This window comes from Nonomuraea sp. LP-02, from assembly GCF_036289125.1.
Classification (GTDB): Bacteria; Actinomycetota; Actinomycetes; order Streptosporangiales; family Streptosporangiaceae; genus Nonomuraea; species Nonomuraea bangladeshensis.
Genome location: NZ_JAXCLK010000001.1, coordinates 2,814,892 through 2,869,379, shown reverse-complemented (window position 1 = coordinate 2,869,379; position 54,488 = coordinate 2,814,892). Strand labels below are relative to the sequence as shown.

At 73.0% G+C, this 54,488-nt stretch carries 59 protein-coding genes and 1 pseudogene (2 of these 60 only partly in view); 35 read left to right on the top strand and 25 right to left on the bottom strand.

Features of this window, described 5'->3' with window-relative positions:
• Positions 1–226, top strand: the end of a protein-coding gene (locus tag SMD20_RS13355) for a PEP/pyruvate-binding domain-containing protein (protein ID WP_329579889.1). Its footprint begins 2,210 nt before the window's first position; only the last 226 of its 2,436 coding nucleotides appear in the window; the start codon falls outside the window, past its left edge; it ends in the stop codon at positions 224–226.
• Here the strand turns inward: SMD20_RS13355 and SMD20_RS13350 are convergent.
• Positions 180–977: a CPBP family glutamic-type intramembrane protease gene (locus SMD20_RS13350; protein WP_329579887.1), complete on the bottom strand. Its 798-nt coding sequence runs from the start codon at positions 975–977 to the stop codon at positions 180–182. The genes SMD20_RS13355 and SMD20_RS13350 overlap by 47 nt on opposite strands.
• Between SMD20_RS13350 and SMD20_RS13345 the strand changes: the two genes are divergently transcribed.
• Positions 976–1,794 (top strand): TetR/AcrR family transcriptional regulator, encoded by an 819-nt coding sequence (locus SMD20_RS13345; RefSeq protein ID WP_329579884.1) that lies wholly within the window; start codon positions 976–978, stop codon positions 1,792–1,794. The two genes, SMD20_RS13350 and SMD20_RS13345, sit on opposite strands and share 2 nt — an antisense overlap.
• Here the strand turns inward: SMD20_RS13345 and SMD20_RS13340 are convergent, their stop codons facing one another.
• Entirely contained in the window at positions 1,795–4,056 is a 2,262-nt protein-coding gene (locus SMD20_RS13340; protein ID WP_329579881.1) for a glycoside hydrolase family 65 protein, read from the bottom strand. It lies immediately after the preceding gene.
• Positions 4,057–4,168: 112 nt separating this feature from the next.
• Between SMD20_RS13340 and SMD20_RS13335 the strand changes: the two genes are divergently transcribed.
• Together SMD20_RS13335 and SMD20_RS13330 are read left to right on the top strand one after the other, a co-directional pair.
• Positions 4,169–4,870 carry a universal stress protein gene (locus SMD20_RS13335; RefSeq protein ID WP_329579879.1) on the top strand — a complete coding sequence of 234 codons (702 nt, stop codon included), beginning with the start codon at positions 4,169–4,171 and terminating at the stop codon, positions 4,868–4,870.
• A 458-nt stretch (positions 4,871–5,328) separates the two neighbouring features.
• Complete coding sequence (locus SMD20_RS13330; RefSeq protein WP_329579877.1) at positions 5,329–6,237, top strand: helix-turn-helix transcriptional regulator; 909 nt, start codon at positions 5,329–5,331, stop codon at positions 6,235–6,237.
• 19 nt (positions 6,238–6,256) lie between these two features.
• Here the strand turns inward: SMD20_RS13330 and SMD20_RS13325 are convergent, their stop codons facing one another.
• The 3 genes from SMD20_RS13325 to SMD20_RS13315 form a co-directional block, all read right to left on the bottom strand.
• Positions 6,257–6,679, bottom strand: a complete 423-nt coding sequence (locus tag SMD20_RS13325; protein WP_329579875.1) for a hypothetical protein — start codon at positions 6,677–6,679, stop codon at positions 6,257–6,259.
• Between the two features lie 108 nt (positions 6,680–6,787).
• A complete protein-coding gene (locus SMD20_RS13320; protein ID WP_329579873.1) occupies positions 6,788–7,081 on the bottom strand; it encodes a DUF4287 domain-containing protein in 294 nt (97 codons plus the stop codon).
• A 35-nt stretch (positions 7,082–7,116) separates the two neighbouring features.
• Positions 7,117–7,746, bottom strand: a complete 630-nt coding sequence (locus tag SMD20_RS13315) for a DUF998 domain-containing protein (RefSeq protein WP_329579871.1) — start codon at positions 7,744–7,746, stop codon at positions 7,117–7,119.
• Positions 7,747–7,868: 122 nt separating this feature from the next.
• Between SMD20_RS13315 and SMD20_RS13310 the strand changes: the two genes are divergently transcribed.
• A complete protein-coding gene (locus tag SMD20_RS13310) occupies positions 7,869–8,735 on the top strand; it encodes a helix-turn-helix domain-containing protein (protein WP_442942595.1) in 867 nt (288 codons plus the stop codon).
• 1 nt (position 8,736) lies between these two features.
• Here SMD20_RS13310 and SMD20_RS13305 read toward each other — a convergent pair whose 3' ends face one another.
• The gene (locus SMD20_RS13305; RefSeq protein ID WP_442942477.1) at positions 8,737–9,291 is read right to left on the bottom strand and encodes a nucleotidyltransferase domain-containing protein; all 555 of its coding nucleotides are present in this window, start codon (positions 9,289–9,291) and stop codon (positions 8,737–8,739) included.
• 280 nt (positions 9,292–9,571) lie between these two features.
• Here SMD20_RS13305 and SMD20_RS13300 point away from each other — a divergent pair, with 280 nt between their 5' ends.
• The 4 genes from SMD20_RS13300 (at position 9,572) to SMD20_RS13285 (ending at position 11,104) form a co-directional block, all read left to right on the top strand.
• Positions 9,572–9,943, top strand: coding sequence for a hypothetical protein (locus tag SMD20_RS13300; protein ID WP_329579865.1), 372 nt, complete (start codon positions 9,572–9,574; stop codon positions 9,941–9,943).
• Complete coding sequence (locus SMD20_RS13295) at positions 9,940–10,155, top strand: hypothetical protein (RefSeq protein ID WP_329579863.1); 216 nt, start codon at positions 9,940–9,942, stop codon at positions 10,153–10,155. The genes SMD20_RS13300 and SMD20_RS13295 overlap by 4 nt, the downstream gene beginning before the upstream one ends.
• Positions 10,148–10,420, top strand: coding sequence for a hypothetical protein (locus SMD20_RS13290; protein WP_329579861.1), 273 nt, complete (start codon positions 10,148–10,150; stop codon positions 10,418–10,420). Before SMD20_RS13295 ends, SMD20_RS13290 begins: the two co-directional genes overlap by 8 nt.
• Before the next feature lie 105 nt (positions 10,421–10,525).
• The gene (locus SMD20_RS13285; RefSeq protein ID WP_329579859.1) at positions 10,526–11,104 is read left to right on the top strand and encodes a dihydrofolate reductase family protein; all 579 of its coding nucleotides are present in this window, start codon (positions 10,526–10,528) and stop codon (positions 11,102–11,104) included.
• A 40-nt stretch (positions 11,105–11,144) separates the two neighbouring features.
• Here SMD20_RS13285 and SMD20_RS13280 read toward each other — a convergent pair whose 3' ends face one another.
• A complete protein-coding gene (locus SMD20_RS13280) occupies positions 11,145–12,341 on the bottom strand; it encodes an RNA-guided endonuclease InsQ/TnpB family protein (protein ID WP_329579857.1) in 1,197 nt (398 codons plus the stop codon).
• Here SMD20_RS13280 and SMD20_RS13275 point away from each other — a divergent pair.
• The 3 genes from SMD20_RS13275 (at position 12,335) to SMD20_RS13265 (ending at position 14,225) form a co-directional block, all read left to right on the top strand.
• The gene (locus SMD20_RS13275; protein WP_329579855.1) at positions 12,335–12,466 is read left to right on the top strand and encodes a toxin-antitoxin system HicB family antitoxin; all 132 of its coding nucleotides are present in this window, start codon (positions 12,335–12,337) and stop codon (positions 12,464–12,466) included. The genes SMD20_RS13280 and SMD20_RS13275 overlap by 7 nt on opposite strands.
• A gap of 140 nt (positions 12,467–12,606) precedes the next feature.
• Positions 12,607–12,984: a YciI family protein gene (locus SMD20_RS13270; protein WP_329579853.1), complete on the top strand. Its 378-nt coding sequence runs from the start codon at positions 12,607–12,609 to the stop codon at positions 12,982–12,984.
• On the top strand, positions 12,966–14,225 hold the full coding sequence (locus SMD20_RS13265) for an RNA polymerase sigma factor (protein ID WP_329579851.1): 1,260 nt from the start codon (positions 12,966–12,968) through the stop codon (positions 14,223–14,225). Before SMD20_RS13270 ends, SMD20_RS13265 begins: the two co-directional genes overlap by 19 nt.
• Positions 14,226–14,231: 6 nt before the next feature.
• On the opposite strand, the gene SMD20_RS13260 is transcribed toward SMD20_RS13265, so the two are convergent.
• From SMD20_RS13260 to SMD20_RS13250, 3 genes are read right to left on the bottom strand one after another with little or no spacing between them, the layout of a single operon-like run.
• Positions 14,232–15,422, bottom strand: coding sequence for a PP2C family protein-serine/threonine phosphatase (locus tag SMD20_RS13260; RefSeq protein WP_329579849.1), 1,191 nt, complete (start codon positions 15,420–15,422; stop codon positions 14,232–14,234).
• A gap of 22 nt (positions 15,423–15,444) precedes the next feature.
• Positions 15,445–16,146: a glycosyltransferase family 2 protein gene (locus SMD20_RS13255; RefSeq protein ID WP_329579847.1), complete on the bottom strand. Its 702-nt coding sequence runs from the start codon at positions 16,144–16,146 to the stop codon at positions 15,445–15,447.
• Positions 16,143–17,114, bottom strand: coding sequence for an NAD-dependent epimerase/dehydratase family protein (locus SMD20_RS13250; protein WP_329592521.1), 972 nt, complete (start codon positions 17,112–17,114; stop codon positions 16,143–16,145). Before SMD20_RS13250 ends, SMD20_RS13255 begins: the two co-directional genes overlap by 4 nt.
• Before the next feature lie 139 nt (positions 17,115–17,253).
• Between SMD20_RS13250 and SMD20_RS13245 the strand changes: the two genes are divergently transcribed.
• Genes SMD20_RS13245 through SMD20_RS13235 form a run of 3 tightly spaced genes read left to right on the top strand, consistent with a single transcriptional unit; the run spans position 17,254 to position 19,934 of the window.
• The gene (locus SMD20_RS13245; RefSeq protein ID WP_329579845.1) at positions 17,254–18,639 is read left to right on the top strand and encodes a glycosyltransferase 87 family protein; all 1,386 of its coding nucleotides are present in this window, start codon (positions 17,254–17,256) and stop codon (positions 18,637–18,639) included.
• A gap of 12 nt (positions 18,640–18,651) precedes the next feature.
• Positions 18,652–19,326 carry a TIGR04282 family arsenosugar biosynthesis glycosyltransferase gene (locus SMD20_RS13240; RefSeq protein ID WP_442942476.1) on the top strand — a complete coding sequence of 225 codons (675 nt, stop codon included), beginning with the start codon at positions 18,652–18,654 and terminating at the stop codon, positions 19,324–19,326.
• Positions 19,323–19,934: a class I SAM-dependent methyltransferase gene (locus SMD20_RS13235; protein ID WP_329579842.1), complete on the top strand. Its 612-nt coding sequence runs from the start codon at positions 19,323–19,325 to the stop codon at positions 19,932–19,934. The genes SMD20_RS13240 and SMD20_RS13235 overlap by 4 nt, the downstream gene beginning before the upstream one ends.
• Positions 19,935–19,956: 22 nt before the next feature.
• Here SMD20_RS13235 and SMD20_RS13230 read toward each other — a convergent pair whose 3' ends face one another.
• The gene (locus SMD20_RS13230; RefSeq protein ID WP_329579840.1) at positions 19,957–20,817 is read right to left on the bottom strand and encodes an LLM class F420-dependent oxidoreductase; all 861 of its coding nucleotides are present in this window, start codon (positions 20,815–20,817) and stop codon (positions 19,957–19,959) included.
• Positions 20,818–20,958: 141 nt separating this feature from the next.
• Here SMD20_RS13230 and SMD20_RS13225 point away from each other — a divergent pair, with 141 nt between their 5' ends.
• The 11 genes from SMD20_RS13225 (at position 20,959) to SMD20_RS13175 (ending at position 30,847) form a co-directional block, all read left to right on the top strand.
• Entirely contained in the window at positions 20,959–22,176 is a 1,218-nt protein-coding gene (locus tag SMD20_RS13225) for an ammonium transporter (RefSeq protein ID WP_329579838.1), read from the top strand.
• A complete protein-coding gene (gene crcB, locus SMD20_RS13220; protein WP_329579835.1) occupies positions 22,173–22,571 on the top strand; it encodes a fluoride efflux transporter CrcB in 399 nt (132 codons plus the stop codon). Before SMD20_RS13225 ends, crcB (SMD20_RS13220) begins: the two co-directional genes overlap by 4 nt.
• Positions 22,568–22,945: a fluoride efflux transporter CrcB gene (crcB, locus tag SMD20_RS13215; protein ID WP_329579834.1), complete on the top strand. Its 378-nt coding sequence runs from the start codon at positions 22,568–22,570 to the stop codon at positions 22,943–22,945. The genes crcB (SMD20_RS13220) and crcB (SMD20_RS13215) overlap by 4 nt, the downstream gene beginning before the upstream one ends.
• A gap of 119 nt (positions 22,946–23,064) precedes the next feature.
• Complete coding sequence (locus SMD20_RS13210; protein ID WP_329579831.1) at positions 23,065–23,997, top strand: urea transporter; 933 nt, start codon at positions 23,065–23,067, stop codon at positions 23,995–23,997.
• 10 nt (positions 23,998–24,007) lie between these two features.
• Positions 24,008–24,313 carry an urease subunit gamma gene (locus SMD20_RS13205; protein ID WP_329579829.1) on the top strand — a complete coding sequence of 102 codons (306 nt, stop codon included), beginning with the start codon at positions 24,008–24,010 and terminating at the stop codon, positions 24,311–24,313.
• A gap of 33 nt (positions 24,314–24,346) precedes the next feature.
• Positions 24,347–24,826, top strand: coding sequence for an urease subunit beta (locus SMD20_RS13200; RefSeq protein WP_329579826.1), 480 nt, complete (start codon positions 24,347–24,349; stop codon positions 24,824–24,826).
• A gap of 5 nt (positions 24,827–24,831) precedes the next feature.
• The gene (gene ureC / locus SMD20_RS13195; protein WP_329579824.1) at positions 24,832–26,556 is read left to right on the top strand and encodes an urease subunit alpha; all 1,725 of its coding nucleotides are present in this window, start codon (positions 24,832–24,834) and stop codon (positions 26,554–26,556) included.
• Positions 26,553–27,224, top strand: coding sequence for an urease accessory protein UreF (locus SMD20_RS13190; protein ID WP_329579822.1), 672 nt, complete (start codon positions 26,553–26,555; stop codon positions 27,222–27,224). The genes ureC and SMD20_RS13190 overlap by 4 nt, the downstream gene beginning before the upstream one ends.
• Positions 27,225–27,260: 36 nt before the next feature.
• A complete protein-coding gene (gene ureG / locus SMD20_RS13185; protein WP_329579817.1) occupies positions 27,261–27,935 on the top strand; it encodes an urease accessory protein UreG in 675 nt (224 codons plus the stop codon).
• Entirely contained in the window at positions 27,917–28,858 is a 942-nt protein-coding gene (locus SMD20_RS13180; protein ID WP_329579814.1) for an urease accessory protein UreD, read from the top strand. The genes ureG and SMD20_RS13180 overlap by 19 nt, the downstream gene beginning before the upstream one ends.
• An 87-nt stretch (positions 28,859–28,945) precedes the next feature.
• Complete coding sequence (locus SMD20_RS13175; protein ID WP_329579811.1) at positions 28,946–30,847, top strand: APC family permease; 1,902 nt, start codon at positions 28,946–28,948, stop codon at positions 30,845–30,847.
• A gap of 3 nt (positions 30,848–30,850) precedes the next feature.
• Here SMD20_RS13175 and SMD20_RS13170 read toward each other — a convergent pair whose 3' ends face one another.
• The 4 genes from SMD20_RS13170 to SMD20_RS13155 form a co-directional block, all read right to left on the bottom strand.
• Positions 30,851–33,205, bottom strand: coding sequence for a glycoside hydrolase family 65 protein (locus tag SMD20_RS13170; RefSeq protein ID WP_329579808.1), 2,355 nt, complete (start codon positions 33,203–33,205; stop codon positions 30,851–30,853).
• Positions 33,202–33,948: a beta-phosphoglucomutase family hydrolase gene (locus tag SMD20_RS13165; protein WP_442942475.1), complete on the bottom strand. Its 747-nt coding sequence runs from the start codon at positions 33,946–33,948 to the stop codon at positions 33,202–33,204. Before SMD20_RS13165 ends, SMD20_RS13170 begins: the two co-directional genes overlap by 4 nt.
• 55 nt (positions 33,949–34,003) lie before the next feature.
• Positions 34,004–35,632: a SulP family inorganic anion transporter gene (locus tag SMD20_RS13160; protein ID WP_329592517.1), complete on the bottom strand. Its 1,629-nt coding sequence runs from the start codon at positions 35,630–35,632 to the stop codon at positions 34,004–34,006.
• A 68-nt stretch (positions 35,633–35,700) separates the two neighbouring features.
• Positions 35,701–36,042 carry an ArsR/SmtB family transcription factor gene (locus tag SMD20_RS13155; RefSeq protein WP_329579802.1) on the bottom strand — a complete coding sequence of 114 codons (342 nt, stop codon included), beginning with the start codon at positions 36,040–36,042 and terminating at the stop codon, positions 35,701–35,703.
• A 184-nt stretch (positions 36,043–36,226) separates the two neighbouring features.
• On the opposite strand from SMD20_RS13155, the gene SMD20_RS13150 reads away from it, so the two are divergent.
• A complete protein-coding gene (locus SMD20_RS13150; protein ID WP_329579798.1) occupies positions 36,227–37,081 on the top strand; it encodes a universal stress protein in 855 nt (284 codons plus the stop codon).
• Here the strand turns inward: SMD20_RS13150 and SMD20_RS13145 are convergent.
• The gene (locus SMD20_RS13145; RefSeq protein WP_329579795.1) at positions 37,063–37,950 is read right to left on the bottom strand and encodes an AraC family transcriptional regulator; all 888 of its coding nucleotides are present in this window, start codon (positions 37,948–37,950) and stop codon (positions 37,063–37,065) included. The genes SMD20_RS13150 and SMD20_RS13145 overlap by 19 nt on opposite strands.
• Before the next feature lie 160 nt (positions 37,951–38,110).
• Between SMD20_RS13145 and SMD20_RS13140 the strand changes: the two genes are divergently transcribed.
• From SMD20_RS13140 to SMD20_RS13130, 3 genes are read left to right on the top strand one after another with little or no spacing between them, the layout of a single operon-like run.
• Entirely contained in the window at positions 38,111–38,428 is a 318-nt protein-coding gene (locus SMD20_RS13140) for a putative quinol monooxygenase (protein ID WP_329579792.1), read from the top strand.
• Positions 38,429–38,464: 36 nt separating this feature from the next.
• Positions 38,465–39,430, top strand: coding sequence for an alpha/beta hydrolase (locus SMD20_RS13135; RefSeq protein ID WP_329579790.1), 966 nt, complete (start codon positions 38,465–38,467; stop codon positions 39,428–39,430).
• Between the two features lie 8 nt (positions 39,431–39,438).
• Positions 39,439–39,924: an NUDIX domain-containing protein gene (locus SMD20_RS13130; protein WP_329579788.1), complete on the top strand. Its 486-nt coding sequence runs from the start codon at positions 39,439–39,441 to the stop codon at positions 39,922–39,924.
• A gap of 2 nt (positions 39,925–39,926) precedes the next feature.
• Here the strand turns inward: SMD20_RS13130 and SMD20_RS13125 are convergent, their stop codons facing one another.
• Positions 39,927–40,835, bottom strand: coding sequence for an SDR family NAD(P)-dependent oxidoreductase (locus tag SMD20_RS13125; RefSeq protein ID WP_329579785.1), 909 nt, complete (start codon positions 40,833–40,835; stop codon positions 39,927–39,929).
• Between SMD20_RS13125 and SMD20_RS13120 the strand changes: the two are divergent.
• Positions 40,829–41,797 (top strand): annotated as a pseudogene (locus SMD20_RS13120) (AraC family transcriptional regulator); the annotation flags it as partial. The gene SMD20_RS13125 and the pseudogene SMD20_RS13120 overlap by 7 nt on opposite strands.
• A 30-nt stretch (positions 41,798–41,827) precedes the next feature.
• Here the strand turns inward: SMD20_RS13120 and SMD20_RS13115 are convergent.
• The gene (locus tag SMD20_RS13115) at positions 41,828–42,469 is read right to left on the bottom strand and encodes a response regulator transcription factor (RefSeq protein ID WP_329579782.1); all 642 of its coding nucleotides are present in this window, start codon (positions 42,467–42,469) and stop codon (positions 41,828–41,830) included.
• Positions 42,466–44,556, bottom strand: a complete 2,091-nt coding sequence (locus SMD20_RS13110; RefSeq protein ID WP_329579780.1) for a GAF domain-containing sensor histidine kinase — start codon at positions 44,554–44,556, stop codon at positions 42,466–42,468. Before SMD20_RS13110 ends, SMD20_RS13115 begins: the two co-directional genes overlap by 4 nt.
• 143 nt (positions 44,557–44,699) lie before the next feature.
• On the opposite strand from SMD20_RS13110, the gene SMD20_RS13105 reads away from it, so the two are divergent.
• Positions 44,700–45,368: a hypothetical protein gene (locus SMD20_RS13105; RefSeq protein ID WP_329579777.1), complete on the top strand. Its 669-nt coding sequence runs from the start codon at positions 44,700–44,702 to the stop codon at positions 45,366–45,368.
• On the opposite strand, the gene SMD20_RS13100 is transcribed toward SMD20_RS13105, so the two are convergent.
• The 3 genes from SMD20_RS13100 to SMD20_RS13090 form a co-directional block, all read right to left on the bottom strand.
• Entirely contained in the window at positions 45,346–47,073 is a 1,728-nt protein-coding gene (locus tag SMD20_RS13100) for a glycoside hydrolase family 2 protein (RefSeq protein ID WP_329579772.1), read from the bottom strand. The genes SMD20_RS13105 and SMD20_RS13100 overlap by 23 nt on opposite strands.
• Positions 47,070–48,359, bottom strand: coding sequence for an MFS transporter (locus tag SMD20_RS13095; RefSeq protein ID WP_329579769.1), 1,290 nt, complete (start codon positions 48,357–48,359; stop codon positions 47,070–47,072). Before SMD20_RS13095 ends, SMD20_RS13100 begins: the two co-directional genes overlap by 4 nt.
• 203 nt (positions 48,360–48,562) lie before the next feature.
• Entirely contained in the window at positions 48,563–48,895 is a 333-nt protein-coding gene (locus tag SMD20_RS13090; protein WP_329579766.1) for a YnfA family protein, read from the bottom strand.
• Between the two features lie 110 nt (positions 48,896–49,005).
• Here SMD20_RS13090 and SMD20_RS13085 point away from each other — a divergent pair, with 110 nt between their 5' ends.
• From SMD20_RS13085 to SMD20_RS13075, 3 genes are all read left to right on the top strand, one after another.
• The gene (locus SMD20_RS13085; protein WP_329579763.1) at positions 49,006–49,806 is read left to right on the top strand and encodes an SDR family NAD(P)-dependent oxidoreductase; all 801 of its coding nucleotides are present in this window, start codon (positions 49,006–49,008) and stop codon (positions 49,804–49,806) included.
• A gap of 96 nt (positions 49,807–49,902) precedes the next feature.
• On the top strand, positions 49,903–50,469 hold the full coding sequence (locus SMD20_RS13080; protein WP_329579761.1) for a TetR/AcrR family transcriptional regulator: 567 nt from the start codon (positions 49,903–49,905) through the stop codon (positions 50,467–50,469).
• A gap of 3 nt (positions 50,470–50,472) precedes the next feature.
• Entirely contained in the window at positions 50,473–51,654 is a 1,182-nt protein-coding gene (locus SMD20_RS13075) for an FAD-dependent oxidoreductase (protein WP_329579758.1), read from the top strand.
• Between the two features lie 729 nt (positions 51,655–52,383).
• Here the strand turns inward: SMD20_RS13075 and SMD20_RS13070 are convergent.
• The 3 genes in view from SMD20_RS13070 to SMD20_RS13060 are tightly spaced (at most 48 nt apart) and all read right to left on the bottom strand, a layout consistent with a single transcriptional unit that may run on beyond the window.
• Positions 52,384–53,604, bottom strand: a complete 1,221-nt coding sequence (locus tag SMD20_RS13070; protein ID WP_329579756.1) for an RNA-guided endonuclease InsQ/TnpB family protein — start codon at positions 53,602–53,604, stop codon at positions 52,384–52,386.
• Complete coding sequence (locus SMD20_RS13065) at positions 53,601–54,170, bottom strand: IS607 family transposase (protein WP_329579754.1); 570 nt, start codon at positions 54,168–54,170, stop codon at positions 53,601–53,603. The genes SMD20_RS13070 and SMD20_RS13065 overlap by 4 nt, the downstream gene beginning before the upstream one ends.
• Positions 54,171–54,218: 48 nt before the next feature.
• Positions 54,219–54,488, bottom strand: partial view of a hypothetical protein gene (locus SMD20_RS13060; RefSeq protein WP_329579751.1) — the 3' portion only. Its footprint extends 27 nt past the window's final position; the window shows 270 of its 297 coding nt (coding positions 28–297); its start codon lies off the right edge, out of view — the gene reads right to left on this strand; it ends in the stop codon at positions 54,219–54,221.

Here is a 54,488-nt window from a genome sequence, read left to right as displayed (position 1 = left end):
GATCCTGGTCGCGCCGACCACGGATCCGGGCTGGACGCCGCTGTTCATGACCGCGGCCGGACTGGTGACCGAGACCGGCTCGCCGGTGGCGCACGGCCCCACCGTCGCCCGCGAGTACGGCATCCCCGCGGTCATCTGCGTCCGCGACGCCACCTCCGAGATCAGGACGGGCCAGGTGATCACGGTGGACGGCACGGCGGGGACGGTACGGGTCGAACCTGACTGAACCGTCGGCGGGCGGCGCTCCCGATGACGACCGCCGCCGCCGCGCCCGCCATGAGAACGGCCACCAGCGCCACCGGGAAGTGCGACCCGTTCACCGGGAAGAGCTGCCACGCCAGGTTGAGCGTCGTGTGGAAGAGCGCCATGGCGAACACGCTGCCGCCCGTCCTGGCGAACAGCCACACCATGATCACGCGCGCCGCCACGGTGCCGAGCGACCACCAGGCGATCCACGACACCGTACGGCCGACCTGGAGCAGCGGCACCCAGTGCCAGACGGCCCAGACCAGGCCGACGGCCAGCCCCGCCCCCGGCACGCCCCAGCGGGCCAGCAGGGGCTCGGTGGCGTGGCCCGACCAGCCCAGCTCCTCGCACAGCGCTCCCGCGAACAGCGCGACGGCCAGCGCCGCCGCCGGGACCAGGGAGACGTCCGGGTCCGGCACGGGGACGCCGGCCAGGCGCAGCAGGACGTACGAGAGTGCCACCACGGCCGGGTACAGCAGCACCACCGGCAGGAACCACGCCTTGTTCCCGACCCGGGCGGCGTCGAAGGCCCGCCCCAGGAAGGCCCGCACCCCGGCCGCCCGGCGGGCGAGCACGATCCCCGCCACCGCAGGGCAGACGAAGGCGAGCCCCGCCACGGGAACGCCCGGCAGGATCTGCGCGCCGGTCAGCGAGCCCGCCGCCACGAAGGGGACCGACAGGAGGAACACCAGCAGGACGTAGGTTTTGATACTTGAGATACCATGTCTCATGGCCCGAACGTACTCCTCAGGCGACGACCCGTCGACGCCCGCCGGCCCCGGACGCCGCCGCCGCAGGCTGAGCGACCAGGAGACCGGGCGGCGGATGCTCGACACCGCGCTCGCGATGGTCAACCGCGACGGCCTGACCGTCGGGCTCGACCACCTCGGCTTCGAGGACGTCATCCGCGACGCCGGCGTGTCCAGGGCCGCCGTCTACCGCCGCTGGCCGTACAAGGACCTGTTCTACGCCGACCTGCTGCGTGAGCTGGCCGGAGGCGCCGCCCCCGCGGCCGCCGCCGGCGGGGAGGCCACCCGGCGGCTGGTCGACGCGGTCCTGGCCGAGCGCGCCGCCGAGCTCGCCTCTCCCCAGGGCCGCCACGACCTGGTCACCGAGCTGCTGCGGGTGACCGCCGCCGCCGACCTGGAGACCGTGTCCGGCTCTCCCGAGTGGCGCACCTACCTGGCCCTGCAGGCCACGTTCCTGAGCCTGCCGCAGGGCGACGTGCGCGCGGACGTCCAGGACGCGCTGGCCCGCTCGGAGCGGCGGTTCGCCGACCGGATCGCGCGCGGCTGGGAGACGGTGGCCACCGCCCTGGGCTACCGGGTACGGCCGGACTCGGGCGGCAGCTTCGCCCTCATCGGCACCCTGGCCGCCGCCACGATGCGCGGTCTGGTGCTCATGGCGGCGGCCGACCCGGACCTGCTCACCCGGGAGGTGCCGGGCAACCCCACGGGCGCGAGCGCCGCCGCCGACTGGTCGCTGCTCGGCATGGCGGCGGCGAGCATCGCCGTCACCTACCTCGAACCCGGCCCGGACGCCGGGTGATCAGGGCGGGAAGGGGATCGTGGCGGCGGCGCCGCGCGGCAGGGTGATCCCGTCCACGCGTGTGCGCTCGTGGTCGGCCTCGACGAGGAGCCGGCGGCCCCGGAACTCGATCGGCATCGACAGCGACCCGAGCCGTTCCGGCAGGCACGGGTCGAGCCGCAGGCCGTCGGGGCGCGGCTCCAGGCCGAGGTAGCAGCGTTGCAGCATGTCGAGGGTGCCGCCCATGGCGCCCAGGTGGATGCCCTCGGCGGTGGTGCCGCCCTGCACGTCCTTGATGTCGCTGAGCGCCGCCTCGGCGAAGAACTGCCAGGAGCGGGCCCGGTCGGCGCGGGCCAGGACCCAGGCGTGGACGACGGCGCTGAGCGTGGAACCGTGGCTGGTCCGGTCCAGGTAGTAGGAGATCGTACGGGGGATCAGCTCGGGATCGGCGGGGTAGCCGAGCCGGCGCAGCAGGTCCAGCAGCTCGTCGGCGGTGAGCAGGTAGCACAGCATCAGCGTGTCGGCCTGCTTGGACGCCTTGTAGCGGTTGACGTCGTCGCCGTCCGCCTCCAGAGCCCGGTCCAGCCGCCGCACGCCCCGGTAGCGGCCCCAGTCGAGCTCGGCCAGGCCGGCGTAGCCGGTGAACTGGCTGATGACGCCGTCGTGGAAGTCGACCCGCATGCGCCGGGTGATGTCGGCCCAGCGAGCGGCCTCCTCGGGGCGGGCGAGGCCGAGCTCCAGCGCGCGGGCCAGCAGCCACACGGTCATGACGTTGGTGTAGGCGTTGTTGTCCAGGCCGGGGGCCGCGGCGCCGGGACGCGCGGTGTGGTACTCGTCCGGTCCCATGACGCCGCGGATCTCGTACCTGCCGGAGGCCGGGTCGAGCACGGCGAGCGAGGCGAAGAAGCGGGCGATGTCCGTCAGCAGCTCCGCGCACCACGACGCCATGGAGCCGGTCGCCAGGTGGTGCTGCCACACGTTGTAGGCGATGGCCAGACCGACGTGGCGCTGCAGGTGGGAGACGTCCGGCAGCCAGCGGCCCGAATCGGGGTTGAGGTGGAAGGTCTGGGTCTCCTCGCGGCCGTCGCTGCCGCTCTGCCAGGGGAACATCGCGCCGTCGAACCCGGCCGCCCGCGCGGCCGCCCGCGCCTCCGGCAGGCGTCGCCAGCGGTAGCGCAGCAGGCCGAGTGAGATGTCGGGGAAACGCAGGTTCAGCCACGGCAGCACGAACAGCTCGTCCCAGAACACGTGACCGCGGTAGGCCTCGCCGTGCAGGCCGCGGGCGGGCACGCCGGTGTCCAGGTCGAAGGTGTGCGGGCTGAGCGTCTGCAGGAGGTGGAAGACGTGCAGGTGCACGAGCTGCGCCAGCTCCGGGCCGCCCACCTCCAGCCGGGCCCGTTCCCACAACCGTTCCCATGCCGTCTCGTGCGCGGCCAGCAGCTCCCCGAAGGGGGGCGCCTGCCCGGCCCGGCGCAGCGCGGCCGAGCGCGGGTCATGGACGGCGGGGTCGCGGGACGTCACCAGCGCGACGATCTTCGTGACCGTGACCGGCACGCCCTCCTCCAGGTGGGGCACGTGCTCGGTGCCGATCCGGCCGGGCTCCCGCTCGGCCCGGCCGGGAACGGGGGCGTCGATCCGCGCGGCCAGCGCGGCGGTGACCCGGGAGGAGCGGGTCGCCGCCGTCAGCCAGGTCAGCCCGTCCTCGTCCCCGGTCGCGTGGTCGGTCAGGTGGTCGCCGCGCAGGTCGCGGTACCGGGCGACGCCGTGGTTGGTCACCGTCCCGTCCAGCGCGGCGCGGACGCGGAGCGGACCCGACCAGTTCTCGGCCGTGAAGGTGGTCTCCAGCGCGGCCAGCGCCGGGTCGGCCATGGACACCAGGCGGCGCTGCCGTACCCGGGTGACCCGGCCGGCGTCGTCGCGCCAGCGCAGCTCCCGCAGCAGCACCCCGCGCCGCAGGTCGAGCTCCTGGCGGTAGTCCAGCAGCTCGGCCCCGTCCGGGTGGAACCAGTCCGACCCCGGCGTGGCGAAGGTCAGCGGCAGCCAGTCGGGCAGGTTGACCAGGTCCTCGTTGACGACCGTACGGCCCGCCACATGCGAGGCGAGCCGGTCGTAACAGCCCGCCCGGTAGGTGCCGGGCGTGCGGTGGAGGCCGTCGGGCGTGGCGCCGCGGGTGGCGAAGCGGCCGTTGCCCAGCGTGCACAACGCCTCCCGCAGCCCCTCGGCGGCCGGGTCGTAGCCCTCGTAGACGAGTGTCCAAGAGCCGGCCGGATCGAGAGTGGCCATGGCGATGACGCTACCCAGGCACCACCGGCCCAGACAGGGGACCAAGGTCCTGGCGCCCGCGGGTGGTAGGGCCACCCTGACGTGGGCAGGCGTACGGACAGGAGGCAGCGGCATGAAGCACATCGTTCTCGGCTACGACGGATCGGCCTTCTCGATGCAGGCGCTGGACTGGGCGCTGGACGAGGCCGAGCTCCGCGGACTGTCCCTGACCGTCGCCCACGCCTGGCAGTGGCCGTACGGCGAGGCCCCCGGGGAGGCCAGGTCCCACCTGCGCAAGGCGGCCGAGCACGTGCTGTGGCACGGCGCCGACTGCGCCCGCCACACCAGCTCCGGCCTCACGGTGGAGACGGACCTGCACGAGGGGTCCGCGGCCGAGCGTCTGGTCGAGCTCTCCCACGAGGCCGCGCTCGTCGTGGTCGGCTCGCGCGGGCTCAGCGCGCTCCCGCGAGCCGTCGTGGGCTCGGTGGCCGGGTACGTCGCCACCCACGCCCACTGCCCCGTGATCGTGGTGCGCGGGCCGGGGCCGCTGCCCGCGGCGTCGCAGCCGGGGCCGGTCGTCGTGGCCGACCGCGACCCGGACGCCGGCGTCCTGGACTTCGCGTTCGAGGAGGCCGCCCTGCGCCGGCTGCCCCTCGCGGCCTCGGCGGACGTGGGCGAGTGGGCGGCCCGCCATCCCGGCGTGCCGGTCCAGCAGGCCGCCGACTACGGGACCGCGACCCTCGTGGTCGTCGGCCGCCGGCGGGCGGCGCCCGCTGGCGTCGCCGGCTCACTCCTCCAGCACGCGCCCTGTCCCGTGGCGGTGGTGGGAGGCTGAGACCTACCTGAGCTCCAGCTCGGCCGCGAGCCTCGCAGGCGAACCGTCACGATGGTGCCGGTACGAACGAGTGAAGGGAGCCCGTGCTGCGCTGGGACGAGATGTCGGGCAAGCAGCGGGGCGCGGTGATCGCGCCGGCGTCCGTGGAGATCGCGTCCACCGCGGCCGCCACGGTGTGGGGACGGCGGAGATGACCGGAACAATTGTGCCGTGATTCCACCGTCCTCCCGCAATGTGAGAGGACGGTGGAATCGTGCGGCAATGGAGGTTTTGATCCCTCCGACCGCAGGAAAGGGGCAAACCGATCCCACGGCCCCCCTCCAGTGTTCCGCAGGTCCCGCCTGCCACCCTTTCCCCGTCTACCGTGGCCGATGGACTCGGGAAAGCGGAAGGATCAATTGTTCCTAGGAATTCTTTTCCCCGGAATTTCGGCCGCTCGGATGCCATCATCGGATGATATGGATGCGCACAGCCCGTCCTTCGACCTCGCCTCACCGAAAGGACCGCTGGCCGATTTCCTGATCGCCCGGCGAGCCGCGGTCACCGCGGCCGAACACGGCCTGCCGGAACCGGCCTACCGGCGCCGGGTTCCGGGGCTGCGGCGGGAGGAGGTGGCCCAGCTGGCCGGCATCAGCACCGACTACTACACCCGGCTGGAACAGGGCCGGGTCCGCACCGCCTCCCGTTCGGTGCTGACCGCCATCGGCCGGGCCCTGCGACTCGACGACGACCAGCAGCGGCATCTGTGCCAGCTCGCCGACCCGTACACGGGGGAGCAGCCGGACGAAGGCGAGCAGCGGGTCACCCAGCAGACCGTGCAGTTGCTGACCAACCTGGTCGACACGCCCGCTCTGGTGCTGGGCCGCTACCACGACATCCTGGCCTGGAACAGGCTCGCCGCCGCCCTGCTCGGCGACCTGGCCGCGATGCCGCCCGCGCACCGCAACTACGTCCGCATGATCTTCCTGGACCCGCAGGTCCGGGCGATGCAGGACGACTGGCCCGAACGGGCCCGCGAAGCGGTCTCCAGCCTGCGCATGGCGGCCGGCGCCTACCCCGGCCAGCCGCGGCTGCAGGAGCTCGTGGGCGAGCTGCTGCGCCGCGACGACGACTTCCGCGCCTGGTGGAACCAGCACCTGGTCACCATGCACCCGTTCGGGCACAGCCGCGTGCACCACCCCGTCATCGGCTCCTTCGACCTCGACTGGCAGGCCCTGACCACCGTGGACGACCAGGAACAGGTCATCATCCTCGTCACCGCGCCGCCCGGCAGCCCCGGCCACTTCGCCCTGCGCCGGCTGGCCTCCTGGGCGCAGCGGCAGGCCCTGCGGCCCAGCCACCTGCCCCCCGGCCCGCTGAGCGCCTGAGCTGGGGGGCAGGCGCGGCTCAGCCGCAGTGCACGTTGTTGAGATTGAGCGTCACCCAGTCCGGCACCGTCCCCTGGACGTCGATGCACTGGCCGGCCGCGGAGACGTACACGGGGCCGGCGTAGTACGTGTACGTGCCGGAGTCGGGGTCCCGGCCGCTGCCGTCGGCCCGGAAGATCACGACGCTCTTCCAGCTCGGGGTGTTGGCGTAGGCGCCGTAACCGTAGGTCAGGGCGCAGTTCTTGCCGGTGCTGGAGCTGTAGTAGACCTCCAGCGTGCCCGTACGGGTCCCGTCCCCCCTCTTGATGGGGTAGACGCCGACGCGGGTGTAGCTGCTGCCGCAGGGCCCGGCCGCGGCGGCGGGGCCGGCGCCCGCCACCAGCGTGGTCGAGGCGGCCAGGGCCGCACCGGACAGGAGGGTCGCCAGCTTACGGATGCGCACGAAAATCCTTTCGGTCGCCGACATTTCGATCATGAATATCACCGGCCCCCGGCGCTTCACCGGTAAATGCGCGCGATGTGAGACTTGACACAAAGATCCGCCTTCGGGTCAGGACGCGGGGCGGTTGTCCTTTCCGTCCAGCCACAGCAGGTGTGACTCGTCCCGATGCGTCCCCGCGCTGCCGACATGCTTCGTGCCGATCTCGGGGCCCTTCTTGATCACGTGCACCAGGGCCATCGCGTGCCCACGGCCGAGACCGTAGTCTCGCTTGAGCCACTCGACGACCGTGGCCGCCTTGACCGAAGGACCGTCGATCCCGCGTTCCTTCGCGAGTTCGACGAACTGCCGGGGCGTCAGCCCCGTCCTGTCCTCGATGTTGTCCAGGTACGCCTGAAACGACATGTCTTCTCCTTCCGGGAAACAGGGGAGCGGGCCCGTCAGGCCTGGGCGGCCCGCTCCAGCTTGGTCATGGTCACTGTGATCCAGGCCCACGCCGCCACGACACCGGCGAACATGGCGAGCGGCCCGCCCGCCGCGCCGCTCATCGCCCAGCAGAGGCCGGCGGCCAGCAGCGCGCCGCCGGCGCGGCCGGCGACGGCCCAGGACGAGCCGCCGAAGCGCCGGCTCAGGACGAAGCAGAACGCGATCATCGCGAGGAACGACGCACTGGCCGCCGCCAGATGCACCGCGCCGGCCCCGCTCATCGTCCCGGGCACGTCCGGCGTGCCCGGAGGGAAGGCGAAGCCCGGATCGGCGGGGAAGAGGCCGGCCACGATCAGGCCGGCGCCCTGGACGCCGAGCAGGCGGGGCCCCCACACACCGCCCGCGCCGGCGGCGTACAGGCCCGCCGCGCCGCACAGGGTCAGCACGCCGGTCACGACGAAGCTGGAGATCTGGATCCAGCCGAGCTCGCCCAGCGAGAGCATGCTGACCGGATGCCGGGTCAGGTCGAAGCCCGTCCGGGTGGCCGCCTGGACCACGGCGAGCAGGATCCAGATCGGCGCCGCCGCCAGCCCGGCGGTGAGCAGCGGCGGCCGTCGCCGGGTTCTTGCCTCAAGGGTTGTCATGCCGACCATGATCGGAACGGCGTCGCCGCGGCGCCAGAGCAAACTGAGTTCCCGGCGAGCCGTCACCGGCGATACCGTTACCGGCAACGTCATTTCCTGCTTGAAGCGGCAAGGGGGAGACCCTGAACGACAGCCGTGAGCTCCTCGGCCAGTTCCTACGCGAGCGCCGCGCCAGAATCTCCCGCGACCAGGCGGGGCTGCCCGCGCGACGGTCCCGCCGCGGCAGTTCGCTCACCCAGGAGGACCTGGCCTACGTCACGGGCTACTCCATCCGCACGATCAGCGCGCTGGAGCAGGGCGCCGAACACCGCCCCACCCCCGAGCTGCTGGAGTCCATCGCCTCGGCGCTCCAGCTCAGCCAGGACGAGCGCAGCATCCTGTGGTACCTCGCGAACGGCACCCCGCCCGAGCCCGACCACGCCGCCGAACCCGACCCGGCCCTGCGCCGGCTGGTCGACGCCCTGGAGCCGCACCCCGCCTACGTGACCGACGGATTATGGAACGTCCTGAGCCAGAACTCCGCCTTCGCCCGGTGGATCTGCGACTTCACCGCCGTGCCCGAAGGCGAGCGCACCATCCTGCACTGGTTCTTCCTTCAGGAGCACTCCAAGCACGTCATGGTCGAGTGGGAGCGCGAGGCGACGGCGCTGATGTCGCTGGTCCGCGGCCGGGCGATGCGGGAACGGCACGGCCACGAGCTCATGGCCGTGGTCGATGACCTGCGCGAGCGCAGCCCGGACGCCGAGCGCATCTGGGCGAGCGGCACCGACCTGCTGGTCCAGGGCCCGTCCAGGCCGATGCTCTTCCGCGAGCCCGGCCACACCGACCCGGGCCGGCCGGACGAGGACCATCACGTCCGGCTGACCATCACCACGCTCGCTCCGGTGCGGATGGGGGACCACCACCGCTTGCTGGCCTTCCTCCTGCCCGAGGACCACGCCGCCCCCGCCGCGCCGAGCGGGCCCTGCCCCGTCTGCCCGCCCGGGTGACTCATCCGCGCGGGCCGCGGTGCGTGGCCGGGATCTCGAACCCGTACTTCTCGCCGAGGGCGCGGACGTCGGCGAGATCCTTGTCCTTGGGCGGGTACGCCGTCTTGAACCGGAACATCCACTCGGGGGCGACGCACCGCACCTCCTGCCCGGCGATGACACCCGTGCCCGTCAGGGACTCCTCGGGGTACTCGACGCCGTAGACGTTGCGGCCCTGGTCGTCGAACTCGAACACGTGGACGTCCACCGTGGCGCCGCCAGGGGTCGCGACGACGTGGTTCCAGTCCGTCGAGTCCTGCCGTGGCCGCGGCGCGTACCCCCACCGGGCCAGCAGCTCCCCGAGACGCCGCGCGTGCTTGCGGGCGACCGCGAGGTCGAGGTCGGCGTGCTCGCGGGTCTGCCTGCCGAGCAGCGCGTCGACGCACCACCCGCCGTCGATCCAGACGGGGACGTTCTCGGCGGCGAGGCCGCGGTAGAGCGCGAGGACTTCGTCGGCGTTCACGGGACGCAGCGTAACGGGCCCGCCTCCGCCGCCCTGGGCTCCATCCGTGGACATGGACCCGTGACCGGCGCACGCTCAGGTCAGCGGCCGACGCTTCGGCGAGCTGGCCAGGCTCAGCGGCGAGGCGGTCAGCTCACTGGCGGACGGGCTGCGCGGGCTCGGCCGCTTCGACCGGGCAGGCGCGGCGCAAGGATGAGCTCCTGACCACGTGCGAGTTCCTGCACGCGACCTTCGGGGAGTTCCTGGTGGCCCGGCTGATCCTGCAGGAGTTGCACGAACTGGCCGAGGCCGCGGCGGCGAGCCTCCGGCGGGTGCCTGACGACGGCTGCACGCCATGGAACCCGGCGACAACGGTCACTACGCCACCTACTGTCCGGTCGATCTCGGAGTGCCCACGCGCCACGCCGCCTATGCGGCGAACCTGCTCCTCACGATGGTCCGGGTGGGCGGCCCGGTCTCCGGACGGGAGCTGTTCCCGGAGTCGCCCTCTCCCGTGGCCGAGTGGCGCAGGCACGCGCTGCTGTGGAGGTCGCAGTTCGGCGAGGAGCCTTGGGAGTACCTCATCTACGAGCTGTCGCTGCGCCGCGCCTGGAAGGACGGCGAACGCGAGGTTCATGTGGACCTGCGGGGCGACGAGCCTTACGAACTGCCGCAGCTGGACATCTGGGCTGGTGCTACTACCGCACCGACGAACTGGCTCAGGTGAGTCATTTCGCCTGCGATCTCGTCGGGGACCTCGCCTGGCACGCGCTCGCCGAGATCAACCGCGTCCTGGACCACGGCGACCTGTCGGGGAGGGACGAGGAGGAGGAAGGGGCGACCCCGGCGTTCGGCATCCTGAGTCCCTCCCGGGCGATCTCGGTCACGAACGCCCTGACGCGGGTCTGGCTGGCCTCCAGCGCCCCTGGGGGTGGATGAGAACCTTCAGCAGGCGTACGAGGATTGCCTGACGGTCATCGCGGGCAGCCGCGACCCCAACCATCAGGTGGCGCGGTACGCCTACCTGAGCAGGGTGCTGCGGATGCTCGCCGCGGACCGCGACCGTCTCTCCTCCGGGTTCCGCGCCGCCGTCCTCGACCGGCTCAGGGAGACGATCCTCCAGGAGTCACATCTGGCCACGGCTCCGCTGGTCCGGCGATGGGCGGAGGAGGCGTTCGGTGACCTCGGACGGCCTGCGCCATGACGGACAGCAGGTAGGGCAGGGGTGTCTGTTCGGGCCGCTTGAGCTCGTCATCACTGTGCCGGGCCGGAACGTGGCCCCGGCGGTCAGTGAGATGAGGAGTTCGTGGTGGGCACGATCAGCGTTTTCGTGAGCGTCAGCCTGGACGGCGTCATGCAGGGGCCGGGCCGGGCGGACGAGGACACGAGGGGCGGGTTCCGGCACGGCGGCTGGGGCGCCGGGTACGCCGACCAGGTGATCGGGAAGTACGTCGCCGAGCAGGGCGGCGCGGCGGCGATGCTGTTCGGGCGGCGGACGTACGACGACGTGCTGGGTTACTGGACCTCCGTGGGCGAGCCCAACCCGTTCACCGAGACGCTGGTGAACACGCCCAAGTACGTCGCCTCCCGCCGGCCGGACACCGTGCTCGCCCACCCCAACTCCACGCTGCTGGCCGGGGAGGCGGCCGGCGCCGTCGCCGGGCTGAAGGAGCGGGTCGACGGCGTGATCAGGGTGCTCGGCAGCGGCGAGCTGGTGCGTTCCCTGCACGCGGCGGGCCTGGTCGAGGAGTACGTCCTGCTGACCCATCCGATCGTGCTCGGCTCGGGCACGCGGCTGTTCGGCGAAGGGGAACGTACCGGCCTGGAGCTTCAGGAGGCGATCACCGCCACGACCGGTGTCGTGATCGCGCGCTACCGGACCAATTGACATCCTCCCCTGCCTGAAGGGTGGGGGATTCCAACCGTTCCTACGCCGCTGAGGGGAGGTCGGGTTGAGGTTCGCGGTTCACCGGCCCGCCCAACGGCAGACCTCCCCGCGCAGCGACCGCATGCCCTGCGGCCGTGTCCCGCATGTTCTTGGCCGCGTTGACGTCGGCGTTGTCCCGATGCCCGCAGGCGACGCACAGGAAGAGGGCTTGGCTCTCGCGGCTCTCGCTGGCGACGTGCTTGCAGGCGTTGCAGGTCTGCGACGTGTGACGCGGGTTGATCTTCTGGACGCGGCCGGGGGCTTTGTGCTCCAGCCGTTGTACGAGCCGTCCCCATCCGGCGGCGAGGATGGCCCGGTTGAGCCCGGCCTTCTGGCGCACGTTACGGCCCGGAGCTTCGAGCGTCCCCCTGGCCGTCCGGGTCATCGCGCGGATCTTGAGGTCCTCGACGGCGATCACGTCGAAGCGGCGGGCCAGGTCCGTGCTGGTCTTCTCCACCCAGTCCTTGCGCCGGTCGGCCTCACGCGCTTTCAGCCGGGCGATGGCGGTCTTGACCTTGGCCCGGCGGCGGGAGCCGCGCTGGGCCCGCGCCAGCTTGCGCAGCAGGCGCCGCAGGCGCGCCTTTTCGGTGTCGCGCAGGCCGTAGACGGTCAGCAGTTCCCCGGTGGACAGGGCGGCGCTGACGGCGACGCCCCGGTCCACGCCGACGACCTGCCCGGTGCCGGGCGCGGGGATCGGCTGCGGCACCGTGGCGAAGGCGACGTGCCAGCGGCCGGCACGGTCTCGGGTGACGCGGTACGATTTGGCCCCGTCGGGGACGGCGCGCGACCACCGGAACCGTACCCAGCCGACTTTGGGGATCTTCACCTCGCCGGTGTTGCGCGACAGGCGGCGCACGTCGCCCGCCTTGACCGCGACGATGCGGAAGCCTTCGGCCTGGCCGCGTTTGCGCCAGGTCGGCCGGCGGTGGGTGCCGCCGAAGAAGTTCGCCATGGCCTGGGCGAAGTCCTTGAGCGCCTGCTGCTGCACGACGACCGAACCGGCGGCCAGCCACGGGCTGGCCGCGCGGGCTTCGGTGAGCTGGCGGCACTGCTCGGCGAATCCCGGTGCCATTTTGCGGCCGGGTTTCCAGTGCGCGTGCTGCTCGACGGCGAGGTTCCACACGTGGCGGGCGTGCGCGCAGTGCTCTGCCAGCGCCGCTTCCTGGGCGGGGGTGGGCTGGAGCCGGAAGCGTGACACAGCGTCACTTTACTATCACAGGAATGGCGTGCGGCGGCTATTCCGCCGGCATGAAACAGATCACCTTGCGGCTTCCCGACGACCTGCACGCACGGCTGAAGGAACTGGCCGAACATGAGCACTGATCCCTGCACACGCAGGTGCTGCACATCGTGGAGCAGGCTGTCCCGGCCCCGCCGAGACAGCCCTAGCGGGACGCCCATTCCTCTCCGGCCTGAAGGCCGGAGCATCCTGGGCGGATTCTGGTGACGAGAGAGGATCGGATATGCATTACATGTTGTTGTTCCATCACGGCGAGGCGAACGCGGAGTCGGTCGGGGCCGAGGCGATGGCCGAAGGGATGCGGGCCATGGCCAGTTACGCCGCGACGCTGGAGCAGGCCGGGATCCTGGTGAGCGGCCAGGTGCTGCGGCCGTCGGCGGATTCGACCACGCTCACGCTGGTCGACGGCGAGCCGCGCATCCAGGACGGGCCGTTCGCCGACACCAAGGAGCAGCTCGGCGGCGTGATCGTCATCGACGTGCCGGACCTGGACGCGGCCCTGGAGTGGGCGCGGCAGGCGCCGCCGCTGTCCTGGGGGAGCGTCGAGATCCGGCCCGGCGGGATGCACATCGAGGCCGGGAAATGGGTCCCGTCCTGGTGAACCCCGGTGAACGGGCCGCGCGGGTGGCCGAGCGGGCCGCGCGGGAGTCCTACGGCCGGCTGGTGGCCCTGCTGGCCGCCCCGGCCGGGGACCTCGAACTCGCCGAGGACACCCTGGCGCAGGCCTTCGAGCGGGCGCTGACCACGTGGCCGCGCGACGGCGTACCGGACAACCCCGAGGGCTGGCTGCTGACGGTGGCCCGCAACCGGCAGCGGGACCTGTGGAAGTCCGCCGCCCACCGGCGCAGCCGGTCGCTGGAGGCGGCCGTCGACGCCGGCGCCGACCTGGGCGCGGGTGTCGTCACGACCCTGGACGATCTCGACGCGGACCGGATCCCGGACCGGCGCCTCGCCCTGCTGTTCGTCTGCGCGCACCCGGCCATCGCCGCCGACGTCCGTACTCCGCTGATGTTGCAGGTCGTGCTCGGGTTCGAGGCGGCGGCGATCGCGCGGGCCTTCGCCGTGCCCGCCGCGGCGATGTCGCAACGGCTGGTCCGGGCCAAGCGGCGGATCAGGGACGCCCGGATCCCCTTCGCCGTTCCGGGGCGGCAGGCGATGCCGGAGCGGCTGCCGTGGGTGCTTGAGGCGGTGTACGGCTGCTACGCCCTGTCCTTCCAGGACCGGGGGGAGGGGGACTCGCTCGCGGGCGAGGCCCGCTACCTGGCCGTCACGACCGCGCGGCTGCTCGGCGACGAGCCGGAGGCGTGGTCGCTGGCGGCGCTGCTCACCCTGACCTCCGCCCGCGCCGCGGCTCCCGGCGGCCCCTACCTGCCGCTCCAGGACCAGGACCCGGACACGTGGGACCGTGGCCTCATCGCCGAGGGCGAGGCGTACCTCCGCCGGGCCGGGCGGCCGGGCCGGGCGCCGGGACGGTTCCAGCTTGAGGCGGCGATCCAGGCGGTCCACTGCGACCGGGCCCGGGTCGGCGCCACCGACTGGGAGGCCCTGTGCACCCTCTACACCGCGCTGGTCGCGATCGCGCCGAGCCTGGGCGGCCGGGTCGCGCACGCCGCCGTCATCGGGCGGGCCCGCTCGCCCGGCGCGGGGCTGGAGCTGCTGGAGGCCCTGCCGGTCGAACGGGAGCGGTTCCAGCCCTATCACGCGGCACGCGGCGACCTGCTCGCCCGGCTCGGCCGGCGCCAGGACGCGGCCGCCGCCTACACGCGGGCCGCCGCCCTCAGCACGGACCCGGCGGTCCGGGCCTTCCTCGGGCGGCGCGCCGAAGGAGCGGGCGGACCCTAGAGCCCGCTACGTGTCGGCCCCGGCGTGGGTGTCGCGGCTCTGGCGGCGGGGGCCGTGCCAGTCCAGGCAGAGGACGCTGGCGTCGTCCTCCAGATGGCCGTGGCAGACGTCGAGGACGGCGGCGGTCAGCGTTCGTACGAGCTCGCGGGGATGCTGATCGGCCGTCTCCCGGACGAGGCCGGGCAGGTCGAGGCTCGCCGCCTGGCGTTCGCGCATGCCGTCCGTGTAGAACACCAGCCGGTCGCCGGGCCGCAGGTCGAGGTCCTGCACCCGGAACTCGACGGGGAACGGGAAGCCGAACGGCGGGTCGATGTGCAGCGGCACTTCCCCCACCGTGCCGGCGCGCAGGCGCAGCGGCCACGGGTGACCGGCGTTGACGAGCCGGGCGCCGGCGCCGTCCAGGGAGACGCGCAGCAACTGACCGGTGGCCAGGGCCTGGCGGCCGTGGTCCAGGAGCGACTGATGGATCTCCCGCGCCTGCTCGGCCAGGCCGCGGGAGGCGCGGCGGGCGCCGCGGGAGGCGTTGACCAGCAAGGTGGCCAGCAGGGCGGAGTCGACGTCGTGACCCATCGCGTCCGTGACGGACAGGTGCAGGGTGTGCTTGTCGAGCGAGTAGTCGTAGGTGTCGCCGCCGATGTTGTCGGCCGGCACCAGAGCTCCGGCCAGCACGAACTGGGCGGCCTCGCAGGCGGAGGACGACGGCAGGAGCTGGTTCTGGATCTCGGCGGCCAGGCTCACCGGGGTGGTGCGCTGACCCCAGAGGTAGAGGTCGGTGAAGCGGCGGTCGGTGACCACGATGTACGCCAGCGCGTGCGCGGCCTGGCTGATCTGCTCCAGCATCGCCTCGTCGCAGCGCGGCAGGGTCAGCTCCAGCAGGCCGATCGCGTCGCCCCGGTTGGTCACGGGGGCCAGCACCCGCTGTCCCAGGCTGTCATCGGGCACCAGGGTCAGCTGCTGGGTGCGCAACGCCTGGTCGTAGACGCTGCCGGGCAGGTGGATCCGCTCGCTCCGCCACGCCCCGTCGTCGCGGATCATGCGCACCATCGCCTGGCCGACGAGGTCGAGGAACAGGAACGACACGGCCCTGGCCCCGAACCGTTCGCGCAGGTCGGCGGCGATCACGTCGACGGAGTCCACCGGCGAGGCGTTCTCCGCCTCCGTGAGAAGCTCCTCCAGGCGGAGCCGGTCGTGGGTCATGCGCCCTCCTCGATCCCCGGACCTATTCCCTCCGCGGACCCGGGTATGACGCGTCGCCTGAGGACGCCGGCCGGAGCTCGGCCATCACCCGCCGCATGTCGGAGACGGCGCGCAGCGTGCCACGCAGGGTGCCGGTCACCTTGGAACGCCCGGTCCGCGGCAGGTAGTCCACCTCCACCTCGGCGATCCGCCAGCCGGCCGCGTCGGCGCGCAGCACCATCTCCAGCGGGTAGCCGAAGCGGCGGTCGGTCAGCCCCAGCTCCAGGAGGGCCGCGCGCCTGGCCGCGCGCATCGGGCCGAGGTCGCGGAGCGGCGCACCCGTACGGCGGCGCAGCACACCGGCGAGCACCCGGTTGCCCAGCCGCGCGTGCCACGGCCAGGCGCCCGCCGCCCGCGGCACCCTCCGCCCCAGGACCAGATCGCGGTGCCCGCCGAGCACGGCGGCGGTCACCCAGGGGAGCTGGACGGGGTCGAGGGAGGCGTCGGCGTCCATGAAGCAGACCAGTTCGGCGGTGGCGGCGCGCAGCCCGGCGTGGCAGGCCGCGCCGAAGCCGCGTACGGGCTCGTGGACCACCCGCGCGCCGAGGCTGTCCGCGACCGCCGCCGAGCGGTCGGTGGAGCCGTTGTCCACCACGATCGGGCGGTAGCCGTCCGGCATGCGCCCGAGCACCCAGGCGAGCGCGGCCTCCTCGTTCAGGCAGGGCAGGATCACATCGACGGTCATGACCAGGCGAACTCCTTCATCCCCGCGTCGAACTCGACCTCCGCGCGGAACCCGAGCTCGGCCCGCGCCCGCTCGGGCGAGGCCACGATGTGGCGGACGTCGCCCAGCCGGTAGTCGCCGGTGACCTGCGGGACGGGGCCGCCCCGCGCGGCGGCCAGCGCGGCCGCCATCTCGCCCACGGTGTGCGGGGCGCCGGAGGCGATGTTCCAGGCGCGCAGCTCGCCGGGACGCACGGGCGCGGACATGGCCGCGAGGTTGGCCCTGGCGACGTCGCGTACGTGCACGAAGTCGCGGAGCTGGCGGCCGTCCTCGAACACCTTCGGCGCCCGGCCCGCCTCCAGCTCCGAGCGGAAGATCGCGGCGACGCCGGCGTACGGGGTGTCGCGCGGCATGCGGGGACCGTAAACGTTGTGGTACCTCAGCGCCGCCACGCCGCCGCCCGTCTCCCTGGCCCAGTTGGCGGCCAGGTGTTCCTGCGCGAGCTTGGTGGTCGCGTAGGCGTTGCGCGGATCGGGCGGGGCGTCCTCGCCGATCGGCGCGCAGGCCAGCGCCGCGCCGCAGCGCGGGCAGAGCGGCTCGTACGAGCCCCGCTCCAGGTCCGGCACGGTGCGCGGGCCCGGCCTGACGTGGCCGTGCGCGGCGCACTCGTAGCGGCCTTCGCCGTAGACCACCATCGAGGACGCCAGGACCAGCCGGCCGATCTCGTGCCGCGCCATCGCGGCCAGCAGGACCGCGGTGCCGTACACGTTGACGGAGGCGTAGCCGGGCAGGTCGGCGACGTCCACGCCGAGCCCCACCCTGGCGGCCTGGTGCACGACGACCTCGACGCCGGGGAGCAGCGCGTCCAGCGCGGCCGGGTCGCGGACGTCCGCGCCGCTCCGCAGGTCCAGGCCGACGACGTCGTGACCCGCCGCCCGCAGCGCCTCCACCACGTGCCCGCCGATGAAACCGGCCGAGCCGGTGACCATGACTCTCACGCCGCCGACGCTAGCCCGGCGGGAGACGCGCACGGAGGAGACGTTCGCGGTTCGTAAGGCTTCTTACGAAGCGCGGACGGCGGGCCTCGCGGCGGCCCCCGACGGGGCCGGGGATGCCAGGCTGCGGGCTGTGAGCCGAAACCTGATCTTCACCGGGGCGGTGCTCGCCGCCCTGGGCGCGGTCGTGCTCAGGATGGTGCTCGGGCCACCGGGCCTGGGCTGGTACCTGCTGGCCTGGACGCTGTTCGCGGCGGCCTTGTGGCTGGCCCGGCGGGTGCAGGGGAAGCGGCTGGACGTGCTGGTCGTGGCCGGCGGGATCGCGCTGGCCACGATCGGGCCGGCGGCGCCGCCGAGCAGCAGCACCGACTCCTTCCGTTACGCCTGGGACGGCCGGGTGCAGGCGGCGGGCATCTCGCCCTACGCGCATCCGCCGGCCGATTCGGCGCTCGCCGGCCTGCATGACGACTGGCTCTTCCCGGCCGGCTGCACCGATCCGCTCCTGTGGCCGCTGCCGGAGGGCGGCTGCACCCGGATCAACCGCCCGACCGTGTCCACGATCTACCCGCCGCTGGCGCAGGGGTACTTCCTGCTGGTCGAGTGGCTGTCACCGGAGGGCTCGCGGCACAAGGGCCTGCAGCTGGGCGGCTGGGCACTGGCCGTGCTCGCGCTGCTCGCGCTGTGGCGGCTCGCGGGGGCGCGGCGGGCGGCGTACTGGGCGTGGTGCCCGGCGGTGCCGGTCGAGGCGGTGAACAACGCGCACGTCGACATGCTCGGGGTGCTGCTGGTGGTGCTGGCCTTCGGCGCGGTCCGGGGCAAGCGCGGCGGGCGGGCGGGGGCGGGCGCGCTGCTGGGGGCGGCGGTGGCGGCCAAGCTGCTCCCGGTGACGGCGCTGCCCGGCGCCCTGTCCGGCGTGCTGGCGGGGAAGGGCGGGGTGGTGGGGAAGGGCGGGGTGGCGTGGCGGCGGCTGCTCGTGGTCGGGGTGCCCGCCCTGCTCGTGGTGGCGCTGTCGTACCTGCCGTACGCGCTGGTGTCGGGGAGCTCGGTGGCCGGCTACCTGCCGGGCTACCTGCGGGAGGAGCGCTACGACGGCGGCGGCAACCGGTACGCGGTCCTGCGGCTGCTGATGCCGGACTCCTGGGCCCCGTACGCCGCGATCGTGCTGCTCGCCCTGATCGTCCTGGCCGTCCTGCGTCACGGGGACGCGGAGCGGCCGTGGCAGGGCGCGCTGCTGGTCAGCGGCTCGTTCCTGCTGCTGCTCACCCCCGGGTACTCCTGGTACGCCCTGCTGGTCGTGGCGCTGGCCGCCATGACCGGCTGGTGGGAGTGGCTGGGCGTGGCCGTGGCGGGCGCCGTCGCCTACACCGACGGCCCGGCCGCACCCGACAACCTCGGCACCCCTTTCTACGCCGTGGCCGCGCTGGCCGCGCTGGCCGGTTGGGCCGCGCGCCGCTCCGCCGAGCCCCGCCGCCATCGCCCCGCCGGCGATGGCGGAGCACCCGTCGTCCGCAGCCCGTAAGGATCGTCTCCGTTGAGTCACCGTCCGAGTCACCGTCCGAGTCACCGTCTTCCCGATCATCTGCCGCAGCTCCTGGTCATTGCCAAGGAGCCGGTGCCGGGCAGGGTGAAGACCCGGCTGACCCCGCCGTTCAGCCCGGAGCAGGCCGCCGTCCTGGCCGAGGCCGCGCTGCGCGACAGCCTGCGGGCCGTCGCCGCCACGCCGGCCGCCCAGCGGGTGCTGGCGCTGGACGGGCTGCCGGGAAGCTGGCTGCCCCAGGGCCTGGTGGTGATCCCGCAGCGCGGCGAGGGGCTGGACGAGCGCCTGGCCGCCGCGTTCTCCGACGCCCACCGGCTCCGGCCGGGCCCCGTCGTCCTCATCGGCATGGACACCCCGCAGGTCACGCCCGCCCTGCTGGAGGAGGCCGGCGCGGCGCTGACGGAGCACGACGCGGTGTACGGCCCGGCCGCCGACGGCGGCTTCTGGCTGCTCGGCCTGCGCAGGCCCGACCCCGCGCTGCTGCTGGGGGTGCCCATGTCGCGCCCGGACACCGGCAAGCTCCAGCTCGACCGGCTCGAACGCGCCGGGCTGAGCGTGCGCCTGCTGCCCGAGCTGACCGACGTCGACACCGCCGCCGACGCCGCCACGGTGGCGGGCCAGGCGCCGGGATCCTGCTTCGCCGCCGCGCTGCGGGAGCTGGGCCGATGATCGGGGAGCTCTACGCCGACGCGCTCGCCGGGGAGAACGCCGAACTCGAGTACGTGGACGGCACCCGCGTCCCCCTGGAGGCCGCCCGCTGGTTCGAGCCCATCGACGGCGACGAGGAGCTGCTGAGCCGCTGCGCGGGTCCCACGCTCGACATCGGTTCCGGCCCCGGGCGTCTGACGGCGGCGCTGACCCGGCGCGGCGTGCGTTCGCTCGGCATCGACATCACCCCGCGCGCCGTCGCACTGACGCGCCGCGCCGGAGGATTCGCCCTGCTCAGGGACGTCTACGACGACGTCCCCTTCAGCGGCCGGTGGGCGACGGCGCTGCTCGCCGACGGCAACATCGGCATCGGCGGCCACCCCGAGGCCCTGCTGCGGCGGGCCGGGCAGCTCCTGCGGCCCGGCGGCACGGTCCTGGCCGAGGTCGCGCCGCCCGGCACGACGAGCCGGGTCGACCGGGTACGGCTGCGCCGCGGACAGGTCACCGGCGCATGGTTCGCCTGGGCGACCGTCTCGGCGAGCGATCTGCGCCGGGTCGCGCTGGCCGCCGGGTTCGGCGAGGCCCGCTGCTGGCCGGCGCACGGCCGCTGGCTGGCCCTGATCCGCTGAACCTGGCCGACAGGAACCCGGCTCACATGAGCGCGACGGCGAGGGCGCGCCACTCGCGACGCGGCAGGGCGTCGGCGTCGGCCGTGAGGACCTGTACGCAGACGTGATTCGCGCCGGCGGCGCGGTGCTCGTCCAGCCGGCGCCTGATCGCCTCCTCGTCGCCCCAGGCGATCACGTCGTCGAACAGCCGGTCGCTCACCGACTCCACGTCCTCCTCCGTGTAGCCGAGGCGCAGCAGGTTGTTGGCGTAGTTCGGCAGCGACAGGTAGCGCCGCAGCCATTCCCCGCCGATCGCGCGCGCCTCGTCCTTGCCCGAGCAGAGGATCACCGTCTGCTCGGGGAGCAGCAGCGGGCCGTCCCCCAGCGCCTCTCGCGCCTGCCGGGTGTGCTCGGGCGTGACGAGGTACGGATGCGCCCCCCGCGCCCGCTTCGCGGCGAGGTCCAGCATCTTCGGACCGAGCGCGGCCAGCACCCGGCTGTCCTCCGGCACGGGCGGATCCGCCTGGTCCAGCGCGTCGAGGAACGCCGTCATCGCCGCCAGAGGCTTGCGGTAGCGGCCCGGCTCCTGCCGGTCCACCGCCACCGCGTGGCTCACGCCGATGCCCATGAGGAAGCGGCGGTGGTGGGCCGAGGAGAGCGAGGTGAAGGACGCGGCGACGTCGGCGGGATCGTGCATCCAGAGGTTCAGGATCCCGGTGGCCACGACGATCCGGCGGGTGGCCGTCAGGAGGTTGCCGACGGCCTCGAAGACCGGCCCTCCCGTGTCCGGCACCCACAGCGCGCTGTAGCCCAGCTCCTCCAGCTCGGTCGCCGCCTCCGCGGCCTCACCCGGATCGCCGTAACGCAGGTGATGGCTCCACACGCCCACACCGGAAAGATCCATGACGTCTTCTCCCTTCGTATGGCACTGACGTGCCCAGATCGAACGCCGATGATTGCGACATATCTTCGGCAAAAGAAATTCAGTACCGTTTTGGCACTGGCTCGGCCGATCACCTTTCCAGAGGAAAAAGGAGGTCGGCTCATGCCACCAGGTCTGAACACCGGAGACTCCGCGTGGGTTCTCGTCAGCGCCGCCATGGTGCTGCTCATGACCCCTGGGCTCGCCTTCTTCTACGGCGGCATGGTCCGCGCGCAGAACGTGCTGAGCATGATCTTCATGAGCTTCGTCTCGATCGCGCTGGTGACCATCCTGTGGTTCGGCTACGGATACGGCCTCGTCTTCGGCCCCGACGTGGGCGGCGCCGGGCTGATCGGGTTCGGGGACCTGCGCTTCGCCGACATCTCTCCCGTCATGCTGCACGGCCGCGTCCCGACGTACGCCTTCGCGCTGTTCCAGCTCACGTTCGCGATCATCACGGTGGCGCTGATCAGCGGCTCGGTGGCGGGGCGGACCAGGCTCGGGCCGTGGATCGTCTTCTCCGTCGTGTGGGTGACGCTGGTGTACTTCCCCATCGCGCACTGGGTGTTCGACCCGGCCGGGTGGATCAACCGCTGGGGGGTGCTCGACTTCGCCGGCGGCCTGGTCGTCGAGCTGAACTCCGGCATGGCGGGCCTGGCCCTGGCCATCGCGCTGGGCCCGAGCGTCAGGTTCCGGCGGAAGGAGCCGCCCCGGCCCAGCAACATCCCGCTGGTCATGCTCGGCCTGGCCCTGCTGTGGTTCGGCTGGTTCGGTTTCAACGCCGGCTCAGCCATGGCCGACGGCAGCGTGGCGGTGACCGCGTTCCTCAGCACCATGATCGCCGGTGCGGCTGGGATGCTGACGTGGCTGGTCATCGAGTGGTTCCGCTACAAGCACTTCACCCGGCTGGGCTCGGCCACGGGGGCGCTGGCCGGGCTCGTGGCCATCACCCCTTCCTGCGCCTACGTCAACTCCGAGGGCGCCTTCATCGTGGGGATCGTGGCGGCCGTCGTGGTGTCGTTCGCCGTCACCTGGAAGCTCGTCCTCGGCTACGACGACACCCTCGACGTCGTCGGCGTGCACGGCGCGGGCGGCGTGGTCGGCGTGGTCCTCATCGGCCTGCTCGCGACCGGCGCCGTGGCAAGCCCGACCAAGGGGCTGCTGTACGGGGGGTCGATCGAGCTGCTGCTCAAGCAGATCGCCGCGATCATCGCGGTCGGGATCTACTCCTTCGTCGTGACCTACCTGATCGGCAAGGCCGTGGACAGACTGCTGCGCATGCGCGAGACCGAGGCCGAGCAGCTCGCCGGCACCGACGTCCAGCTCGGGACCGAGGGATGACGGCCGCCGCCGCGCCTCCCGCGCGGGCCCTGGTCCTCGTCGCGGTCGGCGGCGGCGTCGGCGCGGTCGTACGGCATCTGCTCACCCAGACCCTGCCGGGCGCCGACCACCCGCTGCCGTGGCCGACGCTGGTGGTCAACGTCCTGGGCTGCCTGCTCATGGGGCTGCTGACCAGCGAGCTGACCAGGCTCCCGCTGCACCGCCGGCCGGCCAAGCTGCTGCTCGGCACCGGGTTCCTGGGCGGCTTCACCACCTTCTCCCACTTCGTGGACGGCGTACGCGAGCTCACGGTGGGCGGCTCGCCGGGGTGGGCCGCGGTCTACCTCGTGCTCAGCGTCGTCCTCGGGTTGCTGGCCGTCTGGATCGGCATCACCGCGGGGAAGGGCAAGCGATGATCCTCGTCCTGGCGGTCTTCGTCGGCGGCCTGATCGGCGCCCCCGCACGCTACCTCGTGGACGCCGCCGTCAAGCGGCGCGCCGGCACCGAGCTGCCCTGGGGCACGCTGGCCGTCAACGTGATCGGCTCGGCCGTCCTCGGACTGCTGATGGGCTTCGCCTCGCGCGACGCCCTGCCGAGCGTGGTGCTGTCGCTGATCGGCACCGGGTTCTGCGGCGCGCTGACCACGTTCAGCACCTTCAGCACCGACACGTACAAGCTGCTCACCGCGGGCTCCACGGGCAAGGCGATGGTCAACATCGCCATGAACCTCGTCCTGGGCCTGGCCGCCGTCTTCCTGTGCTATCTGCTGGGCCGGGCGATCGCCGGGTGAGAGAGGCGTACAGCCTTGTCCATGGTCGTTCAGCAAATGGTAATCACCGCTTTGGCGGACAACTCGCCGGGCACGACGTCGGTTGTCCGAGCCACGAACGGCAGAAGGAGTGAGCGGGCATGCGCGCAACGGTCTCGGGCATGCCGCTCGGCACGCTCCGAGGCATCAGCCAGGTCGAGTTCCAGACCGACTGGCGGACGGCGATCTGCTTCGTCGTCGCGCTGTTCGCCGGCGGCTGGCAGTTCGGGGTCTTCGGACTGCTCGGCACGGTCGTGGCGACGCTCACCGCCCGGGTTCTCGGCGCTTCGCGGGACCGGCTGACCGGCGGCCTGGAGGGCTTCAACGGGACGCTGATCGGCGTCGCGCTGGTGCTGTACTTCAACACCCGCTGGATCACCGTGCTGCTCGTGATCCTCGGAGCGATCATGGGCAGCGTCCTGACGTCGGCGCTGAACGCCCTGCTGACCCCGCACAACCTGCCGACGCTCACGGCGCCGTTCTGCGCGGTGACCACGTTCATGGTGGTCGGCGCTCCCGCGTACGAGCGGCTCTGGCGCGGGCGCGCTTTCGCGACGCCGCCGTCGGCCGCGCACCCGGGGGCGTCGGTGACGTTCTCCGACCTGTGGCAGGGCCTGTTCAACGGCATCGGCCAGGTGTTCTTCCAGAGCACATGGTACGTCGGGCTGATCTTCCTGATCGGCCTGGCGTTCGCCGGCTGGATGGTGGCCGCGGTCGCGCTGGTCTCCAGCGCGGTGGGCATCGTGGTGGCGGTCCTGCTCGGCGCGCACGCCGCCGACATCGGGGCGGGCCTGTACGGCTACAACGCGGTGCTCACCGGGATCGCCCTGTACGGCACCTTCGTCATGCCGAGCGCCCTCGGCCTGGCCTACGCCCTGGCGGGCGTGATCTCGGCGACCGTCCTGACGGCGTTCGTCGCGGACCTGTTCGCGCCGGTCGGCGGGCACACGCTGACCTGGCCGTTCGTCGTGATCACCTGGATCTTTCTGGCGGCGGTGCCGGTGTTGTCCGGCGTCCGGCGCGTTCCCACTTGAAGGAGAGCTCATGAATCTCGCTCCGCGTGAGATCGACAAACTGCTGGTCTACGTGGTCGCCGAGGTGGCGGCCAAGCGGCGTGACCGCGGCCTCAAGCTGAACTACAGCGAGGCGGTGGCGTTGATCAGCGTCGCGGTGCTGGAGGGCGCCAGGGAGGGCAAGACCGTCGCCGAGTGCATGGAGCTCGGCAAGAACGTGCTCGGCGCCGGCGACGTCATGCCGGGCGTGCGCGAAATGCTCAAGCTGATGCAGGTCGAGGCGTCGTTCAAGGACGGCTCCAAGCTCGTCTCCTGCCACGACCCCATCGGCGGCTGACACCGCCGCCGGAGCAGAAAGGACCGGTTCGTCATGACGGACACGGACAGGGTCGTCTACGCCGACGGCCCGATCGAGATCAACGCCGGGCGGCGCACGGTCAGGCTGACCGTGCGCAACACCGGGGACCGGGCCGTCCAGGTGGGCTCGCACTACCACTTCTTCGAGGCCAACCGGGCGCTGCGCTTCGACCGGGAGAAGGCGTACGGCATGCACCTGGACATCCCGGCGGGCACCGCGGTCCGCATCGAGCCGGGCGACACCCACCAGGTGAACCTGGTCGAGTACGGCGGCGGGATGCGGATCGTCGGCTTCGCCGGCCTGGTCGACGGCGGCCTCAGGACCAGGGACGCCAGGATCCGCGCGCTGCGGCGGCTGGCCGAGCTCGGCTACGCCGACGAGCCGGAGCCCTCGGCCACCATCCAGCCCGCCGGCGGCGCCAAGCAGGAGAAGCCGCAGAAACCACAGAAACCCGCCGTGTCCAAGAAGTCCCCCAGCAGGAAGAAGGGCTGACACCGATGGCCACGATGAGCCGCGAGCAGTACGGGAGCATGTTCGGCCCGACGGTGGGCGACCGCGTCCGTCTGGCGGACACCAACCTGGTCATCGAGATCGAGAAGGACCACACCGCCGGCCACTACGGCGACGAGGCCGTCTATGGCGGCGGCAAGACCGTGCGCGACGGCATGTCGGCCGACCCGCTCTCGCAGAACGCCACGATCGCGCTCGACCTGGTGATCACCAACGCGGTCGTGCTCGACCCGATCCTCGGCGTCGTCAAGGGCGACATCGGCATCAAGGACGGCAAGATCGTCGGTATCGGCAAGGCGGGCAACCCGCACACCCAGAACGGCGTGGACCGCCGGCTGGTCATCGGCGTGGGCACGGAGGTGCTGGCGGGCGAGCACATGATCGCCACGCCGGGCGCCATCGACCCGCACGTCCACCTGATCGCGCCGCAGCAGGCCCAGGCCGCGCTCTCCAACGGCATCACGACGCTGATCGGCGGCGGCACCGGCCCCACCGACGGCACCCGGGGCACGACCTGCACGCCCGGCCCGTGGAACATCGGCCGGATGCTCCAGGCCGTCGAGGCGCTGCCGGTCAACATCGGCATCATGGCGAAGGGCAACTCCAGCCTGCCGGGCTCGCTGGCCGAGCAGATCGAGGCCGGGGCGTGCGTGCTCAAGGTGCACGAGGACTGGGGCTCCACCCCGTCCGTGGTGGACTGCGCGCTGCGGGTGGCCGACGACTACGACGTCCAGGTGGCGCTGCACTCCGACAGCCTCAACGAGGCCGGCTACCTGGAGGACACCATCAGCGCCATCGACGGCCGGGCCATCCACACCTTCCACACCGAGGGCGCGGGCGGCGGGCACGCGCCCGACCTGATCCGCATCGCCGGCGAGCCGAACGCGCTGCCGTCCTCGACGAACCCGACGCTGCCGTACACGATCAACTCGGTGGACGAGCTGCTCGACATGGTGATGGTCTGCCACCACCTCAGCCACGACATCCCCGAGGATGTGTCGTTCGCCGACAGCCGGGTGCGCGCGGAGACCATCGCCGCCGAGACGGTGCTGCAGGACATGGGCGTGATCAGCATGTTCTCCTCCGACTCCCAGGCCATGGGCCGGATCGGCGAGACCTTCACCCGGGCCTTCCAGACCGCGCACCACTGCAAGGACCAGCGGGGCAAGCTGCCGGAGGACTCCGAGCGCAACGACAACCAGCGGGTGCTGCGCTATCTGGCCAAGCTGACCATCAACCCGGCCAGGACCGTGGGCATCGCCGAGACGGTCGGCTCGCTGGAGGACGGCAAGCTGGCCGACATCGTGCTCTGGCCGTTCACCTCGTTCGGCGCCAAGCCCGCCGTCGTGGTCAAGGGCGGGCTGATCAACTGGGCGCAGATGGGGGACCCGAACGCCTCGCTGCCGACGCCGCAGCCCGTCTACTACCGGCCGATGTTCGGCGCGATGGGGATGGCGCAGCGCAAGAGCAACGTGACCTTCCTGCCGGACGCCGCCATCGCCGCCGGAGTGCCGGACCGGCTCGGCCTGCAGCGGCTGATCGCCCGGGTGCGCCACACCCGTACGGTCGACAAACGGCACATGGTGCGCAACTCCGCGCTGCCGAGGATCGCCGTGGACCCGGAGACGTTCAAGGTCACCGTCGACGGCGAGCACGCGACCATCGCACCGGCCGAGGAACTGCCGCTGAACCACCTGTTCTTCCTGGCATGAGCCTGCTCGCCCAGCTCCAGCTGGCCGACTCCGCCTTCCCCGGAGGGCTGTACACGCTCTCGCACGGGCTGGAGGCCTACGCCCAGGCGGGGCCCGTGGACGTCGCCGCGCTGCTGGAGGACGTGCTGCTGCACGCGGCCGGACCGGGCGACGCCACCGCGCTGGCGCTCGCGCACCGGGCCGTACGCGGGGACGACTGGGACGCGGTGGTCGCGGTCGACCGGCGGCTGCACGCCATCAAGCTGAACCGCGAGCTGCGGGCGGCGGCGACCAGGACCGGCAACCAGGTCCTGCGCACGGCCGCCACGGTCTTCGCCACCCCGGAGCTGCTCCGGCTGGCCGAGCTGGTCGCGACGGGAGCCACGCCGGGCAACCACGCGGTCGTCCTCGGCACGGCCTACGCCGGGCTGGGCGTGCCCGAGGAGGGCGCGGTGACGGGCGACCTGTACGCCTTCGCGGCGAGCTGGGTCAGCGCGGCCGTCCGGCTGCGCCGGCTCGACTTCCGCCAGGCCCAGGCCACCCTGTACGGCGCCGGGGACACGATCGAGCGGGCCGCGGCCGCCGCGCTGGCCGCCCGCGGCCCGCTCGACCTGCACGCCGCCACGCCGATCGCCGACACGATGAGCTGCGCCCACGAACGGGCGCCTGCTCGGCTCTTCACCACATGACTCGGCTCTTCATCACAGGAAAGGCTGCGCACACCCATGCATCGACACGCGCACCCGGCCGTCGACACCCACCTGACCACGGCGCTGGACCGCGTCTTCAAGGTCGGCGTCGGCGGCCCGGTCGGCTCGGGCAAGACGGCGCTGATCGAGGCGCTCGTGCCGATCCTGCTGCGGCGCGGGCACAGCGTCGGCGTCATCACCAACGACATCTACACCCAGGAGGACGCCGACCACGTCAGGCGCACCCTGGACGGCGTGCTGGACCCGGCGCGGATCGTGGGCGTGGAGACCGGCTCCTGCCCGCACACGGCCGTCCGCGACGACCCGTCCATGAACCTGGCCGCCGGCGCCGAGCTCCTGGAGCGCTTCGGGGACATCGACACGCTGCTGTACGAGAGCGGCGGCGACAACCTCACCCTCACCTTCAGCCCGCTGCTGGCCGACGTCTACCTGTTCGTGCTGGACACCGGCGAGGGTGACAAGATGCCGCGCAAACGCGGGCCGGGCATCACCGACTCCGACCTGCTCGTCATCAACAAGATCGACATCGCGCCGTACGTGCGGGCCGACCTCGAGGCGATGGCCCGCGACGCCGACCGGGTCCGCGAGGGCCGGCCGGTGATCCTCACCGACGCCCTGCGCGGGACGGGCCTGCCGGAGGTCGCCGACTTCATCACCAGCCGCAGGCGCGCATGCTCGCCGAGCGCCTAGACCGGCTCGCGCCCGGCCACTACACGATCCCCTCCGTCCCGGAGGAGGTGGCCGGGCACGCCCAGGCCCTCGACACCCTGCCGGTCGGCAGCCCCGGCAAGGTGGGCGTGCTCGACCTGGCTTTCGAGCGGCGCGGCGGGCGCACCGAGCTGACCGGCCACTACCAGAAGACGCCGCTGCAGATCATGCGGCCGCTCTACTACGACCCGGCCCGCCCCGACCTGCCGTACGTGTTCGTCATGTCGGCCGGCGCCGGCGTCCTCCAGGGCGACCGCTACCGCCTCGACGTGACCTGCGGCGCGGGGGCCTCGGTGCACGTGACCACCCAGACCGCCACCAAGGTCTACCGGATGGAGCAGGACTACGGCACGCAGCTCGTCCGGCTCACGGTCGGTCCCGGCGGCTACCTGGAGTACCTGCCGGACCCGATGATCCCGTTCGCCGGTTCCCGCTTCTACCAGCGGACGCACCTGACCTGCGATCCCGGCGCGACGGCGATCCTCGCCGAGACCATGCTGGCCGGCCGGCTGGCCCGGGGCGAGCGGCACGCCTACACCGCCTACTGCAGCGACCTGTCCGTGCACCGCCCCGGCGGCGCGCTGCTGTTCGCCGATCCGCTCAGGCTCGTCCCCGGGCGTTGCCCCGTCGCGGGCCCGGCCATGTTCGGCGACCACGGGGTGCTGTCCACCCTGTACGTCATCACCCAGGCCGTCGAGGCGGGCGCCCTGGCCGACGCCCTGCACGAGGTGGCGGCGGGCAGCGGGCCGGCGGGTGGGGCGAGCACCCTGCCGAACGGGGCGGGCGCCTGGGTCCGGCTGCTGGGGCCGGAGTCCCCGCCCGTCCTCGCGACCTTGAACCGGCTGTGGGATCTCGCCCGGCGGCTGACCGTGGGACATCCCGCGCCGGACCGGCGCAAACCCTGAACCCCGGTTCCAGGGGGAGCCGGACACAGCGACATCTCCGCGCGGGTGGGCCGCCGGACAGCCGATGGGAACGACAGGGGAATCTCGGTGGCCGATCACGAACCGGATGCCCACCCTCAGGGGGCGGGGGGCCTGTCCGAGAACCGCGCCGTCGCCACCACGGGCGCCCTCCTGTCCACGAACAGGGCGCCCAAGGTCCAGCTCCGGCACGGCGAGGGCGACAAACGCCACCTGACGAGCTTCCAGGGGCTGGTGGCGCTGTCCCTCGACGCGCTCAGCTCCGTCGCCTACGGCCCGGAGGCGATCGCCCTCGTCCTCGTCGCCGCGGGAAGCGCCGCGGTCGGTTACACGCTGCCGATCACGCTGGCCATCGCCGCGCTGCTCATCCTGCTGGTGACCTCCTACTGCCAGGTGATCGCCGCCTTCCCCGACGGCGGCGGCTCCTACGCGGTGGCCAAGCGGAGCTTCGGCCCGGCGGTGAGCCTGCTGGCCGCCGCCGCGCTCGTCGTGGACTACGTGCTCACCGTCGCGGTGAGCCTGGCGGCCGGCGCCGCGAGCCTCGCCTCCGCCTTCCCCGTCCTGCGTCCCCATCTCCTGGGGACCTGCCTGGTGGGGCTGGCCCTGCTCACCGCGCTGAACCTGTACGGCATAGCCGACAGCGCCCGCGTGCTCGCGGTGCCGACCCTGCTGTTCATCGCGAGCATCCTCGGCATGGTCGTCGTCGGCCTGGCGCGCTCCCACCCGGCGGCGGTCGTCGGCGCGCCCACCCCCCTGCCCGCGCACGAGGCACTCAGCGTGCTGCTGATACTCAGGGCGTTCTCCTCGGGCTGCTCGGCGCTGACCGGCGTGGAGGCCATCGCCAACGGGGTGCCGATGTTCCGCCCGCCGCGGGTGCGCCGGGCCCAGCGGACCGAGCTGATGCTCGGCCTGCTGCTCGGGACGATGCTCCTCGGGATGGCGCTGCTCATCCGGCGCGACCACGTCGTGCCGCGCTCGGGCGTCACCATCCTGGCCCAGCTCACCGCCGGCGCGTACGGCACGGGCTGGCTCTACGTCGCGGTCAACGTCATCGTCACCCTCGCGCTCGGCTTGGCCGCCAACACCAGCTTCGGCGGCCTGCCGGTGCTGATGGCGCTGCTGGCCAAGGACCACCGGCTCCCGCACCTGTTCACCCTGCGCTCCGAGCGGCCCGTCCACCGCTACGGCGTCGTCGCGGTGGCCGTACTCGCCGCGCTGCTCCTGATCGTGCTGGACGCGCAGACTCACCGGCTGATCCCGCTGTTCGCGATCGGGGTGTTCACCGGGTTCACGATCAGCCAGATGGGGCTCGTCCGCTACTGGTGGCGGGAACGCCCGCCGTCGTGGGCGGGCAAGGCGCTGCTGAACGGCGCCGGCGCCGCCGCGACGACGGTGGCCACGCTGGTGCTGCTCCTCACGAAGTTCACGGAAGGCGCCTGGGCGGTGCTCGTGGCCGTCCCGCTGCTGATGCTGCTCTTCCGGTGGGTGGAGCGCTACTACGGCCGGGTCGGGGCCGCGCTCGGGCTCGGCCGGACCCCGGCGGCGCCGCACCGCCCCGAGCCGGCGGACCGGCTGGTGATCGTCCCCCTCAGCCCGGGGTCGGCCATCAGCGCCCTGTCCGAACGGGCGCTCGGCGCGGCCCTGGCCCTCGGCGGGGAGGTCGTCGCCGTCGTCGTCTCCGACACCCCGGGCGAGCTCGACGACCTGCGCGCGCAGTGGGAGCGGTGGAACCCGCACGCCCGGCTGAAGATCCTGGACAGTCCCCGTCACGCGGTGGTCCGCCCGGTCGTCGAGTACGTGCGCCGCCAGGAGGCGAGCGGCCGGTGGATCGCCGTGGTGATCCCGCGCATCGAGCCGCCCCGGCCCCGCTACCGGCTCCTGCACACCCAGCGTGACCTGCTTCTGGCCGCGTCCCTGCGCGACCACACGGGCGCGATGGTGTGCTTCGTACCGTTCCGCATCGGGAACTGAACGTCACCCGCCGGCGCGCGGGCGGGGCTCGCGGCCGGGCGGCTGGTGGACCTGCTCCTGCGGCGCCGGGCGCGGCGGGTTGGGCCGGGTGACCTCCTCCCCGCCGAGGTCGAACTGCTCGCCGTGATGGATCAGGGTGATCGGCGGTCCCTGCAGGAGCCGGTAGGCCGTCGCCTCCCGCGTGGCGCTGACGCTCAGCAGGCTGCCGCGGTAACGCAGCCGGAAGGCGAGCCGGGTGATGCCGGAGGGCAGGGCGGGCGCGAAGCACATCCGCCCCCCGCCCGCGCGCATCCCGCCGAACCCCGCCACGAGGGCGATCCACGCCCCGGCCAGCGACGCCATGTGGACGCCGTCCACGGTGTTCTTCTCCAGGTCGGCGAGGTCCATCAGCGCCGCCTCGCCCAGATAGCGGTAGGCCAGCTCCAGGTGTCCCACCTCGGCGGCCATGACCGCCTGGGTGCAGGCCGACAGGGACGAGTCGCGCACGGTCAGAGGCTCGTAATAGGCGAAGTTCCTGGCCTTCTGGGCGGGCGTGAAGGCGTCGCCGCGCAGGTGCATGGCGAGCACGACGTCCGCCTGCTTGACCACCTGCCGGCGGTAGAGGTCGAAGTAGGGGAAGTGCAGCAGCAGCGGGTAGCGGTCGGGACCGGTGGCGGCGAAGTTCCAGAGCGCGTGCTGGGTGAAGCCCTCGCTCTCCGGGTGCACCCCCAGCCGCTCGTCGTAGCAGACGGTCATCGCCTCCGCCGCCTCGCGCCAGCCGCGGATCTCCTCCGCCGTGACGTCGAGCGGCGCCGCGAGCGCCGGATGGCGGGCCGCGGCCTCGGCCGCCTCGCGCAGGTTCCGCTGGGCCATCAGGTTCGTGTACACGTTGTTGTCGGCGAGGGCGGTGTACTCGTCCGGTCCGGTCACGCCGTCGATGCGGAACCTCCCGGCCGCGTCGTGGTGCCCGAGGGCGCGCCACAGCCGAGCCGTCTCCACGAGCACGTGCAGGCCGGTCCGGCCGTCGAACGTCTCGTCCTGGGTGGCGTCGACGTACTGGGCGACCGCGTGCGCGATGTCGGCGTTGACGTGGAAGGCCGCGGTCCCCGCCGGCCAGTAGCCGGAGCATTCCTCGCCGTGGATGGTCCGCCAGGGGAAGGCGGCGCCGCGCAGCCCGAGCTGCCCGGCGCGGGCCCGGGCGAGGGGAAGCGTGGACCGCCGCCACGACAGGGCGTCCGCGACGGCCCGCGGATAGGTGTAGGTGAGCACCGGCAGCACGAAGATCTCGGTGTCCCAGAAGGCGTGCCCGTCGTAGCCGGACCCGGTCAGGCCCTTGGCCGGGATGGCGCGCTCCTCCAGGCGCGCGGCCGACTGCAGCAGGTGGAACAGCCCGAAACGCACGGCCTGCTGCACCTCGGCGTCGCCTTCCACCTCCACGTCCGCGCCGTCCCAGAAGTCGTCGAGGAAACGCCGCTGGTCGGCGCGCAGGCCGTCCCAGCCGACCAGGCGGGCGGCCGCCAGCGCCGCGGCCACCTGATCGTGCAGGGCGGGCCGCGAACGCCTGCGCGACCACCCGTAGGAGAAGAACTTGACCAGCCGCAGCGGCCGGCCGGGGGACAGGCGCGTGGCCACGGTCACCCGGCTGACGTCGCCGCTGCCCTGCGCCTCGGTCAGGGTGCCGTCCGGCCCGTCGATCTCGTGCCACATGCCCGTGGCGACCCGCAGGCCGCTGGCCCGGGTGCGGTGCACCATGATCGCCAGGCCGTCCCTGTCGACGACGCTCTCCTCGGGGACCAGGGGGGAGCGCAGCACCGCGGCGGCCCGCGGGTCGTCGCTCGCCGGCGTCTGCGTCTCGTTGGCGACCAGCTCCGACTGGACGACGAGGTGGGTCGGCCGGTCGACGGCCTCGACCTCGTACCGGATCGCGGCGATCGCGCGATGGGTGAACGACACCAGCCGCGTGGACCTGACCCGCACCGAGGTGCCGGTCGGCGAGCTCCAGTGCGCCGTGCGCGTGAGGGTGCCGGCGCGCAGGTCCAGGACTCGTTCATGCTGGTGCAACGTCCCGTACCGCAGGTCGAAGGGCTCGTCGCCGACCATCAGCCGGATCAGCTTGCCGTTGGTGACGTTCACCACCGTCTGCCCCGACTCCGGATATCCGTAGCCGCCCTCCGCGTACGGCAGCGGCCTCAGCTCGTAGAACCCGTTGAGATAGGTGCCCGGCTCTCCGTGCGGCTCGCCCTCGTCCAGGTTGCCGCGCAGGCCGATGTGCCCGTTGGACAGCGCGAACACCGACTCGGTCTGCGCCAGCACGTCCAGATCCAGCCGGTTCTCCCGGAGCGCCCACGGCTCGACCTCGAACGCGGGGTGCCGGATCATCCCGCGCCCCGGGAGCGCGTGCCCTGCTCCAGGAGCTCGGCCAGGTCGGTGACCACGACGTCGGCGCCGTGCCGGCGCAGCGCCTCCGCCTGCCCCGCCCGGTCGACGCCGACGACGAAGCCGAACCCGCCCGCGCGGCCGGCCGCGACCCCCGCCAGGGCGTCCTCGAACACCGCCGCCTCCGCCGGCCGCAGCGCCAGCGCCTCGGCCGCCGCGAGATACATGTCCGGGGCCGGCTTCCCCGCCAGCCCCCGCTCGCGGGCCACGACGCCGTCGATCCTGGCCTCGAACCGCGAGGCGAGCCCCGCGGCGGTCAGGACGTGCACGGTGTTGGCGCTCGACGACACCACGGCCGTGCGCAGCCCCGCCTCCTGGACCGCGTCCAGGTAGCGGACGGAGCCCGGGAACACCTCCACGCCGTCCCGGTCGATGATGGCCTGGACGAGCTGGTTCTTCCTGTTGCTCAGCCCGTAGACGGTCATCGCGTCGGGCGGGTCGTCCGGTGTCCCCTCCGGCAGGTCGATGCCCCGCGCCCGCAGGAAACTCCTCGCCCCGTCCACGCGCTTCTTGCCGTCGACGTAGCGGTCGTAGTCGGCCTTCGCGTCGAAGGGCACGAACGCGGTCCCGGCCCGCTTCCGCAGGAACTCGTCGAACATCGTCTTCCACGCCGCGGCGTGCACGGTGGCGGTGCGCGTCAGCACGCCGTCCATGTCGAACAGGCACCCGCGAATTCCCTCAGGCATCCCCAGCATTCGTCCCCCGAGGTAGGTGAATACCCGCCTGACCTGCGAATACCCGTCAGTCGTCGGCCCGGACGGCGGGAAGGACGCCGTCCAGGTGGAGGCGGTGGCGGGCGGCGGCGATCGCCTCGGGGGTGGTGGCGAACACCTGCCCGGCCTCGTCGAGACGCGAGATGACGCCGAGGGCGCGCAGCGGCCGGTGGTGGCCGTCGCGGATGCCGGAGACGTACACGGTGATGCCGCGGCGTTCCAGGCGGGAGATGGCGTCGCCGAGCACCAGGGCGCCGCTGGCGTCCACGGTGGTGACCCTGGACATCCGCAGGACGATCACCGAGACGTCGGCGACCTCGGACAGCTCCAGCAGGAACCGGTGCGCGGCCGCGAAGAACAGCGGCCCGTCCAGCCGGTAGGCGACGATGTGCTCGGCCAGCAGCGCGTGTTCCTCGGCGTCGTGGTCGCCGGGCAGGTCCGGGTGCAGCGGCATCGCGTCCAGCCGGACGTCGCGGGCGATGGCGCGCAGCGCCAGCGCGCCGGCCACGACCAGGCCGAGGATGACGGCGGCGACCAGGTCGAGCGCGAGGGTGGCGATCGCGGTGAGCGTGAGCACGAGCGCGTCGGCCCTGGTGGAGCGGAGCATCGCGGCCACCGAGCCGACCTCGACCATCCGTACGGCGGTGGCCAGCAGCACCCCCGCCAGCGCCGCCAGCGGGATGCGGGCCACGAGATCGGCGGCGGTGAACACGATCACCCCGAGGATCGCCGCGTGGGCGAGCGCGGCCAGCCGGGAGGAGGCCCCCGAGCGCACGTTGACGGCGGTGCGGGCGATGGCGCCGGTGGCCGGCACGCCGCCGAACAGCGGCGCCACCAGGTTGGCCAGCCCCTGGCCGAACAGCTCCCTGTCGGGGTCGTGCCGGTGGTTGACGCTCATGCCGTCGGCGACGGCGGCCGACAGCAGCGACTCCAGCGCGGCGAGCGCGGCCACCGCGACGGCGGGGGCGATCAGCGAGCCCAGCGCGCTCACGTCGAGGAAGGACAGCGAGGGGGCGGGCAGCCCGGAGGGCAGGGCGTCGATGCGCGTCACCGGCAGGCCGGCCAGCTCGGCGACGACGGTGGCGGCGGCCACGGCCAGCAGCGAGAACGGCACGCCCGGCCGCAGGCGCGCCCCGGCCAGCATCACCGCCGCGACGGCGACGGCCATCGTGACGGCGATCCAGTCGGGGTGGGCGGCGAAGGCGAGCACCGCCTGCCAGGCCACGGCCAGCACCTTGTCCCCTTCGGGGGTGGGCACGCCGAGCGCGGCCGGCACCTGTTGCAGGCCGATCACGCACGCGATGCCCAGAGTGAAGCCCTCCACCACCGGCGCGGGGACGAGCGCCATGTAACGGCCCGCCCGGGCGAGGGCCAGCCCCAACAGCAGCAGCCCGGCCATGACGCCCACCGTGAGCACGCCGGACGCGCCGTGCGCGTGCATGATCGGCACCAGCACCACCGTCATGGCCCCGGTCGGCCCGGACACCTGCAGCGCGGACCCGCCGAAGACGGCGGCGAGGACGCCTGCCACGACCGCGGTGGCGAGCCCGGCCTCGGCGCCGAGGCCGGAGGAGATGCCGAACCCGAGCGCCAGCGGCAGCGCCACGATCGCCACCGTCAGCCCGGCGAGCAGGTCACGCCGCGGATGACGGCCCATGGCGGCCAGGTCGGCGCGGGCGGGCAGGACGGAGCGCAGGCGGCCGAGGCCCGCCGCGAGCACGGGATTCACCGGTGGTCGGTCTCTTCTTCGAGTAGTTCGCTGAGCAGCGCGTGCCGGCCCGACAGCTTGGCGCTGAGCAGGGCGCGGGCCGCGCGCAGCAGCTCGGCGACGTCGCCGCCGGACAGCGCGTACACCACGGTCGAGCCGTCGCGGCGGGCGGTCACCAGCTCGGAGCGGCGCAGCACGGCCAGGTGCTGGGACAGCCCGGTCGGCTCGACCTCGATCGCGGCCAGCAGGTCGCGCACCGGCTTCGGCCCGTCCTGCAGCAGCTCCAGGACGCGGATGCGCACCGGATGGCCCAGGAGCCTGAACAGCTCGGCCTTGGCTTCGTACAACGGCACCGACATCTCTGCGCGTCCTCTCCCTCGCCGGACGTTCGCCATTGTGCTCGCAATTGCGAAACTTCGCAATTCGTTAGGTGCGAAGATTAATCAGGGACTTAGGTCCCGGCACAACCGGTACTTGCGGCCCTACGGACCCGCCGCGTACGGCGTGACCCTGGGGCGTGGACCGGCGAGGGAGGAACGCGTGATGCCCGGACACATCGTCGTCGGCGTGGACGGATCCCCGGCCGCGAGAGCCGCCGTGGACTGGGCCGCCGCCGAGGCCCGGAGCAGGAACCTGCGCCTGCGCGTCGTGCACGCCTGCGAGCAGGGGCGCCAGGAACACGCGATGGGCTGCTGCGCGAGCACGCTCGCCTTTGCCGGCGACCGGGCCCGCGCACTGGCCGGCGGCCTGCCGGTGACCACGGAACTGCTGGCCGGCAACGTGGTCGACCGTCTGCTCGCAGAGGCGGCCACCGCAGACAGCGTGGTCCTCGGCAGCCGGGGGCTGGGGGAGCTCGCGGCCATGCTGCTCGGTTCGGTGAGCCTGGCCGTGGCCGGGCACGCCGCCGGGCCGGTCGTGGTCGTCCGCGGGCCCGGCGACACCCGGCACGGCAGGGTGGTCGCCGGCTACGACGGCTCCGAGCACGCGGAGGCGGCCATGGAGTACGCCGTCGCCCACGCCAGGGCCCGCGGCGCGCGGTTACACGTCGTGCACGTCTGGCGCACCCCGGCGGTCTCCCCGTACGTGGTCACCGGCGACGGCATCCTCGTGGACCTCTACCAGGAGGACACCCGCGTGGTCGCGGAGGGCGTGGACCGGTGGCGGGAGAAGAACCCCGACGTCGAGATCACCCACGAGGCGTGGATCGGGCATCCGGTGAGCGTGCTGACCGAGGCGGCGGCGTCGGCCGACCTGGTCGTGGTGGGCTCGCGCGGGCTGGGCGGCTTCGCCTCCGCGATCATGGGCTCGGTCGGCCACGGCGTGCTGCACCACGTCACCTGCCCGGTCGCGGTGGTCCGCCCCCGTGCATGGCGGGGGGCTCACTCCTCGCCCGCGTGATGGAGGCGGGTGGCGTCGCGGCTGGGCGGGACGCCGTACCGGCGGCGGTACTCGCGGCTGAACTGGGAGGGGCTGTCGTAGCCGACGCGGTGGGCGACGGCGGTGATGTCGTGCGGGCGGCCGGCGAGCAGGAGCCGGGCCTGCTGGAGCCGGATGCGCTTCTGGAACTGGATGGGGCTCAGCGCGGTGACCGTCTGGAAGTGGCGGTAGAACGCCGACGGGCTCATGCCGGCCAGCCGCGCCAGCTCCTCCACGCGGAACGGCTCGGCGTAGTGGTCCTGGATCCAGCGGACGGCGCGGGCGACGTGACCGAGGCTGTTGTCGGCCAGGCCGAGCCGGCGTACCGCGTCGCCCTGCTCCCCGGTGAGCAGCCGCCAGAGGATCTCGCGCTTGACCAGCGGCGCCAGCACTGCCCGGTCGCCCGGCCGGTCGAGCAGGCGGAGCAGGCGGACCAGGGCGTCGAGGAGGTCGGCCGTCATGCCGGCGACGGCGATGCCCGGCAGCGCTCCGGCGCGGGCGGGCGGCAGGTCGCCGGGGGCGGCGTGCAGGAGGAGGTCGGCGACGGCGGACGGCTCCAGGACGAGCGCCAGCCCCAGCGCCGGACGTTCCGGACTTATCCCGACGAAGTGCCCGGTGACCGGCAGGTCGACGGAGGCCACCAGGTAGTCGCCGGGGCGGTACTCGTGGACGCGGTCGCCCACCGCCAGCCGTTTGGCGCCCTGGGCGAGGACGGCCAGCACCGTGCCGGACATCGCGGGCGACGGCGGGCCCGGCCGCTCGGCCTTGGCGATGTACAGGCCGTCGATGGCCGTGCTCTCGTCCGGCCGGACGTGCCGGGCCAGCGACGCGCGCAGCTCGTCGAATCCCATGCCCCCATTCCACCACGAAGTGTGGAGGATCAGGCAAGAAGCGAGGAGCTTCGTTCTACCGTTCTCCGAGGTCAAACGGTGAAATAAGAGCACCTGATCGACGGCGATCCCGCCGCCCGGCAAGAGGAAAAGGCAACACCTTCCGACCGAGGAGCACTCCGTGAAGATCCGATACGGGTTCAACGCCACCCTGACCGCCCGGCCCGGCATGGGGGAGCGGCTGGCCGGCCTGCTGCTGACCGCCCTGGACGAGGGCGGCCCCGCCGCGAGCGAGCACTGCCTGGTGTACCTCGTCTGCCGGTCGAGCTCGGACCCCGACGTCGTCCACGTCACCGAGGGCTGGACCGGCGAGGAGGAGCACCACCGGGTCTTCGCCGGTCCGGCCGCCCAGGCCCTCGTCTCCCGGATCCAGGAACTGCTCGCCGCGCAGGCCCCGTACACCGACTACGTGCCCGTCGGCGGCAAAGCCGCTTTCTGACCCCCTCTTTCCGACCTCCTCGAAAGGAACACCGCCATGTCCTCCCTCCCTCGCCCCGCTCTCGACCCCGAGCTCGACGCCCTGCTCACCGGCATGCCGCTGGTGCCGGAGATCACCCCGCGGATCCTCGCGGACCTGCGCGCGATCCCCGCGCCGCCCGTCGAGCCCCTGCTGCGTGGCCGTGCCGTCGAGCGGCGCGACGTCACCGTCCCCGGCTCCGGCGGCGCGCCGATCCCGATGACGGTCCTCACCCCGGCCGGCGCCGGACCCGGAGCGCCGTGCGTCTACTGGATGCACGGCGGCGGCATGATCATGGGGGACCGGTTCTCGCAGCTCGACATCCCCCTCGAATGGCTCGACCGGCTCGGCGCGGCCGTGGTCACCGTCGGCTACCGGCTCGCCCCGGAGGCCGGCGGCGCCACCCCCGTCGAGGACTGCTACGAGGGCCTGCGGTGGGTCGCCGAGCACGCCGCCGAACTCGGCATCGACCCTGGCCGCGTCGTCGTCGCGGGCGCCAGCGCCGGCGGCGGCCTCGCCGCGGGCGTCACGCTCATGGCCCGCGACCGCGGCGCCCCCGCCGTCGCCGCCCAGGTCCTGATCTGTCCCATGCTCGACCACCGCAACACCACCACGTCCAGCCGCCAGTACGCCGGCGAGCCCGGCGTGTGGACCCGCGAGACCAACGCGTTCGCCTGGAACGCCGTTCTCGGCGGCCTCGCCGGCGACGAGGTCCCCGCCTACGTCTCGCCCGCCAGGGCGGACGACCTGTCCGGGCTGCCCGCCACGTACGTGGACGCGGGCTCCGCCGAGGTCTTCCGCGACGAGGACGTGGAGTACGCCACCCGCATCTGGGCGGCGGGCGGCCAGGCCGAGCTGCACGTGTGGGCCGGCGGCTGCCACGGCTTCGACGCGCTCTTCCCCGGGGCCGCGCTGTCCGCGGCCGCCCGGGAGACCCGTACCGGCTGGCTGGCCCGCACCCTGGACGGGCTCGCCGCGGCGTAGGATGCCGGATGCCTGCGATGAACCTGCGCCACGCCGTCCGCGCGATCGTCCTCGACGACGACGACCGCATCCTGCTCTGCCGCTTGGCTCTACAGAAGAAGATCGTGTGGGCGGCCCCCGGCGGTGGCGTCGAGCCGGGGGAGACCTCGCTCGCCGCGCTGCGGCGCGAGCTGGGCGAGGAGGTGGGGCTGGCGGTCGAGGCCGACCCGCCGCACGTGTGGCACCAGCGGGTGGTCGCCTCCGGGCACGCGGCGGGGTACGACGGCGTGGTCAACGACTACTTCCTCGTCCGCACCCCGTCGTTCGCGCCCCGGGGCGCGCGGTCGGACGCGGAGCTCGCCGCCGAGCACATCGACGGTTTCCGCTGGTGGACGCTCCAGGAGATCGCCGGCTACCGCGGGCCCGAGCTGTTCTCGCCCCGCGACCTGGCGACACCGCTGGCAGCGCTCCTCGCCGGCGGCCCGCCGCCCCGGCCGGTGCGCCTCGGCCTGTAGGGCTACGGCCGGCAGGCGGCGGTGGCGAGGTCCCAGAGCCGGTCGGCGGCGCCGGGGTCCACGGACCAGGCCGCCACGCCGCCGGTCGCGTCCGGGCCGCCCGGCACGACCTCGGCCTCCTGGTTGTCGTTGGAGAAGTAGCGGCCGGTCACGCCGTCCAGCAGGGGGGACGCGGCGAGCAGCACCGAGGTGGCGGCCCCCTGCTCGGGCGTCTTGAAGTAGCCGGGGGTCAGCAGGTTCCCGTCGTCGTCCATCGCGCCCATGGCCCGCATGGTGGCCTGGTCGACGTGCCGCTGCAGGTTGGTGTGCACATAGCCGGGTTCGTGGGCGTTCGCGGCGATGCCGTCGGCGGCCCAGCGCCGGGCGACGGCGACCGCGAGCAGCACGTCGGCCGTCTTCGACTGCGCGTACGCGGTCCACGGATCGTACGGGCGGCGCTCGAAGTGCGGGTCGTCGAAGTCGAACGGCGCGCCCAATTGGGCTCCCGAGCTGACCATGACCACCCGCGCGCCGCCCGCCTGCCGCAGGTGCTCGCGCAGGCCGTCGATCAGGGCGAAATGTCCGAGAAAGTTCGTCGCGAGCTGGAGCTCCCAGCCGTACGGGGTGGTCCGGCGGGCAGGCAGCGCCATGATCCCGGCGTTCGCCACGATCGCGTGCACCGGCCCGCTCCATTCGGCCGTGAACCGCCGTACCGACCCGAGGTCGCTCAGGTCCAGCGCCCGCTGCCCGGCGGCGGGACGGCGGGTGGCGACCGTGACCTCGGCTCCGGCTCCCTCCAGGGCCCGTACGGTCTCCGCGCCGATCCCGGAGGCGCCGCCGGTGACGATGACGCGCCGCCCGGTGAGGTCGACGCCGGCCAGGATCTCCGTGGCCGTGGTCCTGGCGGTGAAAGGGGTGCTGATGCGTGTCATGCGGCCAGCCTAGGAACGCCCGGCTGGACGTGGAATGCGACAGAGTCGACAATAGTTGCGTGAGCGTCCAGCATGCCGATCCTCTCGAAGAGGTTCTCACCCTCGTCGGCACGACCAGCCGCCTCTCCGTCGGGCTGGCCGCCGGAGGGGAGTGGGCGCTGGCGTTCGAGCCGCCGGAGGGGGTCAAGTTCAACGCGGTCCGCCGCGGGCGCTGCCTGCTCACCGTGGAGGGCGTGCCCGAGCCGATCGAGCTGGCCGAGGGCGACTGCTTCCTGCTCGTCCAGCCGCGCGCCTTCACCCTGGCCGGCGGCGCGGGCGTGCGCCCGGTCCCGGCCGGGCCGATCTTCGCGGCGGCCACGGACGGCGTGGCCCGCGTCGGCGACGGCGCGGACGTGATCCTCCTCGGCGGCCGGTTCGACTTCGGCGAACGGGCCAGGGAGCTGCTGCTCGACGCGCTGCCGCCGGTGATCCACGTGCCCGGCCACACGGCCGAGGCCGCCACCGTCCGCTGGGCGCTGGAGCAGATCGCCGCCGAGCTGCGCGAACGCCCGCCCGCCTCGACCCTGGTCACCGAGCATCTCGCCCTGGTCATGCTGATCCACCTCCTGCGCCTGCACCTGGTCACCGCCGGTCCGGGCGGGACGTCGGGCTGGCCGGCCGGGCTCACCGACCCGGTCGTGGCTCCCGCCCTGCGGGCCATGCACGCCGACCCCACCCGTGCCTGGACCGTGTCCCAGCTCGCCGGGGTCGCGGCGGTGTCCCGTTCGACGCTGGCCGCCCGGTTCAAGCAGGTCGTGGGGCAGGGGCCGCTGGAATACCTGACCGGCTGGCGCCTCGAACTGGCCGCCGCCCGGCTGCGCCGCGGCGACGAGACGCTGGAGGCGATCGCCCGCCAGGTCGGCTACGGGTCGGTGAGCGCGCTGAGCAACGCGTTCAAGCGCCGCCTCGGCCTCTCACCCCGCGACTACCGCCGCGCGGAACGGCCGCACAGGTCAGAGGCCCGCCTCGCGGGCGCGGAGGATCGCCTGGGCGCGGTCGGCGACCTGGAGCTTGGCGAGGACGGCCGAGACGTGGTTGCGTACGGTCTTCTGGCTCAGCCCGAGCCGGGCGGCGATCTGCGGGTTGGTCAGGTGGCCGGCGATCAGGGCGAGGATCTCCCGCTCCCTGGGGGTCAGCGCGGGCAGGGGCGCGGCGGTCTCGGTGCGTCCCCCTGACAGCGGGGAGAAGTAGGCGGCCAGGCGGGAGGCGAGCGCGGGCCCGAAGACGGCGCCGCCCTCGGCCACCGTCTGCACCGACCGGACGAGCTCGGCCTTGCGGGCCCCCTTGACCACGTAGCCGCGGGCGCCGGCCCGGACGGCGGCGAACACCGAGTCGTCGTCGTCCGACATGCTGAGCACGAGCACCCTGATGTGCGGGTGGTCGCGGGTCAGCCGCTCGGTCGCCGCGATGCCGCCCATGCCGGGCATGTCCAGGTCCATCAGGACCACGTCCGGCTGGATCCGGCCGGCCAGCGCGAGCGCCTGCTCCCCGCTGGCCGCCTCGTCGGCGACGTCGATCCCCTCGGCCGTCGCCAGCAGAGTACGCAGCCCCGCCCGGAAGCCCGCGTGGTCGTCGGCCACCAGGATCCTGATCATCCCTCGTCTCCTTCCCCGCCCGCGGGCAGCTCGACCCGGACCCGGGTCCCGCCGCCGGGGCGTTCGTCGATCACGCACGAACCGCCCAGCTCGGTGGCCCGCTCGCGCATCGACGCCAGCCCGACCCCGCCCTCGCCGGGGCCGCTCCCGGGGAGGCCGCGGCCGTCGTCGGAGATCTCCAGTCTCAGCGTCCCGTCCGCGAGCTCGACCCGCAACCACGCCCGCGCCGCCGCGGCGTGCCGGCGGGTGTTGGCCAGGGCCTCGGTCGCGATCCGGTACGCGGCGGCCTCGGTGGCGGCGGGCAGCGCAGGCAGGTCGTCCGGCGCGTGCACGTCCACCCGCAGCCCGGACGGCTGCCTGGCGGCGTGCGCGCGCAGCGCCCCGATCAGGCCGAGGGAGTCGAGCGCGGGCGGGCGCAGCCCGTCGACCAGCGTCCGGACGTCGGCCAGCGCCGTCTCGGCGTCGTCCACGATCTCGGCGAGCAGTTTCCGCGCGCCCTCGTCCGCGACCAGGTCGTGCGCCGCCTCGGCGCGCATGGTCAGCGCCGCCAGGGTGGGGCCGAGGCCGTCGTGCAGGTCGCGGCGCAGCCGGCGGCGCTCCTCCTCCCTCGCCATGACCAGGCGTTCGCGGGAGCGGCGCAGGTCGGCGGAGAGCCGTACGGCGTGCACGGCCACCGCGACCTGCCGGGCCAGGTCGGCGAGGACACGCAGGTCGCGGGGGCCGAACCCGCTGTCGCCCGGCCGCGGCGCGAGCACCAGGCCGCCGACCCGTTCGCCGTTGTGCGTCAGCGGCAGCCGGAGCGGCTCGCCGGTCGCGGCCGGGCCGCCCCCGAGGCGGTGCTCGTGGCGGGCGCCCCTGTCGGTCTCGACCGCCACGTACGGCAGGCGGAGCGCCTCGGCGACCGACCGCGCGATGCCGGGCAGCACGGCGTCGGGGTCCGCGGCGCTCTCCAGCCGGCGGCCGAGCCGGGTGAGCGCGGCGTACGGATCGTCGCGCTCGCCGTAGGTCAGCAGGTTGACCCAGCTCTGCAGCCGCTGCCGCAGCGGCGCGAAGGCGAGCGCCACCAGCCCGGCCGCCAGCACGGACACCGGCAGGTCGCCGGCGGGGAAGAGCGCGCCGAGGTAGCCGACCACGAGGATGTAGCCGCCGGTCACGCAGCCCGACAGGAGCACGTACACCAGCGTGCGGTTGATCACCAGGTCGATGTCGAGGAGCCGGTGGCGCAGGACGGCCACGCAGATGGCGACCGGCATGAGCGTGGCGCCCCCGATCCCGACCACTTCCCACAGCACGCTGTCCGACGGCCACGGCGAGCCGGGGCGGTCGTCGGTGAGCCCGGCCGCGAGCCTGGCGCCGATCACCACGGTCTCCAGGCCGACGACGTACACCAGCCAGGCGATCTGCCGGCGTTCCCCGCCCTCGCTGCGCCGCGCCCTTACGGCGAGGTCGGCGGCGCCCAGCAGGAACACCGCCGGCAGCAGCAGGGTCAGCACCGACTCCGTCACCTGCGCCGCGCCCGCCAGCGCGGGGACGCCGAGCGGGTTGGGCACCCCCGGCCCCATGCCGACCTGCTGGTTGCTCCCCGGACGGAACGCGTTCGCGACGGCGGCCAGCGCGGCCACGGACACCGCCACGGCGACCGGCGGGCGCAGGCGTGGGGAGGAGAGCCGGCCGGTGGGGAAGTACAGCGGGATCAGGGTGGCCGCCAGGTTGGCCGGGATCCACAACCAGGTCTGCGGCCAGGCCAGCGCCGCCGCGAACGGCAGGCCGGTACGCGAGCCGAGGATCGCGTAATGACCGCACGCCTCCATCAGGGCGAAGCAGAACGCGCTCAGCGCGAGCAGTCGCCCCACCCGGTGGCCGGGCCGGTGCGCGCCGATCAGCCCGCCGGCCACCGCGCACCCCGCCACGAACAGCAGGTGGACCACGGAGAGCGGGGCGGTGCCGTCGGCGAAGGCGAGGACGCACGCCACGGCGGCCAGGGTCAGGGTCAGCGCGGCCAGGGTCAGCGCGGCCAGGGTCAGCGCGGTCTGGGGCAGCGCGCACCACGCCCACGCGCCCGCCCGCACACGCCGCGCCGTCGCCATCCGCCCCCTCCTCGGGCCACACCGTATCCGCATGTGGTCCCGGTCCGGCCGGGACAGTGTCCCGGGAGGTCCGGGCGTTCCTCCCGGGGGAGCGGGGACGAGCGCCCGCGCGGCGCGGGACGGCATCTCGCTTCTCTGGACGGGTGCTGAAAAATCCTGACACGTTCCGCCGGACCGTCGCCGGCGTCGCCCTGCTCGCCTGGCCGGTCTTCCAGTTCCTCGCCTTCCTGACCTCGCCGCCCGGCGCCGAGCACGACCCCGACGTCTTCCGTACGCACGCGACGACCGTCCAGGTCAGCGCCCTGCTCTACGTCTGGGCGGCGCTCAGCCTCATCCCGGTCGTCCTGGCGCTGGCCCACCTCCTGCGCGAGCGCGCCCCCCGCGCGAGCGGGATCGGGACGGCGCTCGGCCTCATCGGCGCAGGTCACGGCCTGACGCTGTTCACCACCGACTTCTACGACCTCGCCCTCGCCCAGACCCTGCCCGCCGACCAGGCCGAGGCCGTCACCCGGCGGGCGAACGAGCTGTGGGGCTTCGTGTACGGGATGCTGCTGCCCGGATTCCTGCTGCACGCCGGCCTGATCACGCTGCTGGTGACCCTGGCCGCGGTCAGGCTGGCCCCCTGGTGGGTGCCGGTCGCCGCGCTGGCGGGCACGATCGTGCCGTTCGTGACCATGACGCAGGCCCCGGTCGTGCAGTCCACCGGCTCCCTGCTGCAGCTGGCCGCGTACGGCTGGATCGCGCTCAGGGTGCTGCGCATGCCGGACGCCGAGTGGCGCGGCCTGACCGTCACGAGTTCTGGCCGAGCGTGAGCCGTTTGTTGACCGCGCGGACCAGGTCCTCCGGCAGCTTGAGCACCTCCCGGTCGTAGGTGAGCAGGCCGTTCAGCTCGTCCTCGACGTCGGAGAGCTGGGTGTAGACGGTGGCGCTCAGGCCGCGCCGGATCGCCGGGACGATCTGCTCGGCGTGCAGCCGGGCGAACGCGGCGCCGAGGCGCTCGGGGGTGTCGTAGCGCCGGTAGCCGAAGTTGCGGTCGTTGAAGGTGTGGCCGTCGACGCGCAGGCCGTATCCGCCGTACTCCGACAGCACGAGCGCCCGCCGGTCGCGGCGGCGGCGCGGCGCGCGGAAGCGGCGGAAGTAGACGTGCAGGCTCCGCAGGTCGCCGGCGCCCTGGTCGTGCCAGCCGCTGGCGTGGTCGACGGTCCTGGTGGGGTCGAGCGCGGCCAGTTCCCCGGCCACGCGGGCCGCGTCGAACTGGCCCCACCCCTCGTTGAACGGCACCCAGACGGCGATGCTCACCACGTTGCGCAGGTGCTCGACCGTCTCGCGCAGCTCGGCCATGAACCGCTCCCGGTGCGGCCGGCCGAACCAGCGGTCGGGCAGGTGGAACGGGACGAACGCCGGAGCGGTGACGAGCAGCGGGTGGTAGCGGCCGCCGGCGTTGACCATGTCCTGCCAGACGAGCATGCCGAGCCGGTCGCAGTGGTAGTACCAGCGCAGCGGCTCGATCTTGATGTGCTTGCGCAGCATGGTGAAGCCGAGCCGCTTCATGGTGACGATGTCGTAGATCATGGCCTCGTCCGACGGCGGCGTGTACATGCCGTCGGACCAGTAGCCCTGGTCGAGCACCCCGGCGTGGAAGTAGGGGCGGCCGTTGAGCAGCAGGCGCGGCGTCCCGTCGGCGTCCGTCCCCACCCCGAACGAGCGCATGCCCACGTAGCTGCGCACCCGGTCGGCGCCCAGCTCCACGGTGACGTCGTACAGGAAGGGGTCCTCGGGGCTCCACGGCCGGACGTCCGGGATCGGGACGCGCACCGGCCGCCCGGCGGGTACGGTGGCGCGGGCGACGACGGACCCGGCGGCCAGGATCTCGACGTCCGCCTCGCCCTCGGCGGCGTGCACGGTCACCTCGACGCAGGACTCGGCCAGGTGCGGGGTGAGGGTGAGCCGCTCCACGTGCACGCCGGGCACCCGCTCGGCCCATACGGTCTGCCAGATGCCGGACTGCGGGGTGTACCAGATGCCGCCCCGCTCCAGCTTCTGCTTGCCGCGGGCGTGCGGGACGGTGTCGGTGTCGTCGCGTACCGCGACGGTCAGCACGTTCTCGCCGTCGCGCAGGGCGGCGGTGACGTCGCAGCTGAACGGGAGGTAGCCGCCGGTGTGCGTGCCCACCTCGACGCCGTTGAGCAGCACCCGGCAGGTCTGGTCCACCGCGCCGAAGTGCAGCAGCACCCGGCCGCCCGTGCCGAACCCGTCGGGGAGCACGAGGGCGCGGCGGTACCAGAGGGTCTGGCCGGGCATGAGCTGCCGGCCGACGCCGGACAGCTCGGCCTCGGGCGAGAACGGCACCACGATCTGCCCGTCGTAGGCCGCGGGCTCCGCGTCGTCGCCGGTGATCGCGTAGTCCCACCGGCCGTTGAGGTTGAGGTAGCTGTCGCGGACGAGCTGCGGCCGCGGATACTCGGTCAGGACGGCGTCGGGATCGAGCTCCCTGCCCCAGCGGGTGAGCATGCTCATGCGACCTCTCTCTTGCGCAGTGCCAGGACGGGAACGGCGATCAGCAGCAGCACCGCGGCGGCCGCCAGGAAGATCGCGGGCGTGGGCACCTGCCTGAGCACGCCCAGATCCTCGTAGTAGGCGTCCGCGCCGCGGATGACCAGCGCCCCCACGTACGGCCCGATCAGCATCGGGATCAGGATCGCGAACACCATCCGCAGCCCCTGCACGTGCCCCGCGTGCTCCGGCGGCGTGTGGTCGCGGACCAGCGCGCCGATCGTCGCGGCGACCAGCATGAACCCGGACATCATCACCAGACCGGCCGCGATAACCGGGACCAGGCCGCGCGCCGGCCACATCGCCAGCAGCCCTATGGCGTAGATCCCGAGGGCGGGCAGCAGGAAACGTTTCTTGCCGACGCGGTCGATCAGCCGGCCGCAGCCGACGGTGACCGCCGACGCGCCGGTCAGGACCACGCCGAGGACGACCGCGTACGCCTCGATCTGGAGGTAACGCTGCACGTAGATGATCAGGTAGGGCAGGAAGATCTGCGTGGACACGCCCCAGATCGCCCACGCCGCCAGCAGCAGGTAGAGGCCCGGGTTGGCGCGCATCGCGCTGGGGCGCAGGCCGTGGAAGATCGCGTCCAGCGCGCCGCCGCGCGCCCGGGGCAGGGCCGGGCGGTCCCGTACGAGGAACCACGCCACCACCCCGACCACGGCGATGACCGACCCGATCAGCAGGAAGAACTCCCGCCACTGCCCGGCCCGGGTGAGCGGGTCGAGCGCGCCGAAGACGGCCAGCATCGACACCAGCGGCATGATCGCGAGCACCGACTCCACCCGGCCGCGGACGGCCGGCCACGTCACGTCGGTCACCCACGCCTGGAAGGCGGCGTCGTTCGCGCCGGAGCCCAGGAACGACATGACGCAGTCCAGCACGATGACCGCGATCATGGCGATCAGCACGGCATTCGCGGCCGGCGCGAGGCTTCCCACGGTGTCCACGGTCACCAGCCCGAACGCCGCCGTGGCGAGGCCCCACAGGACGTAGCCGGCGGCGATGAAGGCCCGCCGCCGGCCCGTGCGGTCGGACAGCGCGCCCACCAGCAGCGTCGCGACCGTGGCGGTGAACGCGCTGGCGGCGACCATCGTGGCGATGGCGGTGGGGTCGTCGGTGATCGTGTCGTAGAGGAAGACGTTGAGATACATGTTCTCGACGGTCCAGGCGAGCTGGCCGACGAAGCCGAGCACGATCATGGCCGTCCAGCGGCGGGGGCCCAGCCGGGCGGTGACTGGTGTGATCACGGGCGACAGCGTACGGCCGCGTACGGGCCCGCCGATGCCGGGGGTCCGGTGTGGTGGCCGCCCGATCGGTGTCAGAGCTCGCGGGACACCTTCACGTCCTTTGCGCCGCCCACGCAGGTGTCGTCGCCCGCCCGGACGTCGAGCCGGTGCGTCACCACGGCGGGGCTCAGTGTGTCGTCCGCCTCGCGGGCCGGCGCCCGGCCTCAGGCCCGGGGCGCGTACATGATGACCAGGACGCCGACCAGGCAGACCAGCGCTCCGACGACGTCCCACCGGTCGGGACGGAACCCGTCCACGACCATGCCCCAGGCCAGCGACCCGGCCACGAACACCCCGCCGTACGCGGCCAGGATGCGGCCGAAGTTCGCGTCCGGCTGCAACGTGGCGACCAGCCCGTACAGGCCGAGCGCGACGAAACCGGCGCCGATCCACAGCAGGCCGCGCTGCTCGCGCACCCCCTGCCAGACGAGCCACGCGCCGCCGATCTCGGCGAGCGCGGCCAGGGCGAACAGGGCGAGGGAACGGACGATCGTCATGCCTGTAGTGAACCGCATCGCGGCGCCCGCCCTGACCTGGAACGGGACGGTTGGGCGCCGCCGCGATGGGCAGCCGGTCAGGCGGGAGACCGACGAGAGGAACCGCCGTCATGAGGGAAGAACAAGCCCGGCCGCTGGCCCTGGTGACCGGCGCGTCCAGCGGCATCGGGTACGAGCTGGCCAGGCAGTTCGCCGGGCACGGCTTCGACCTGATCGTCAACGCCGAGGACCCGGGCATCGCCGACGCGGCCCGCGAGCTGCGCGAGCTCGGCGCGTCCGTCGAGGCCGTCCAGGCCGACCTCGCCACCCACGACGGCGTCGAGCACCTCTACGAGCGGGTCACGGCCGGCGGGCGTCCCCTGGGTGCGGTCGCGATCAACGCGGGGATCGGCGCCGGTGGCCCGTTCGCCGAGACGGACCTGGCCGGCGACCTGGAGGTCGTGGATCTCAACGTCCGTTCCGCGGTGCACCTGGCCAAGCTCTGCCTGCGCGACATGGTGCCCCGGGGGGAGGGGCGGGTGCTGTTCACGTCGTCCATCGCCGCCACCCAGCCGGGGCCGTTCGAGGCCACGTACGCCGCGTCGAAGGCGTTCCTGCTGTCCTTCTCTGAGGCGCTGCGCAACGAGCTCAAGGACACCGGCGTGACGGTGACCGCGCTGATGCCGGGCCCGACGGAGACCGAGTTCTTCGAACGGGCGGGCATGGAGGACACCCGGGTCGGCTCCGGCAAGAAGGACGATCCCGCGCAGGTCGCCGAGCAGGGGTTCGAGGCGCTGATGAAGGGCGAGGCGTCCGTCGTCGCCGGGTCGTTCAAGAACAAGGCGATGGCCGGCGCGGCCAAGGTCATGCCCGAGAAGGCCAAGGCCGCGGCGCACCGGCGGATGGCCGAACCGGGCTCCGGCGACCACTGAGCAACCTTCTCGTACGTCCCTCTAGCGATGTTTGCAGTATGCAACTATTGTGAATTTGGGCAAACGCCCAAGGCGGTCGTACAAGAAAGGGGCGGAATGCCGGAGACGTCGCTCGAACGCGGCCGCGCCACCAGGGAACGCCTGCTGCGGGCGGCCGTGGCGCTCATCGGCGAAGTCGGCTGGAACGGCGTCACCACCCGCCTGGTCGCCGAACGGGCCGGCGTCGCGCCCGGCGTCGTCCACTACCACTTCGGCTCCGTCGCCGAGCTGCTGACCGCGGCCTCGCTCGGTTTCGTCCGCGAGCTGATCGGCCAGATCGGCGAGGAGCTGTCCCGCCGGCCCGATCCCGAGGCCGGCCTCGACTGGCTGATGGGCGCCGTGGCGGTCTACGCCGGCGACGATCCGGCCTCGCTGCTGGTGGCGGAGACGTACCTGGCCTCGACCCGCATCCCCGAGCTGCGCGACCGGCTCGCCGAACTCGTCCTCGGCTTCCGCCGCACCCTGGCCCACTGGCTGGCCGGGCACGGCGTCGAGGACCCCGACGCGGTCGCCGCCCTTCTCGCCGCCGCGATCGACGGACTGGTCCTGCACCACCGCCTCGATCCGGGACTGGACGTCGCCGCGCTGGCCGGGCCGGCACGGCGGCTGCTGCGAAAGGAGTGACCCATGAAGGCCCTCATCTGCGGAGCCGGCATCGCGGGCCTGGCGCTCGCCTGGCATCTGGAACGCGACGGCTGGGACGTCGAGCTCGTCGAGCGCGCGCCCGCCTTACGCACCGGCGGCTACATGATCGACTTCTACGGCGCGGGCTACGAGGTGACCGAGCGCATGGGCCTGGCCACCCGCCTGCGCGAGCTGCGCCACCCGGTGCGCGAGCTGGACTACCTCGACCGCGACGGCCGGCGCACCAGCCGGTTCGTCCTGCCGCCCGGCTTCTCCCGCGTGGTCAGCCTGCCGCGCGGCGACCTCGCCAGGACCCTCGCCGAGGACGTCGTCGCACCGGTCCGCTACGGCGTCACGATCGAGACGATCCGGCAGGACGCCCACCAGGCCGAGATCACGCTCACCGACGGCACTCACCGCATCGTGGACCTGCTCGTCGGGGCCGACGGCGTGCACTCCCGCGTCCGCGAGCTGGTCTTCGGCCCCGAGGAACGCTATCTGCGCCACCTCGGCCATCACGTCGCCGCCTGCGTCCTCACCGATCCGGAGCTGAGCGCGCAGGTCGGGCTGCGCTACCGGATGCTGACCGTCCCCGGCCTGATGGCCGGTGCGTACGCGCTGGCCGAGGACCGGCTCGCGCTGCTGTTCCTGCACCGCGAGCCCGATCCGGCGCTGCCGGCCGACCCCGCGGCGGCGCTGCGCCGGCACTACGGCGGGCTCGGCTGGATCCTGCCGGAGACACTGCCCCGGCTGCCCGCCGACCTCTACTACGACCAGGTCACCCAGGTGCAGATCGGCTCCTGGAGCCGCGGCAGGGTCGTGCTGCTGGGGGACTCCTGCCAGGCGGTCTCGCTGTTCGCCGGACACGGCGCGTCCCTGGCGGTCGCCGCCGCCTGGGTCCTGGCCGACGAACTGGCCGCCGGTGACCTGCCCGGCGCCCTGACCCGGTACGAGGAACGCATGCGGCCGACGATCGCCGAGGTGCAGGCGTTCGGCCGCCGCTTCGTCGAGTGGATGGCGCCCTCCAGCCGCCGCCGGATCGCCGCCCGCGACTGGCTGCTGCGCCTCGCCGCCCTGCCCGGCGTCAACCGCCTGTTCCTCAACTCACTCACGCCCGACGGCCACCACCTGCTCACCAGCAGAACCGACCAGCTCACCACCCGCAAACAGCGCCGCACAGCGTGACGCCACCCTAGCCTCGACAGCACCGCCCAATGGGGAACCGGCCCTCGCTCCAGCAGCGCCGCCTGATGGGGACGGCCCTCGCTCCGGCAGCGCCGCATGGCGTGCTGCGGCCTTAGCTCCGTCAGCGCCGTACGGTGTGACGCGGCCTTAGCTCCGGCAGCGCCGCATGGCGCGACCCGGCCCTCGCCTCGGCAGCGCCGCTTGATGGGGAACGGCCCTAGCTCCGGCCAGGTTAATCTCTCCAAGCCGGTTCCACTGGACCAGTTCCACCGGCCCTACCAGGCCGCGTCTGCCGGATACGCTCCACCGGCAGGCCCTACCAGGCCGCGTCTACCGGATACGCTCCACCGACGGGCCCCACCAGACCGCTTCTGCCGGACCGCGCCCTATCAAGACCGGTGTTATCCGGCGTCCTGACCCGAGCCGGTCCACGTCTCCGTGACGTGGCCGCTCGGCAGTGCGATGTCCAGCCGCCTGCACCACGATCCCACCGGCGTCCACTCCTCGGGCGGCGCGAAGTAAAGCCAAAGCCGACGGGCCGAACGGGGGACCGGCCCGCCCAGGTAGCGAGTCCTATGCGCAGCCGCCCTGCCGTCCGGATCGAATGCCGTTCGGAGAATCTCAGTGATCCTCTTGCCTGATTCGCTGGCATCTGCCATGCCGGAGCCTGGTCTTACGTCGCCTCCACAGGCGTTTAGTGTCTCCGGGGAACTGCCCGGCGACGTGGAACTAGGCCGCTTTCTGTTCGAGGTTCATCGCCTCGAGCAGGTTGCGGGCGGCGTTGACGTCACGGTCGTGTTCGAGGCCGCACCCGCACGTCCACACCCGGTCGGCAAGGGTCAGCTCCCGGTTGATGGTTCCGCATCCGCCGCAGAGTCTCGAGGACGGGAACCAGCGGTCGGCCGCCCACACGCTCGAGCCGTACCACTGCGCCTTGTACTCGAGCTGGCGGAAGAACTCGCCGAACCGGAGGTCCGAGATGGCGCGGGCCATCCGCCGGTTGGCGACCATGCCGGTCACGTTCAGGGTCTCGATGGCGATGGCCCGCTTGGATCTCGCGAGCATCGTCGTCGTCTTGTGCAGGAAGTCGGCCCGCCGGTTGGCCACCTCGAGATGGACTCGGGCGAGCCGCTTGACGGCCTTGGCCCGGTTGCTCGAGCCGGACTTCTTCCTCGAGACCGCCTTGCCCGCCTTGCGCAGCTTCCGCAGTGTGGCCTTGAGTGGCTTGGGGGCGTGCAGTTCGGTGACGGTGCCGTCGTCGTCCACGATGGTGGCGAATGTCTTCACCCCGACGTCGATCCCGCACGCCGGAGCGTCGCTCGAGACCGCACGCCGCTCATTGATGTCGGTCCGATCGATCTCGAGTTGGAACGACACCCACCAGCGGCCTGCCTGCTCGCGCACCGTGGAAGCGATGACTCGAGCACGCCCGTCCTTGATTCGGTCAGTCAGCCACGACATGTCCTCGAGTGTGCGCACCTTGCCGACGCCGGGCAGGGCGACCACTCGAGCAGACAGGGGCCGGGCGCGGTCGGCGTCGTAGCGGAACCTCGAGCCGTGCTTGCGTTTGCGCCAGTCCGGGAAGCCGACCTTGCGGCCCTTCCTTTTCCCGGACCTGGAGTCGAAGAAGTTCTTGAACCCGACCGCCCGGACCCGGCATGCCTCTTTCGGCACTCTCGAGGACAAGCCCTCTTCGGTGAACCATGGGTAGCGGTCGCGGTGCTCGAGGCGCCACATCCGCTCGAGTGCGGGGGCCGACCACGGGATCGGAGTCAGGTCCTTCTCGGGGATGTCGTAGGTCTTCTCCGCCTCTCGCTGCTCGAGCGCGGCCTTCACCTTCTCGAGGCAGAAGTTCTCCACCACCCGCGACAGGCCCGCGTGCTGCCCGAGACGGGCGCGCTGCTCCAGCGTCGGGGTCAGTTCGACTCGGTAGCCCTGGCGGTCGCTCACGCGACCTCCCGGGCGGCGCGCAAAGCGGCCTTGGCGCGGCGGGAAGCCGAGCGCCGCCCGTACAGGCGGGCGCAGAACGAGGTGAGGACTTCGGTCATGTCCCGCACCAGATCGTCTTCCACCTCGGCGTCGTCGATCACGACAATGCGCCGCCCGCTCGCCTCGAGCGCGGCCGACAGATGCTCCAGGCCAAACCGGGCCAGGCGGTCGCGGTGCTCGACCACGATCACCGAAACGGACGCGTCGCGCAGCAGTCGGGCCAGTTTCGGCCGCCTGCCGTTCAGCCCGGACCCGACCTCGGTGACCACGTCCGAGACGGTCAGCCCCATCCCGGTCGCGGCGGTGACGACACGCCCCGCCTGCCGCTCGAGGTCCGCCTTCTGGTCGGCGCTCGAGACTCGGCAGTACGCCACGGCCCGCCCGTCCCTGTCGGCGGGCTGCTCGAGCACCAGGTATCGGCCGGTCGCGGTCTTGACGACCGGGACCGGCATCGTCCCGTCCCGAGCCCACTTCCAGGCGGTCTGGTAATGGACGCCGTTCCGCTTGGCCCATTCGGAGAGCTTCACACGCTGATCATCGCAGACAAAGACTGAGGAAAACTGATGATTTCGCTATCAGCCGACCGCCCCACTGTTGTGCTCGCTGTAAGGGGTGCCAAGGTCATCCTCAGCGGACACCGTCCAATACCAGAAGAACTGTCCCTTGGCATCCAACTCATGTTGCCGCAGCCCGGGAACGAACTCGTAGTGCAACACAGCACCGGCGTCCGCCATCTCCAGCCCGCGGGCGACCACGTGGTGGCCTTCCAGCAGTTCCCCGAGATCGATGTCGAAGACGATGTCCAGACGCCTTGCCTCGCCCATCCTGGCGAAGTAGGCGTCCGT

Coding starts and splice junctions, on each gene's coding strand:
- SMD20_RS13345 (WP_329579884.1), top strand. CDS start 976: ATGGCCCGAACGTACTCCTCAGGCGACGACCCGTCGACGCCCGCCGGC.
- SMD20_RS13350 (WP_329579887.1), bottom strand. CDS start 977: ATGAGACATGGTATCTCAAGTATCAAAACCTACGTCCTGCTGGTGTTC.
- SMD20_RS13340 (WP_329579881.1), bottom strand. CDS start 4,056: ATGGCCACTCTCGATCCGGCCGGCTCTTGGACACTCGTCTACGAGGGC.
- SMD20_RS13335 (WP_329579879.1), top strand. CDS start 4,169: ATGAAGCACATCGTTCTCGGCTACGACGGATCGGCCTTCTCGATGCAG.
- SMD20_RS13330 (WP_329579877.1), top strand. CDS start 5,329: ATGGATGCGCACAGCCCGTCCTTCGACCTCGCCTCACCGAAAGGACCG.
- SMD20_RS13320 (WP_329579873.1), bottom strand. CDS start 7,081: ATGTCGTTTCAGGCGTACCTGGACAACATCGAGGACAGGACGGGGCTG.
- SMD20_RS13315 (WP_329579871.1), bottom strand. CDS start 7,746: ATGACAACCCTTGAGGCAAGAACCCGGCGACGGCCGCCGCTGCTCACC.
- SMD20_RS13305 (WP_442942477.1), bottom strand. CDS start 9,291: ATGTCCACGGATGGAGCCCAGGGCGGCGGAGGCGGGCCCGTTACGCTG.
- SMD20_RS13300 (WP_329579865.1), top strand. CDS start 9,572: ATGGAACCCGGCGACAACGGTCACTACGCCACCTACTGTCCGGTCGAT.
- SMD20_RS13270 (WP_329579853.1), top strand. CDS start 12,607: ATGCATTACATGTTGTTGTTCCATCACGGCGAGGCGAACGCGGAGTCG.
- SMD20_RS13265 (WP_329579851.1), top strand. CDS start 12,966: ATGGGTCCCGTCCTGGTGAACCCCGGTGAACGGGCCGCGCGGGTGGCC.
- SMD20_RS13260 (WP_329579849.1), bottom strand. CDS start 15,422: ATGACCCACGACCGGCTCCGCCTGGAGGAGCTTCTCACGGAGGCGGAG.
- SMD20_RS13255 (WP_329579847.1), bottom strand. CDS start 16,146: ATGACCGTCGATGTGATCCTGCCCTGCCTGAACGAGGAGGCCGCGCTC.
- SMD20_RS13250 (WP_329592521.1), bottom strand. CDS start 17,114: ATGGTCACCGGCTCGGCCGGTTTCATCGGCGGGCACGTGGTGGAGGCG.
- SMD20_RS13235 (WP_329579842.1), top strand. CDS start 19,323: ATGATCGGGGAGCTCTACGCCGACGCGCTCGCCGGGGAGAACGCCGAA.
- SMD20_RS13230 (WP_329579840.1), bottom strand. CDS start 20,817: ATGGATCTTTCCGGTGTGGGCGTGTGGAGCCATCACCTGCGTTACGGC.
- SMD20_RS13225 (WP_329579838.1), top strand. CDS start 20,959: ATGCCACCAGGTCTGAACACCGGAGACTCCGCGTGGGTTCTCGTCAGC.
- crcB (WP_329579835.1), top strand. CDS start 22,173: ATGACGGCCGCCGCCGCGCCTCCCGCGCGGGCCCTGGTCCTCGTCGCG.
- crcB (WP_329579834.1), top strand. CDS start 22,568: ATGATCCTCGTCCTGGCGGTCTTCGTCGGCGGCCTGATCGGCGCCCCC.
- SMD20_RS13210 (WP_329579831.1), top strand. CDS start 23,065: ATGCGCGCAACGGTCTCGGGCATGCCGCTCGGCACGCTCCGAGGCATC.
- SMD20_RS13205 (WP_329579829.1), top strand. CDS start 24,008: ATGAATCTCGCTCCGCGTGAGATCGACAAACTGCTGGTCTACGTGGTC.
- SMD20_RS13200 (WP_329579826.1), top strand. CDS start 24,347: ATGACGGACACGGACAGGGTCGTCTACGCCGACGGCCCGATCGAGATC.
- ureC (WP_329579824.1), top strand. CDS start 24,832: ATGGCCACGATGAGCCGCGAGCAGTACGGGAGCATGTTCGGCCCGACG.
- SMD20_RS13190 (WP_329579822.1), top strand. CDS start 26,553: ATGAGCCTGCTCGCCCAGCTCCAGCTGGCCGACTCCGCCTTCCCCGGA.
- ureG (WP_329579817.1), top strand. CDS start 27,261: ATGCATCGACACGCGCACCCGGCCGTCGACACCCACCTGACCACGGCG.
- SMD20_RS13180 (WP_329579814.1), top strand. CDS start 27,917: ATGCTCGCCGAGCGCCTAGACCGGCTCGCGCCCGGCCACTACACGATC.
- SMD20_RS13170 (WP_329579808.1), bottom strand. CDS start 33,205: ATGATCCGGCACCCCGCGTTCGAGGTCGAGCCGTGGGCGCTCCGGGAG.
- SMD20_RS13165 (WP_442942475.1), bottom strand. CDS start 33,948: ATGCCTGAGGGAATTCGCGGGTGCCTGTTCGACATGGACGGCGTGCTG.
- SMD20_RS13160 (WP_329592517.1), bottom strand. CDS start 35,632: ATGGGCCGTCATCCGCGGCGTGACCTGCTCGCCGGGCTGACGGTGGCG.
- SMD20_RS13155 (WP_329579802.1), bottom strand. CDS start 36,042: ATGTCGGTGCCGTTGTACGAAGCCAAGGCCGAGCTGTTCAGGCTCCTG.
- SMD20_RS13150 (WP_329579798.1), top strand. CDS start 36,227: ATGCCCGGACACATCGTCGTCGGCGTGGACGGATCCCCGGCCGCGAGA.
- SMD20_RS13145 (WP_329579795.1), bottom strand. CDS start 37,950: ATGGGATTCGACGAGCTGCGCGCGTCGCTGGCCCGGCACGTCCGGCCG.
- SMD20_RS13135 (WP_329579790.1), top strand. CDS start 38,465: ATGTCCTCCCTCCCTCGCCCCGCTCTCGACCCCGAGCTCGACGCCCTG.
- SMD20_RS13130 (WP_329579788.1), top strand. CDS start 39,439: ATGCCTGCGATGAACCTGCGCCACGCCGTCCGCGCGATCGTCCTCGAC.
- SMD20_RS13125 (WP_329579785.1), bottom strand. CDS start 40,835: ATGACACGCATCAGCACCCCTTTCACCGCCAGGACCACGGCCACGGAG.
- SMD20_RS13115 (WP_329579782.1), bottom strand. CDS start 42,469: ATGATCAGGATCCTGGTGGCCGACGACCACGCGGGCTTCCGGGCGGGG.
- SMD20_RS13110 (WP_329579780.1), bottom strand. CDS start 44,556: ATGGCGACGGCGCGGCGTGTGCGGGCGGGCGCGTGGGCGTGGTGCGCG.
- SMD20_RS13100 (WP_329579772.1), bottom strand. CDS start 47,073: ATGAGCATGCTCACCCGCTGGGGCAGGGAGCTCGATCCCGACGCCGTC.
- SMD20_RS13090 (WP_329579766.1), bottom strand. CDS start 48,895: ATGACGATCGTCCGTTCCCTCGCCCTGTTCGCCCTGGCCGCGCTCGCC.
- SMD20_RS13085 (WP_329579763.1), top strand. CDS start 49,006: ATGAGGGAAGAACAAGCCCGGCCGCTGGCCCTGGTGACCGGCGCGTCC.
- SMD20_RS13080 (WP_329579761.1), top strand. CDS start 49,903: ATGCCGGAGACGTCGCTCGAACGCGGCCGCGCCACCAGGGAACGCCTG.
- SMD20_RS13075 (WP_329579758.1), top strand. CDS start 50,473: ATGAAGGCCCTCATCTGCGGAGCCGGCATCGCGGGCCTGGCGCTCGCC.